Source organism: Dryocola clanedunensis, assembly GCF_038405435.1.
In the GTDB taxonomy this organism is placed as follows: Bacteria; Pseudomonadota; Gammaproteobacteria; order Enterobacterales; family Enterobacteriaceae; genus Dryocola; species Dryocola clanedunensis_A.
Window position 1 is genome coordinate 57672 of sequence record NZ_JBBYHZ010000001.1, and the last position, 42492, is coordinate 100163.

Annotated in this window: 44 protein-coding genes and 1 tRNA gene; 33 read left to right on the forward strand and 12 right to left on the reverse strand. The window is 56.1% G+C overall.

Translation table 11 applies throughout. From position 1 onward, the window contains the following. Window positions 1-578: 578 nt before the first annotated feature. From AAE045_RS00230 to AAE045_RS00255, 6 genes are all read left to right on the forward strand, one after another. The gene (locus AAE045_RS00230; protein ID WP_095925836.1) at window positions 579-626 is read left to right on the forward strand and encodes an ash family protein; all 48 of its coding nucleotides are present in this window, start codon (window positions 579-581) and stop codon (window positions 624-626) included. Between the two features lie 85 nt (window positions 627-711). Beyond that, entirely contained in the window at window positions 712-1002 is a 291-nt protein-coding gene (locus AAE045_RS00235; protein ID WP_271131009.1) for a helix-turn-helix domain-containing protein, read from the forward strand. Window positions 1003-1435: 433 nt separating this feature from the next. After that, the gene (locus tag AAE045_RS00240) at window positions 1436-2566 is read left to right on the forward strand and encodes a methyl-accepting chemotaxis protein (protein ID WP_455545980.1); all 1131 of its coding nucleotides are present in this window, start codon (window positions 1436-1438) and stop codon (window positions 2564-2566) included. Window positions 2567-2655: 89 nt separating this feature from the next. Beyond that, window positions 2656-3513: a PA4780 family RIO1-like protein kinase gene (locus tag AAE045_RS00245; RefSeq protein ID WP_455545981.1), complete on the forward strand. Its 858-nt coding sequence runs from the start codon at window positions 2656-2658 to the stop codon at window positions 3511-3513. Window positions 3514-3687: 174 nt separating this feature from the next. Next, window positions 3688-3885 (forward strand): hypothetical protein, encoded by a 198-nt coding sequence (locus AAE045_RS00250; protein ID WP_455425491.1) that lies wholly within the window; start codon window positions 3688-3690, stop codon window positions 3883-3885. A gap of 1 nt (window position 3886) precedes the next feature. Beyond that, on the forward strand, window positions 3887-4684 hold the full coding sequence (locus tag AAE045_RS00255; protein ID WP_455545982.1) for a hypothetical protein: 798 nt from the start codon (window positions 3887-3889) through the stop codon (window positions 4682-4684). On the opposite strand, the gene AAE045_RS00260 is transcribed toward AAE045_RS00255, so the two are convergent. Both AAE045_RS00260 and AAE045_RS00265 read right to left on the reverse strand, forming a co-directional pair. Beyond that, on the reverse strand, window positions 4662-5603 hold the full coding sequence (locus AAE045_RS00260) for a transketolase family protein (RefSeq protein WP_455545983.1): 942 nt from the start codon (window positions 5601-5603) through the stop codon (window positions 4662-4664). The two genes, AAE045_RS00255 and AAE045_RS00260, sit on opposite strands and share 23 nt — an antisense overlap. Continuing rightward, window positions 5596-6426: a transketolase gene (locus tag AAE045_RS00265; RefSeq protein WP_455545984.1), complete on the reverse strand. Its 831-nt coding sequence runs from the start codon at window positions 6424-6426 to the stop codon at window positions 5596-5598. Before AAE045_RS00265 ends, AAE045_RS00260 begins: the two co-directional genes overlap by 8 nt. 331 nt (window positions 6427-6757) lie before the next feature. Between AAE045_RS00265 and AAE045_RS00270 the strand changes: the two genes are divergently transcribed. The 10 genes from AAE045_RS00270 (at window position 6758) to AAE045_RS00315 (ending at window position 16417) form a co-directional block, all read left to right on the forward strand. Continuing rightward, window positions 6758-7708: a sugar-binding transcriptional regulator gene (locus tag AAE045_RS00270; RefSeq protein ID WP_455545985.1), complete on the forward strand. Its 951-nt coding sequence runs from the start codon at window positions 6758-6760 to the stop codon at window positions 7706-7708. Between the two features lie 355 nt (window positions 7709-8063). Beyond that, the gene (locus AAE045_RS00275) at window positions 8064-9605 is read left to right on the forward strand and encodes an FGGY family carbohydrate kinase (protein ID WP_455545986.1); all 1542 of its coding nucleotides are present in this window, start codon (window positions 8064-8066) and stop codon (window positions 9603-9605) included. A 53-nt stretch (window positions 9606-9658) separates the two neighbouring features. Next, on the forward strand, window positions 9659-10594 hold the full coding sequence (locus AAE045_RS00280) for a substrate-binding domain-containing protein (protein ID WP_455545987.1): 936 nt from the start codon (window positions 9659-9661) through the stop codon (window positions 10592-10594). A 43-nt stretch (window positions 10595-10637) separates the two neighbouring features. Next, window positions 10638-11264 (forward strand): DUF2291 family protein, encoded by a 627-nt coding sequence (locus AAE045_RS00285; RefSeq protein ID WP_455545988.1) that lies wholly within the window; start codon window positions 10638-10640, stop codon window positions 11262-11264. Beyond that, entirely contained in the window at window positions 11261-12805 is a 1545-nt protein-coding gene (locus AAE045_RS00290) for a sugar ABC transporter ATP-binding protein (protein ID WP_455545989.1), read from the forward strand. The genes AAE045_RS00285 and AAE045_RS00290 overlap by 4 nt, the downstream gene beginning before the upstream one ends. An 18-nt stretch (window positions 12806-12823) precedes the next feature. Next, on the forward strand, window positions 12824-13891 hold the full coding sequence (locus tag AAE045_RS00295) for an ABC transporter permease (protein WP_455545990.1): 1068 nt from the start codon (window positions 12824-12826) through the stop codon (window positions 13889-13891). 22 nt (window positions 13892-13913) lie between these two features. Beyond that, on the forward strand, window positions 13914-14711 hold the full coding sequence (locus AAE045_RS00300; protein WP_455545991.1) for an SDR family oxidoreductase: 798 nt from the start codon (window positions 13914-13916) through the stop codon (window positions 14709-14711). 48 nt (window positions 14712-14759) lie between these two features. Beyond that, window positions 14760-15545, forward strand: coding sequence for an SDR family oxidoreductase (locus AAE045_RS00305; RefSeq protein WP_455545992.1), 786 nt, complete (start codon window positions 14760-14762; stop codon window positions 15543-15545). A gap of 95 nt (window positions 15546-15640) precedes the next feature. Further along, window positions 15641-16168, forward strand: a complete 528-nt coding sequence (locus AAE045_RS00310) for a rhodanese family protein (RefSeq protein ID WP_455545993.1) — start codon at window positions 15641-15643, stop codon at window positions 16166-16168. A 69-nt stretch (window positions 16169-16237) separates the two neighbouring features. Then, window positions 16238-16417 carry a hypothetical protein gene (locus tag AAE045_RS00315; protein ID WP_455545994.1) on the forward strand — a complete coding sequence of 60 codons (180 nt, stop codon included), beginning with the start codon at window positions 16238-16240 and terminating at the stop codon, window positions 16415-16417. A 106-nt stretch (window positions 16418-16523) separates the two neighbouring features. Here the strand turns inward: AAE045_RS00315 and AAE045_RS00320 are convergent, their stop codons facing one another. Further along, on the reverse strand, window positions 16524-16811 hold the full coding sequence (locus AAE045_RS00320; protein ID WP_455545995.1) for a DUF2623 family protein: 288 nt from the start codon (window positions 16809-16811) through the stop codon (window positions 16524-16526). Between the two features lie 324 nt (window positions 16812-17135). Here AAE045_RS00320 and alaE point away from each other — a divergent pair, with 324 nt between their 5' ends. Next, a complete protein-coding gene (alaE, locus tag AAE045_RS00325) occupies window positions 17136-17591 on the forward strand; it encodes an L-alanine exporter AlaE (protein WP_455545996.1) in 456 nt (151 codons plus the stop codon). A 38-nt stretch (window positions 17592-17629) separates the two neighbouring features. On the opposite strand, the gene AAE045_RS00330 is transcribed toward alaE, so the two are convergent. Then, window positions 17630-17971, reverse strand: a complete 342-nt coding sequence (locus tag AAE045_RS00330; RefSeq protein WP_455425503.1) for a YgaC family protein — start codon at window positions 17969-17971, stop codon at window positions 17630-17632. Between the two features lie 159 nt (window positions 17972-18130). On the opposite strand from AAE045_RS00330, the gene AAE045_RS00335 reads away from it, so the two are divergent. After that, on the forward strand, window positions 18131-18457 hold the full coding sequence (locus AAE045_RS00335) for a DUF883 family protein (protein WP_455545997.1): 327 nt from the start codon (window positions 18131-18133) through the stop codon (window positions 18455-18457). 74 nt (window positions 18458-18531) lie between these two features. Here AAE045_RS00335 and pdxR read toward each other — a convergent pair whose 3' ends face one another. Beyond that, window positions 18532-19863 carry a MocR-like pyridoxine biosynthesis transcription factor PdxR gene (gene pdxR, locus AAE045_RS00340; protein ID WP_455546562.1) on the reverse strand — a complete coding sequence of 444 codons (1332 nt, stop codon included), beginning with the start codon at window positions 19861-19863 and terminating at the stop codon, window positions 18532-18534. Between the two features lie 132 nt (window positions 19864-19995). Here pdxR and AAE045_RS00345 point away from each other — a divergent pair, with 132 nt between their 5' ends. The 5 genes from AAE045_RS00345 (at window position 19996) to nrdF (ending at window position 24333) form a co-directional block, all read left to right on the forward strand. Next, a complete protein-coding gene (locus AAE045_RS00345; protein WP_455545998.1) occupies window positions 19996-20427 on the forward strand; it encodes a carboxymuconolactone decarboxylase family protein in 432 nt (143 codons plus the stop codon). Between the two features lie 170 nt (window positions 20428-20597). Continuing rightward, window positions 20598-20834 carry a glutaredoxin-like protein NrdH gene (gene nrdH, locus AAE045_RS00350; protein WP_455545999.1) on the forward strand — a complete coding sequence of 79 codons (237 nt, stop codon included), beginning with the start codon at window positions 20598-20600 and terminating at the stop codon, window positions 20832-20834. Beyond that, window positions 20831-21241 (forward strand): class Ib ribonucleoside-diphosphate reductase assembly flavoprotein NrdI, encoded by a 411-nt coding sequence (nrdI, locus tag AAE045_RS00355; RefSeq protein WP_455546000.1) that lies wholly within the window; start codon window positions 20831-20833, stop codon window positions 21239-21241. The genes nrdH and nrdI overlap by 4 nt, the downstream gene beginning before the upstream one ends. Then, the gene (gene nrdE, locus AAE045_RS00360) at window positions 21214-23361 is read left to right on the forward strand and encodes a class 1b ribonucleoside-diphosphate reductase subunit alpha (protein WP_455546001.1); all 2148 of its coding nucleotides are present in this window, start codon (window positions 21214-21216) and stop codon (window positions 23359-23361) included. Before nrdI ends, nrdE begins: the two co-directional genes overlap by 28 nt. Window positions 23362-23370: 9 nt before the next feature. Then, the gene (gene nrdF, locus AAE045_RS00365; protein ID WP_455546002.1) at window positions 23371-24333 is read left to right on the forward strand and encodes a class 1b ribonucleoside-diphosphate reductase subunit beta; all 963 of its coding nucleotides are present in this window, start codon (window positions 23371-23373) and stop codon (window positions 24331-24333) included. Between the two features lie 125 nt (window positions 24334-24458). Here nrdF and AAE045_RS00370 read toward each other — a convergent pair whose 3' ends face one another. Next, on the reverse strand, window positions 24459-26453 hold the full coding sequence (locus tag AAE045_RS00370; protein WP_455546003.1) for a BCCT family transporter: 1995 nt from the start codon (window positions 26451-26453) through the stop codon (window positions 24459-24461). 540 nt (window positions 26454-26993) lie between these two features. Between AAE045_RS00370 and proV the strand changes: the two genes are divergently transcribed. The 10 genes from proV (at window position 26994) to leuA (ending at window position 38173) form a co-directional block, all read left to right on the forward strand. After that, window positions 26994-28196 (forward strand): glycine betaine/L-proline ABC transporter ATP-binding protein ProV, encoded by a 1203-nt coding sequence (gene proV, locus AAE045_RS00375; RefSeq protein ID WP_455546004.1) that lies wholly within the window; start codon window positions 26994-26996, stop codon window positions 28194-28196. Then, window positions 28189-29271, forward strand: coding sequence for a glycine betaine/L-proline ABC transporter permease (gene proW, locus AAE045_RS00380; protein WP_455425512.1), 1083 nt, complete (start codon window positions 28189-28191; stop codon window positions 29269-29271). The genes proV and proW overlap by 8 nt, the downstream gene beginning before the upstream one ends. A 57-nt stretch (window positions 29272-29328) precedes the next feature. Next, complete coding sequence (gene proX, locus AAE045_RS00385) at window positions 29329-30321, forward strand: glycine betaine ABC transporter substrate-binding protein (protein WP_455425513.1); 993 nt, start codon at window positions 29329-29331, stop codon at window positions 30319-30321. Between the two features lie 162 nt (window positions 30322-30483). After that, a complete protein-coding gene (locus AAE045_RS00390; RefSeq protein WP_455546005.1) occupies window positions 30484-31668 on the forward strand; it encodes an MFS transporter in 1185 nt (394 codons plus the stop codon). Between the two features lie 115 nt (window positions 31669-31783). Next, entirely contained in the window at window positions 31784-32521 is a 738-nt protein-coding gene (locus AAE045_RS00395) for an AzlC family ABC transporter permease (RefSeq protein WP_455546006.1), read from the forward strand. Next, window positions 32521-32856 (forward strand): L-valine transporter subunit YgaH, encoded by a 336-nt coding sequence (ygaH, locus tag AAE045_RS00400; RefSeq protein ID WP_455546007.1) that lies wholly within the window; start codon window positions 32521-32523, stop codon window positions 32854-32856. The genes AAE045_RS00395 and ygaH overlap by 1 nt, the downstream gene beginning before the upstream one ends. A 91-nt stretch (window positions 32857-32947) precedes the next feature. Continuing rightward, entirely contained in the window at window positions 32948-33478 is a 531-nt protein-coding gene (gene mprA, locus AAE045_RS00405; protein ID WP_455425517.1) for a transcriptional repressor MprA, read from the forward strand. Between the two features lie 131 nt (window positions 33479-33609). After that, window positions 33610-34785, forward strand: a complete 1176-nt coding sequence (gene emrA, locus AAE045_RS00410) for a multidrug efflux MFS transporter periplasmic adaptor subunit EmrA (protein ID WP_455546008.1) — start codon at window positions 33610-33612, stop codon at window positions 34783-34785. Between the two features lie 15 nt (window positions 34786-34800). Continuing rightward, on the forward strand, window positions 34801-36339 hold the full coding sequence (gene emrB, locus AAE045_RS00415; RefSeq protein WP_455546009.1) for a multidrug efflux MFS transporter permease subunit EmrB: 1539 nt from the start codon (window positions 34801-34803) through the stop codon (window positions 36337-36339). 163 nt (window positions 36340-36502) lie between these two features. Beyond that, on the forward strand, window positions 36503-38173 hold the full coding sequence (gene leuA, locus AAE045_RS00420) for a 2-isopropylmalate synthase (protein ID WP_455546010.1): 1671 nt from the start codon (window positions 36503-36505) through the stop codon (window positions 38171-38173). Here the strand turns inward: leuA and AAE045_RS00425 are convergent. From AAE045_RS00425 to AAE045_RS00450, 6 genes are all read right to left on the reverse strand, one after another. Further along, a complete protein-coding gene (locus AAE045_RS00425; protein ID WP_455546011.1) occupies window positions 38131-38928 on the reverse strand; it encodes an AraC family transcriptional regulator in 798 nt (265 codons plus the stop codon). The genes leuA and AAE045_RS00425 overlap by 43 nt on opposite strands. A gap of 64 nt (window positions 38929-38992) precedes the next feature. Then, entirely contained in the window at window positions 38993-39508 is a 516-nt protein-coding gene (gene luxS, locus AAE045_RS00430; RefSeq protein ID WP_455546012.1) for an S-ribosylhomocysteine lyase, read from the reverse strand. Between the two features lie 152 nt (window positions 39509-39660). Continuing rightward, window positions 39661-41220, reverse strand: coding sequence for a glutamate--cysteine ligase (gshA, locus tag AAE045_RS00435; RefSeq protein WP_455546563.1), 1560 nt, complete (start codon window positions 41218-41220; stop codon window positions 39661-39663). A gap of 78 nt (window positions 41221-41298) precedes the next feature. After that, window positions 41299-41727, reverse strand: a complete 429-nt coding sequence (locus AAE045_RS00440; RefSeq protein WP_455546013.1) for a YqaA family protein — start codon at window positions 41725-41727, stop codon at window positions 41299-41301. Then, the gene (yqaB, locus tag AAE045_RS00445; protein ID WP_455546014.1) at window positions 41724-42290 is read right to left on the reverse strand and encodes a fructose-1-phosphate/6-phosphogluconate phosphatase; all 567 of its coding nucleotides are present in this window, start codon (window positions 42288-42290) and stop codon (window positions 41724-41726) included. Before yqaB ends, AAE045_RS00440 begins: the two co-directional genes overlap by 4 nt. Window positions 42291-42415: 125 nt before the next feature. Continuing rightward, a tRNA-Arg gene (locus AAE045_RS00450) sits at window positions 42416-42492 on the reverse strand.

Sequence of the window (42492 nt, forward strand, 5' to 3'; positions counted from 1 at the left end):
CACCCACAACAATCAACTTAAAAATCAAATAGATACAAAAATCCTTTCCATATCAACATCATCACCACTCTTTTTGCACCTTCCCCTTCGCGAAAAAAACAAAAATCTCCAACAAACTCAACCACCTCCCCCACCAATTACAAGGACGCCAGCCCAAAATTCTTTGTTGACGGTTACCAGAGCCAGATATGAAGTCCTGAAAGCCCGCACAGCGTAAGCCTTGCGGGCTTTTTTGTGTCTGTTGTAGGGCGGATAAGCGCAGCGTCATCCGCCGATAAAATGTTGGATGGCGCTGCGCTTATCCAACCTACAAGATCCCATATTCCGAGGTAGCTCCCCGATCTGCTGCAACGTCTGCAACACAAAAAATATCTTTGGAAAACAACTCGCATTCCCTCTGTTACCGGGTTGGTTAACGGTTTCGTTTTACGATATAGTCTGCTCGCTGCGGCAACATCCGCAGCCGGGTTTCGCAGCCTGGTAAAAACTATAGGGATGCACTTGATGCTACGCATTGAGTGCCAATGTCTTTGCACACCTGTTGTTAGCGCAGTTCAAAAACTGTACGAACAACATCAATGGTGGCTCAGGCAGGGCAGCCTTCGGGCTGGCCGGTGTCCTTGTAGGCCGGTACTGCGAACCCTGTCTGGGCTACCACCCAAAGAGTTTCGCAGCTCCGGTGGTAGTTATTACTGCTACAAGGAGACATATATGAAACTACCTCACGATCCCACTTTCCTGCCCTTTCAGCCAGACTGGCATAAAGCCGATATTATTGCGGCGCTGCATAAGAAAGGTACTTCGCTCGCGGCTGAATCCCGCGCCGCTGGGTTAAGCTCCGCAACGCTTGCCAATGCGCTGGTGCGCCCATGGGCGAAAGGGGAACTGTTGATCAGTAAAGCGATTGGCGTACCCGCCGAAACCATCTGGCCGAGCCGCTATTTTGACGCGCAGACGCACCGGCCCCTCGTTCGGCCAATGCGTAACAAAAATTCGCTATAGCTAAGCTGAATCGCTGGAATAAAAGCTTCTGGTTGTATCAAGCCCGCCCGCGGGCTTTTTTACAGGTTTGATATGGCAGTTGTAGGGCGGATAAGCGCAGCGTCATCCGCCGATAAAATGTTGGATGGCGCTTCGCTTATCCAACCTCCCCCATCCCTTATCCCGGAGTGTAAGGATAATCAACCCGCCCTTCTTTTTATGCAAACCGAAAACTTTAATAAATTATTATGAATTCATGATTCGCATCACAGGCAATCACATAATAAAATAATAAATATATTATATATGTTAATTAGGCCGCACGCACTCCCGGGTAAAAAACCTTTTAGTTAGCTTAAATCGACATTTAAATTTGTTCTTCGCGGCAGTATGGCTTTCCTGACAAAATAGATAATAAATAGTATACCCCCCTGAGAAGCTACAGGTTTCCCCCATGCTTAAAAATGCCAGCGTCAGAAGCGTTATCGCTTTATTCCTGTTGTTGTCTTTTGCAGTCGTTGACTTGTTAGCCTTTGTTTTATCAGCCGATTATAAAATCATGCTGATGCTCAATATCGTCTGGGTTATTGTGCTTGGTTCACTGTGGTCGTATATGACGATATATCTTGTCAGGCCCATCAACCAGGTTAAAAGCAATATAGACGAGATAAACTCAGGTAATTTATCCGTGCATATTCCTGAATTTGGCGGTAACTGCGCGGGGCGATTAATTCCCGGCATCAATACGCTTTCCGCCGAAATAACGACGCTGGTGATGGATATCCGCAGGTCATCCCAGTCGGCCAAGAATATATCCGAAACGCTGGCGCTGCAGAGCGCAACGCTGTCGGTGAAAACTGAGCAACAGTCGGCAATGCTGATGCAGACGGCATCCAGCATGGAACAAATTTCTGCGGGCACGCGGAACAACGCCGAAAGCACCCGCCAGCTGAGCGATATCACCAGCGGCGCTCACCGGTCGGCCAACCACGGCAGCGATCTGATGCAGAAGCTGACGACGAACATGACGTCCATCACCGACTCCGCCAATAAGATGACGGAAATCATCAGCATCATTGACAGTATTGCCTTCCAGACCAATATCCTCGCGCTTAATGCCGCCGTTGAAGCGGCGCGGGCCGGTGAGCACGGCAAGGGGTTTGCCGTGGTGGCCGGCGAGGTCAGAAACCTGGCGCATAAAAGTTCTGAGTCGGCCAAGAACATCAGGTCACTTATCGATCTCACTAACCAGAACGTGATGCAGGGGGCTACCCTGGTGTCTGAAGCAGAAAAAAATATGCACGATATCGTCTCCGGCTCTGAATCCATCGACGCGCTGATGGGGCATATATTTATCTCAACGAACGAGCAGGAAAAAGGCATTCAGCAGATTACCCTCGCCCTCTCCGAGCTTGAGAAAGCCACCCAAAGCAACGTGGCCGTCGTTGAGGAGCTGGCAGGCTCCTCGGAAGTGCTGAACAAACAGGTATTTGAGCTGCAAAAAAGAACCAGCAACCTGCGCCTGGGGGAAGGAGAAGAATATCCCCTGTCGGCATCAACGCGTCCGGCTACCGCAACGGCCTGATAGCGGGTAAAGAGTCGTGCCGGGGCCAGCGGCTATTATCCCCTTCGTTATTGGTACGAAATGCGGCAAAAATAAGGTATAAAGCCCGCATGAAAATTCCAAACAGAATCCAGCCGCTGGTCGATGATGGCCTGATAGACGACGTGCTCCAGCGCCTGAAAAGCGGCAAAGAAGCCGACGTTTACACCGTGCTGTGCGGTGACAAGATCCAGTGCGCCAAGGTTTACAAAGAAGCGACGCAGCGTAGCTTCAAGCAGGCCGTGCAGTATCAGGAAGGACGTAAAGTCCGCAATACCCGTAACGCCCGCGCCATGCAGAAAGGCTCTAAGTTCGGCCGCAAGCAGCAGGAAGAGACCTGGCAAACGGCAGAAGTCGATGCCCTGTTCCGCCTTGCCGAAGCTGGCGTGCGCGTGCCGCAGCCCTACCTGTGTATCGACGGCGTGCTGCTGATGGAGCTGGTCACGGATGCCGAAGGCTCGGTCGCTCCGCGCCTAAGCGACGTCACCCTGTCAGAAGAAGAGGCCATTGCCGATTTCGACACGATGATCCGCAATATTGTTCGCATGCTGTGCGCTGGCATCGTACACGGCGACCTGTCCGAATTTAACGTGCTGCTGGATGGGCAGGGCCCGGTGATTATCGACCTGCCGCAGGCCGTCGACGCCGCCGCGAACAACCATGCCGAAGCCATGTTCGAACGTGACGTTAACAACATCACCGCCTACTACGGCCAGTTCGCTCCGCAGATACTGAAAACGCGCTATGCGAAGGAAATCTGGGCGCTCTACGAAGATGGCAAGCTGACGCCGGAAGTCGCCCTCACCGGTCTTTTCGTGGAGGAGATCCACGACGTGGATATGGATTCTCTGATCGACGAGATCATCACGGCAGAAGACGAGTATTACGATCGCCAGCGCGCGGCTAAAGATCGCGATCAAGAGTATTAATCAATAAGTCACTCAGGTGCTTTATTCAGGTCCCGCCGTGAATTTCCGGCTGCCTGAAGCACCTGCCCTCACCGCATCCCCTCGCAGATAATCCGGACTTTTCAGCATAACCTTATGGTTGAGCAAGCGCTCTTCGACCAGGCTTATCCGTTTGTTTAAAGAGGATACCGCCGCATGCGCCGTTTTTTAACGTCCATTTTTTCCAGCCCCGAGTCACTTCTGCAGGTCATGAGCCACCAGGAAATTATTGAAGCCGTTGAGGACGGCGACCGCATCATCATCGATCAGGATGGCAACGCATCCGTCAATTTCAAAAGCCGTGAAGTTCGCGAGGACTTTCTGCGCCACGTTAACGCCTTAAAGAGAGCCTGATATGGGAACAGCTATTTTTATGGTGCTGATGGTCTGCGGCTACTGGTACACCAGCCGCGACCTGTCGACGCGTTTCAAAATCAAACGCTCTTTCGGCTGGGACGTCTATTTTCTCGTCGCCCTGTATGGCTGCATCTTTGTCCTGCAGGGCGTCATCGCCACCGGGCTTATCTGGCTGGTGCTGCTGGGGATATCCGCCGCCGTCAATGGCCTGCGCCTTTTGCCGGGCGACTACGCTGACTGGCAAATGGAGTTTATGAACTGGAGCTTCCTGGGCATCCAGGCGCCCGTGGTCATTATGCTGGCCTTCTCCATTCTCTTCTGCCTTTATCGCTCCAACTGGGCGGGCAGCGCGCGGCTGGACGGCGACAGCAGGAAAAAGCTGTATAAGCGGCTCGCGTGTTCAAACGGCATAGAGCAGCTGCTTTATCAATGCATGGAGGAAGGTGAGCTGGCGCTGGTGACGCTGAAGTCGAGGCGAATTTATATCGGGATGATCCACACCGCTACGCTGGAATACGATAAAACGGCAAACGTCGTGCTGATTCCAATGCTGAGCGGCTATCGCGACGGCAAAACGATGAATCTGTGCATCGAGCATAACTACAGCAAATGGTATGCCGATCACGATATTACTCTGGATTCAGAACCTAAAAGCGCGATGGGGTTCAGGAAAGTGATCATGCTGGATCAGATCGAGAGCCTTTCGCTCTTCGATCCTGCCAGCGCAAGCGCGCTGGCCATGGAGCAGCATCCGGAGAGCGCTGCTGAACAACTCAGCGCCGACTCATATTCTTAACCAGCGCCACGATGCTCAGGGCGTCGAAGCCGTGGTAGTGACGCAGGAACCTGCGGTCGGCTGCTGCGGCATAGCTTCCATCCGGGATCCCCAGCCGCTTGAGTTTTACCGCTGCCCCATTTTCTGCCAGCACTTCCGCCACCAGGCTGCCCAGACCGCCGTTGATGTTATGTTCTTCAACGGTAATAACCGTCCGGCAGTCGCTTAGTGCGTGCATGAGCGCTGCGGTATCGCAGGGACGAAGAGAAGGCACGCTGATAACCTTCACCTCGATGCCTTCATCGGCAAGCATCGCGGCGGCATCGGCAATTTCGTGGACGGTCGATCCCATTGCCACCAGCGCCACATCGTGACCCTCGCGCAACATATTTACCGCCCCGGGGACGAAAACATAATTATCGTCGTAGAGTTCCGGCAGCTCTTTACCGTCCATACGAATATATACGGGCCCCTGATAGCCCAGCGCATAATCGATGATCTCACGGCACTCCAGCGGGGAGGATGGTGCAAAGATCTGAATGTTACCGAAGCCGCGCATCACGGAGATGTCGTCGATGGCGTGATGCGTGCTGGCCAGCGGGCCATAGCTTCCCCCGGCGTTCAGGCCAAACAGCTTAACGTTGGTATTGTTGTAGCAGACGTCTACCTTTATCTGTTCATTGGCGCGGGAAACGAGGAAAGGCGCGGCGTTGCAGGTCACCGCAATTTTCCCCCCCAGCGCCAGCCCGGCGGCCATGCCAACGAGGCTCTGCTCGGCAATTCCCACGTTGACTACTCTCCCGGGGTATTTCTTAATAAAGGGGGCAATTTTAGCGGTTGAAGTGGAATCCGCGACCACCGGGATAAGGTCAACGCCGCGCTCTACGGCATCGATAAACGCCTGTACCATAACGTTTGCAAGGTGTTCTGCATTACGCATCTTTCAGTTCCTCCAGTGCCAGTTCAATCTCGTCGCCTTTCGGCACCCGGTGATGCCACTCTGGCCGTCCCTGGATAAAGGAGACGCCAGCGCCTTTGGTGGTATGAGCGATAATGACGTTTGGCTTCCCTTTTCGGGTAAGCTGCTCAATCGCGCCAACAACGGCCCCCACATCGTTCCCCGCACATTCCGTCACCTCCATACCAAAGGCACGCCATTTATCCGCCAGCGGGTCGGTATTCATGATGTCCCTGGTGGCCCCCGCCAGCTGAAGATTATTTTTATCGTTAATAATAATGAGGTTATCCAGGCCGTAATGGGCCGCCGCCAGCGCCGCCTCCCAGTTACTCCCTTCCGCAAGCTCACCATCTCCGGTGATTAAAAAGACGCGGCGCGCGCTGTTATTTTTCTTTGCGGCCAATGCCAGCCCAACGGCAACGGGCAGGCCATGTCCGAGAGCGCCGGTGTTTAGCTCCACGCCCGGCGTTTTCTGTTTTACCGGATGGCCCGGAAGGTGAGAGTTTGGCTGCTGGTAAGTTTCCAGCCAGTCCAGCGGAATGAAGCCGGCTTCGGCAAGCACGCAGTAGTAACAGCCGACGGCGTGGCCTTTGGACTGGATATAAATGTCTCTTTGCTCATCGTCCAGGCGGTCAGGAGAGACGTTGAGGATGCGGAAATAGAGCGCCGTCAGGATTTCAACCTGCGACAGGTCGGCTCCGGTATGCCCGCCCGCTGGGCTGTTCGCGTTAAGCAGAATGATGTGGCGTCGTACCGCACGCGTGACCTTCTCCAGCGCGCTAACATCGTAATTATAGGGATTCATGCTCCACCTCTGAATTTTATTTCATGATTGAATATTTATTCCGACAGGGACAAAAAAAATCAGCACGGCCACGGGATGCCCGGTTCGATCGATTCGGGCACCGGGTTTTCCCCTTTTGCAAACGCTCGTGTGCCAGACTGAAATTGCTCATGAATATTTATTCATGTATAATTTACTATTCAAGTATGATGCCCTTTTTGCTCAATTGTCCAGCATGCATTCTGGAAATTGGCGAAAAATATGCGTCCCGTCACGCTGAGTCTCAGCCGCTCATCTAGTATTATGTCCCTGATTACTGGCTGCACTCTGTGGATTTAAATTGAGGAATTGTATGGCTAAGCAGGATGAACAGCGCCTACTGTTAAAAATTGCCACGCTCTATTATCTGGAAGGGCGTAAGCAATCCGATATCGCAGAACTACTCTCTCTTTCCCAGTCTTTCGTCTCCAGGGCCATCACCCGCTGTCAGAAAGAAGGCGTGGTGAAGATCAGCGTAGTGCAGCCTTCCAACATTTTTTTAAATCTGGAAAAGGGCATCGAGGAGCGGTATGGCCTGAGGCAGGCCGTGATTGTTGACGTCGAGGAAGATGCCACCGATGCCGCGATCAAGCGGGCTATCGGCTCCGCTGCCGCCCACTATCTTGAAACGCGTCTGCGGCCAAAGGATCTGATCGGCATCTCTTCCTGGAGCTCCACAATTCGCGCGATGGTCGACGCCGTCCACACCCAGAATCTCAGAGCCAGCGGCATCATTCAGCTTCTTGGCGGCGTGGGGCCAAACGGTAACGTCCAGGCGACCATTCTCACCCAGACGCTCGCTCAGCATCTGAACTGCGAAGCCTGGCTGCTACCTTCCCAGAGCATTGAAGGCTCGATGGAGGAGAAAAACCGCTTAGTCGCCAGCAAAGATGTCGCCGACGTTATTGCCCGCTTTGACGAGGTTGACATCGCCATCGTGGGGATCGGTATTCTTGAGCCCTCGCAGCTGCTGAAGACCTCCGGCAACTACTATCACGACGAGATGCTGGAGCTGCTGGCGAAGCGCAATGCGGTCGGCGACATCTGTCTGCATTACTACGACAAACAGGGCAACCCGGTGCTGAGAGAGGAAGAGGATCCGGTTATCGGCATGGATCTGGATAAGATTAAAAAATGCCCTAACGTCGTCGCCCTTGCGGGCGGCGCAGAGAAGGTTGCGGCGATCAAAGGCGCGCTGACGGGGGGCTATATCGACGTGCTTATCACCGACTACCCTTCGGCAAGGCTGCTGCTGAAGAATTAATTCTTCTGCTCGTCTTTGTGTTTTACCACGCGCAAAGACGAGATAATTATCTTCTATTTTTCAATAAAATACTTTATCAAACCTCTCCTGGTCCCATCTGCAGCGCCTGCTGAAAATTCCATCTGGTTAATAAAAGAACTGTGAGTTTTAGCACAATTGACGATTTTGCCAGTAGCCCGTCATGGAATATCTCGCTAAGGTATCAAATAAATAATCAACATCGAATATATATTCAAACAGCAAGCGAACTGCCGCTTAGGGACCTTAAAACCAGGCCACTATCCGCAGCGCGGCGGGCAGATACTCAGGCTTCGCTGCCCCTATCACCGGATCGCATTTCTTTGGGAGAAAGGTTATGTCGGGTTTGAAAGAGATTGTTATTGCCCTTGATGAAGGCACGACCAATGCCAAGGCCGTGGCGCTGGACGGCAGCGGGAACGTGATGGCGAAATTTTCACAGCCGCTGACGATTCAAACGCCGCGTGAGGGTTGGGTCGAGCAATCCGGTGAAATGCTGATTGCGGCTTCCCTCAGGGTGCTGGCTCAGGCCGTTGCCCACGTCGGGGCCGAGCGGGTTGCCGCGCTGGCTATAAGCAACCAGCGAGAGACGGCTATTGCCTGGTATCGCAGCAGTGGTCAGCCCCTCACTTCCGCCATTACCTGGCAATGTTCGCGCACCGCCGAGTTTTGTGAAGGCCTGCGCCGGGACAATCTGGCACCGCTTATCAAGGCCACCACCGGCCTGCCGGTGGCACCGCTTTTTTCTGCCTCCAAAATGCGCTGGCTGCTGGAATCCGTACCCAACGGCTTTGCCCTTGCTGAGCAAGGGGAAATTTGCCTGGGCACTATTGACAGCTGGCTGCTATGGAACCTGACGCAGGGCGCCGTTTTTGCCTGCGACTATTCGAATGCCGCCCGCACGCAGCTGCTGAATCTGCAGGGCGCTGGCTGGGATGACGACATGCTGGATATTTTCCAGATCCCGCGTGCCGCGCTGCCGAAGATTCAGCCCTCCAGCGGACTGTTCGGCTACACGAGGGGGCTGGACAGTATCCCTGATGGCATCCCCATTATGTCGATGGTCGGCGACTCCCATGCCGCGCTTTATGGGCACGCTTTGGGCGAACCGGGCCGCGTCAAAGCCACCTACGGCACGGGGTCTTCGGTGATGGCCCCGGTAACCTCCGCCCGGAGCAGCATCGGGTCGCTGGCCACCACTATCGCCTGGCACGACGGGCAGGACATTGTCTACGGCCTGGAGGGCAACATCCCGCATACGGGGGACGCCGTGGCCTGGATGGCCGAAATAACCGGTTTAGCCGGTCTGCCAAAAGCGGAGCTTGCTAACGCGCTCTGCGGGCTACCCGCCTCCGTTGACTCTACGCTGGGCGTTTATTTCGTTCCCGCGCTGACCGGATTGGGCGCTCCCTGGTGGAGCGAAAATGCGCGTGGAGCTATCAGCGGGCTGAGCCGCGGCGTCAGCCAGGCCCATCTGATACGCGCCGCCCTGGAATCCATTACCTACCAGATTGCCGACGTGGTGCTCGCCATGCGCCAGCATCACGACTTTACCCTCTCCGCGCTGATGGTTGACGGTGGCCCAACCTGTAACAACTGGCTGATGCAGTACCAGGCCGATCTGCTGGGCTGCCCGGTCATGCGCAGCGGCATCCCCGAGCTTTCCGCCGTTGGAGCGGCCCTGCTGGCCCGCAGGGCGCTTGGCTCGATGCCCCGTGAACAAATGGAAAGCTATGCCTCAGCGCACGTTACCTTCCAGCCCGATATGCAGCGCCACGGACGCCTGCAAAAACGCTGGCACGAATGGCGCCATGCGGTGGAGCGCATCCTGCAACAAGCATCTCCCCCGACGCGCCCAGCGGCCAGCGCCGGGGGCTAAAAAATCACGAACTTTCGCTGTACCCACAATAACTATAGAGAGAGGTCATCGTTATGAGATTACGTGTAAGGCTGTTAGCAATTGCCACCCTGAGTGCCCTATCGCTGGCCGCCAGCGCGGCGGAAAAAGGCACCATCATGATCATGGTCAACTCGCTGGATAACCCCTACTACGCCTCGGAAGCCAAAGGCGCCAGCGAGAAGGCCCGGGCGCTGGGATATAAAACAACCATCCTGTCGCACGGTGAAGATGTTAAAAAGCAAAATGAGCTGATCGACAGCGCCATCGGCCAGAAAATTCAGGGCATCGTTCTCGATAACGCTGACTCTACAGCGAGCGTGGCGGCGATCCAGAAAGCCAAAAATGCTGGCATCCCGGTGGTGCTCATCAACCGCGAGATCCCGGTCGACGATGTTGCGCTGGTACAGATTACCCATAACAACTTCCAGGCGGGTTCGGAAGTGGCCAACACTTTTGTCGAGAAAATGGGTGAGAAAGGCAAATACGCCGAACTGACCTGCAACCTCGCGGACAACAACTGCGTAACCCGCTCCAAATCCTTCCACCAGGTCATCGATCAGTACCCGGACATGACCAGCATCGCCAGGCAGGACGCCAAAGGTACGCTGATTGACGGCAAGCGCATCATGGACAGCATTCTTCAGGCCCACCCGGACGTGAAGGGCGTTATATGCGGCAACGGGCCGGTAGCCCTGGGTGTGATTGCCGCCCTGAAAGCCGCGGGCCGTGACGACGTTATCGTAGCGGGCATTGACGGCAGCAACGAAGAACGCGACGCCGTAAAAGCGGGCACCCTGAAAGCCACCGTCATGCTGCAGGCGCAGGCCATCGCGGCCCAGGGCGTGGCGGATCTTGATAACTACCTGCAAAAAAATGAAAAACCGCAGAAACAGAGAGTGATGTTCCGCGGCATTCTTATCACCCCGGAAAATGCGGACAACGTATCCGACTTCAACTTTAAGTCCTGAAGCCATGCTGTCGCGCCCCGCACGGGGCGCAGAGGAGAAGGTAATGACCAGAAAATTATGGCTCGCCCTGGCCATTCTGGGGCTGGGCGGCTGCCGCATCGTGTCGCAGCAGGAGCTGGCGGAGTTAACATCGCCACCTAACCCGCACATGGCTTCAATTGACCAGACCTGGCAGCAAAAGCTGGTACCGCAGGTACTTCATGATGCGCAGCCGGTCAGTGAATTGCTGCTGGCCCTGCATAAAGCCGGGGATTTTGACACCGCCTGCCGGACGCTTGGCTATCGATCGCAGGCTGAGAATCCCTGTATTTTCTATGTCAAAGCGGAAGGTCAGATTGTGGACATCAACACCGCTTCCCGCAGCGGAAAGCTCACGCTAAAGGACGTCGGCGGCACGGAAGTAAAAGTGCAGATTGGCCCGACCCTGCGCGGCACCCAGCTGCGCGATGGTTATAAAGGCACGACCTATCAGGACTTTAACGATCAGGTTCTGTTCGGTGAGTACGGCAAAGCCATTAACGATCGGGCAGTCAAAATGGTGCAAAAAGCGCAGGTCAAAGTGGGTGAAACCCGCGAGGTCTACGGCGTCTTTTCCACATGGGATATCCCGGACGCTCTCCCCGATATCGCCCCCGTGCAAATTCGTCTCCTCGGGGGGCAGCCGCAATGACCCTTTCAGCACAAGCAGCCCGTGAGCAAAGCACGCCGGAAGTCATTATTGAGACCCGTGATTTATCCCGCGTGTATCCAGGCGTTGTGGCCCTGGATAGCATCAACTACCGGGTTTATCGCAACAAAGTCAACGTGCTTATTGGCGAAAATGGAGCCGGGAAATCAACCATGATGAAAATGCTGGCGGGCGTGGAATCCCCCTCCTCCGGGCAGATTTTTCTTGATGGCGAGCCGGTCACCTTAAGCTCCACGCATCAGGCGGAAAAGCACGGTATCAGCATTATTTTTCAGGAACTTAACCTGTTCCCGAATATGAATGTGATGGACAACATTTTTATCGCCAACGAGTTTTTCCAGCGCGGGCGCATTAACGAAGCGTACCAGTACGAGCTGGCGAAAAGCCTACTGGAACGCCTTGAACTGGATGTCGATCCGCTCACGCCGCTGGGGGAGCTGGGTATTGGCCACCAGCAGCTGGTGGAGATCGCCCGGGCACTGTCAAAAGACACCCGCGTACTGATTATGGATGAGCCGACCTCGGCCCTAAGCCAGTCTGAAGTCAAAATTCTCTTTAACGTCATTGAGCAGCTTAAGCGCCGTGGCGTGACCATCATCTACATTTCGCACCGCCTGGAAGAGCTGATGGAGATTGGCGACCACATCACCATTTTCCGCGACGGGCGCTTTGTCTCCGAGCGCAGCGTCAGCGATGCCAGCATTCCGTGGATCATCGAGCAGATGGTAGGTGACAAAAGAAAGCACTTCGACTATCAGCCCGCCCCTCGCGGAGTCCGCGTGCTGCGCGTTGAAGGGCTGACCGCCCTGCATCAAAGCGGCGGCTACAGGCTGAACAACGTGGCCTTTGATCTGCACAAAGGTGAAGTCATCGGCATCTACGGCCTGCTCGGCGCCGGGCGCACCGAACTGTTTAAGGGGCTGATCGGCCTGCTGCCCTGCCAGCAGGGCAGCATTCATCTGAACGACGAGAACATCTGTAAATCTTCTTTTCAGGCAAGGCTACGAAAAGGGCTGGCGCTGGTACCCGAAGATCGGCAGGGGGAAGGCGTCATCCAGATGATGTCCATCCGGTCCAATATGACGCTCTCGAAGCTGAGTTTGCAGGGTTTTCGTCGCGCCTGGACATGGCTCAACCCGCAGCGGGAGCAAACCCGCGTCGGCGATATGGTTCAGCAGCTGGCCATCAAGGTTAGCGATACCGGGCTGCCCATTACCTCACTAAGCGGGGGCAACCAGCAAAAGGTCGTGCTCGGCAAGGCGCTGATGACCAATCCGCAGGTTGTCCTGCTGGACGAGCCAACGCGAGGCATCGATGTAGGGGCTAAAACGGATGTTTATCATCTGATTGGCCGCATGGCTCACCAGGGCCTGGCGGTGATGTTTTCCTCCTCTGAGCTTGATGAAGTTATGGCGCTGGCCGACCGTATTCTGGTCATGGCGGACGGGCGTATTACCGCCGACCTGTCCCGCCAGCAGATCACTCGTGAACGGTTAATTACCGCTTCAACCCCTCAAGATTAATTCAGGCAGGAGCTGCTCATGAACCAGAAATATATGTTGTATATGTACCTGCTGAAAGCGAGAACGTTTATCGCACTTCTTCTTGTCGTCATCTTTTTCAGCGTAATGGTGCCTAACTTTCTGACAACCTCCAATCTGCTGATCATGACTCAGCACGTTGCCATTACCGGGCTGCTGGCTATTGGTATGACGCTTGTGATCCTGACCGGGGGAATCGATCTCTCGGTGGGGGCCGTCGCCGGGATCTGCGGCATGGTGGCGGGCGCACTGTTAACCAACGGTCTGCCTTTATGGAATGGCTCAATCATCTTCTTCAACGTGCCGGAAGTGATTCTGATCGTCGCCGTCTTCGGCATTCTGATCGGGTTTGTTAATGGTACCGTCGTCACCCGTTTTGGCGTTGCGCCCTTTATTTGTACTCTGGGCATGATGTATGTCGCGCGCGGCTCCGCCTTGTTATTCAACGACGGTAGCACCTACGCCAACCTTAACGGCATGGAAGCGCTGGGCAATACCGGCTTTTCAATCCTGGGATCTGGTTCGCTGCTCGGCATTTATATTCCTATCTGGCTGATGGTCGGCTTCCTTCTGCTGAGCCTGTGGCTGACAACCAAAACGCCGCTGGGCCGCTACATCTACGCCATCGGCGGCAATGAGTCCGCCGCTCGCCTGGCCGGCGTGCCGATCGTCAAATCCAAAATCTTTGTCTATGCCTTCTCGGGGCTGTGTGCAGGCATAGTCGGGCTGGTTGTGGCCTCGCAGCTCCAGACCGCGCACCCGATGACCGGCAATATGTTTGAGATGGACGCCATTGGCGCCACGGTGCTGGGCGGCACCGCACTGGCGGGAGGCCGTGGCCGGGTATCCGGGTCGATCATTGGCGCATTTGTCATCGTCTTTCTGGCCGACGGTATGGTGATGATGGGCGTCAGCGATTTCTGGCAGATGGTGATTAAAGGCCTGGTTATCGTCACCGCAGTGATCGTCGATCAATTCCAGCAGCGCCTGCAAAACAAGGTGATTCTGATGCGCCGCCACGAAGAAAAAATGGCCGTCCCCTCAGCGTCACAGCCGACTCAGAGTTAATCAAGAAATTCAGGAGAGATAAATGAACAGAGATTTTCAACACAAAACCGTGGTTATCACTGGTGCCTGCCGGGGCATTGGCGCAGGTATCGCTGAACGTTTTGCCCGCGACGGCGCAAAACTGGTAATGGTTTCTAATGCCGAACGCATTCATGAAACGGCGGACGCGCTGCGCGAGCGTTATCAGGCGGAAATTCTGTCTCTGGTGGTGGACGTCACCGACGAAGCACAGGTGAAAAGCCTGTACGAACAGGCGGCTGCCCGCTTTGGCCATATCGACGTATCGATTCAAAACGCGGGCGTCATCACCATCGATTACTTCGACAGCATGCCAAAAATCGACTTCGAAAAAGTCCTCGCCGTGAATACCACGGCGGTGTGGCTGTGCTGCCGCGAAGCCGCTAAATATATGGTCAAACAAAATCAGGGTCGCCTGATCAACACCTCTTCAGGCCAGGGCCGCCAGGGCTTTATTTATACCCCCCACTACGCGGCCAGCAAGATGGGCGTCATAGGGATCACCCAAAGCCTCGCCCACGAACTTGCTCCCTCAAACATCACGGTGAACGCCTTCTGCCCCGGCATTATCGAAAGCGAAATGTGGGAGTACAACGACCGGGTATGGGGTGAAATTCTCAGCACTGACGCCAAACGCTACGGCAAAGGTGAGCTGATGGCCGAATGGGTTGAGGGCATCCCACTCAAGCGGGCAGGTAAACCAGAAGATGTTGCTGGACTGGTGGCATTTCTGGCCTCTGACGATGCGCGCTATATCACCGGCCAGACGATCAATGTCGATGGCGGGCTGATTATGTCCTGAGGGCAAAGATGCCCCTTCATTTATCAAAGCAGCAGAAAAGGAATACAGATGATCGCAAAAGATTTCTCACAGCAGCTTTTCAATCTCCAGGGTCGAGTCGCTTTCGTGACGGGTGCAGGCAGCGGTATTGGACAGATGATTGCCTGCGGCCTGGCGAGTGCCGGCGCAAATATCGTCTGCTTTGATGTCCGCGAAGACCAGGGCCTGAACGAGACGGTGGACGCCGTTCAGGCTATGGGCCAAAAGGCTTGCCTGTTCGTCGGCGACGTACGCAAACTGAGCGACCTGCGTGAGGCCATGGCGCAGACAAAAAGTCATTTCGGTCGTCTGGACATTGCCGTCAACGCCGCTGGCATTGCTAATGCCAATCCGGCACTGGAAATGGAGGCAGAGCAGTGGCAGCGCGTGATCGACATCAACCTGACGGGCGTATGGAACTCCTGCAAAGCCGAGGCGGAACTGATGCTGGAAAGCGGCAGCGGCTCCATCATTAACATCGCTTCCATGTCGGGAATTATCGTCAATCGAGGTCTGGAGCAGGCGCATTACAACAGCTCGAAAGCAGGTGTGATTCACCTCTCCAAAAGCCTGGCGATGGAATGGGTGAACAAAAACATCCGCGTTAATTCCATCAGCCCTGGATACACGGCAACGCCGATGAATACCCGACCGGAAATGGTGCACCAGACGAAAGAGTTTGAAAGCCAGACGCCGATCCAGCGCATGGCGAAAGTGGAGGAAATGGCGGGCCCGGCTATATTCCTGGCCAGCGACGCCGCGTCTTTCTGTACCGGAGTGGATTTAGTCGTGGATGGCGGGTTTGTTTGCTGGTGATTTTAGCTGGCCGTGCCGTAGCCAGCCTTTCACTTTCCACGGCACTGGTTTAGCATCCTGTTAATTCAAGTTGCACAGGAAGCGTTACGGAGCCTATGACTGTTCAAACCATCTCCCCCGCGGAGGCCAAAGTCCTGCTTGCACAAGGTGCGGCGCTGATCGACATTCGCGAGCGTGACGAGTACGCGCGTGAAAATATTCCCGAGGCGCATCTGCTTTCGCTTTCCGCCATCGATAAGGGAGATCGTCTTGGCCCCTTCGATCCTTTCGACACGGTGATTTTTTACTGCCAGTCCGGGATGCGCACCTCGCAGAATGCACAGAAGCTTGAGGCTGCCGTCGAACCGGCGAAGGTGATGCTGATTGAGGGTGGGCTGAACGCCTGGAAGAAAGAGGGCCAGGAAATTCTGGCAGACAGCTCCCAGCCGCTGCTGGTGATGCGTCAGGTGCAGATTGTGGCGGGTTCGCTCATTCTGGCAGGTGTCGTGCTTGGCTATGCCGTTCATCCGGGGTTCTTCATGCTGTCCGGCTTCGTCGGCGCTGGCCTGCTGTTTGCCGGTATCAGCGGTTTTTGCGGCATGGCCCGCCTTCTGGAAGGCATGCCCTGGAACCGTCGTCGATAGCGGCTGCTTTCTCGCATTAACTGATCTATGGTTAAAGCAGGGTTCCTTCACGAAGATAAGAGGCGAAATATGTTTAAAGCAGGCGATCTCGTCCAGCCGAAAAAAGGCGGACCAAAAATGGAAGTGATTGACGTTCAGGGGGAAGAGGTGACCTGTACGCCAGCGAATATTCTCAGCGGCGAGAAAATCACTTTTAAGGCCTCGGAGCTGGCGTTTTATCAGGAAGAAGGGGATTTCGGCGTCTGCTGACCCCGGCCCTGCTGGCGGGTTACGCCCCGCCAGCCACAAATAAAATATGCCCTGTCCATGTCATCGCCAGTTCTCAACAACCGGGCACTGCGGTATATAGCGCTAATCAATAGCCCTTTTCGTAACCCGCCAAAAAACACTTTACCGCCGCATCGGCATTCACTTCTCTGAAGAAATCCGCCACCAGCTCTTTATCGAGGTTGTAGCGCCTCGTCAGCACGCCAGCTTCCCATGCCGCGCGCTGACGGTTTCCGGTTTGCTCGGAGATACGGTGCGTAAATCCCAGTACAAAGCCTCTTTTATAGTCGGAGCAAAACCGTGCCACCTGAGCGACACTGTCGGCTTCACGCGCTTTTAACCCCGCCATTAACCCTTTACCAAAATGGTTATCCACCCGGTTGCTCCTGCCTTGCAAATCGTTATATACATCATTATATAACGATATTTCTGACCTGGGAAAGGACAAAAACCACCCCCAGCACAACCAATTGATTTTTATTAATAAGATGACTTAAGGGCGAGAAAATCAGGAAAGCGCAGGCGGATCACCCCTTTCAGCGGATTTTATTGACGAAACGGCGATAAATAAAAATTTTGCGCTAATTGCTGAATTAAATGCAGGGATATAATCTACTCATCTTAAATTACTCAAATCATCAAGCTGGTAATCAGCAAGATTACTGGTGTTTATTACTCGTCACATCCCGGAGCCAGAATAATGTTTTCTCCTGAGTCACGCCTGCGCCACGTAGCAGCAGATACTTTTGCTATGGTGGTTTATTGCTCGGTAGTGAACATGATGATTGAGATCTTTCTCTCAGGCATGAGCTTCGACAAGTCCCTCTCTTCACGCCTGGTGGCGGTACCGGTCAATATTTTGATCGCCTGGCCTTACGGCGTCTATCGCGATGCCTGCATGCGTTTTGCACGCCGCTACAGCCGGGCAAGCTGGGTAAAAAACCTGGCGGACGTGCTGGCCTACGTCACCTTCCAGTCCCCGGTTTACGTGCTGATTCTGCTAAGCGTGGGCGCAGACTGGAACCAGATTGCGGCAGCGGTAAGCTCAAATATCGTAGTGTCGATGCTGATGGGGGCGGTTTACGGTTATTTTCTCGACTACTGCCGTCGGCTGTTCCGCCTGAGCGGATACAGTAACGCCAAAGCAGGCGTCTGACCCGGGAGCGTGACTGGCAGCGCTGCCAGTCCTGAAGATTAATGCTCGCCAAACAGCCCTGAAAGGTAACGCTCAAGCGCGATGCGGGAGCTGAAGCCGTGCGGAATACCGTAGTGCTGATGTACGTCACCGGCAAGGTACAGCGGGAACTGCTGATAGTGGTCGCAGGTTTTGATGTCCGTCGCCGGGTCGGCCAGCGACTGGCTGCGCTCTTTCAGCGTCGGATGGATAATCAGCGCGGTGCGCCCCATGCGGGCTTCGCGATTGACGTAAACATAGTTGTCTCCACGGCGATAGCCGTACGCCTTTGGCGTCACTTCATCCATGGTAAAACCAGCTTTTTCCAGTACGCGGGCCACCTCATCAGGTCTTAAATACATATTTTTTCCTCGTCATCTTCTTAGCCAGGCAACCATACATTAACCAGCATTAGCACGGCTTTCGGATTAGTCCATAAAGAAGGTGAAAGTCCGTGACCTGACTCGTTAGTTAACATTATGGTCTACACTGAAAGTCACATCGCAAAAAGGGAGATGCAAATGTTTAACCGTCCAAATCGAAACGAAGTTGATGAAGGTGTAGATGATATTAACCGTGACGTGAACCAGCTGGCGGATACGCTGGAAGAGGTTCTCAAGTCTTTCGGTAGCGATGTTAAAGAGGAAGGCGAAGCGGCGCGCAAAAAGGCTGAATCCCTCCTGAAAGAGACACGCGCCCGTATGCAGGGCCGCGGCCGCGTTAAGCAGGCCGCCTGCGACGCGCTGGGCTGTGCGGATGAATACATTCGCGAAAAACCATGGCAGAGCGTTGGGCTGAGCGCAGCGGTGGGCCTGGTGCTCGGCGCGCTGCTTTGCTCCCGCCGCTAGAGCAGGCTTTGCGCATTCACAGATAGTGATACTCAATGTGCGTCTGACCCCGGTAGCCCTGGCTTCCGGGGTTTTTACGTTATGGCCTGGCGAAGCTTCAGCGCATAACGCCTCGCCATCTCATGCGATGTGACGTTGGTGAAGCTCATCACGATCCCGCCCTCGCCCGCTGGCGTCATTCGCCAGTCGCTTAGCGCCTGCACGGCAAGACCCGCCGCCCGGCCTTTAGCCACCATTGCGCGATCGTCGCCCTGCACGCGCATCACCAGCTGAATGCCTCCCGCCTGCGGGACCACGTCAAATCCCTGCTCCGCCAGCGCGGCCTCCAGCCAGACTCGTCGCTCACCGTAGCACTGGCGCATTTTTTTCAGATGGCGCCAGAAGTGGCCCTCGCGCAGAAAATCGGCAATCGTCTGCTGGATTAATATCGGCACCGTGCAGGGAAGATGCCTGCTCTGGCGCGCAAAGGCGGCCACCTGCCGTTGAGGCACTACCAGCCACGCGGTGCGCAACGCCGGAAACAGCGACTTGCTGAACGTCCCGGCGTAGATCACCCGCTCCGGCCCGTCCAGGCTTTTAACCGGCGGCAGCGGCTTGCCGTGGTAGCGGAATTCGCTGTCGTAGTCGTCTTCGATGATCCAGCTCTGCCGCGCGGACGCCCACTCCAGCAGCTGATGCCGCCGGGTAAGGGAGAGCGCCACGCCCAGCGGGCTTTGGTGCGCGGGCGTTAACAGCGCAAATCGCGCCTCGGGATAATGCTCCAGGCCATAGTCAATCTGCATTCCCTCGCCGTCCACCGGCACCGGATGTAGCGCCATGCCCGCGTCGGCAAATACCGGGCGGACGTAGCGATAGCCGGGATCTTCCAGCCAGATGCCATCGCCCGCTTTCGCCAGCGTCCCGACCACCAGCCGCATGGCGGCCTGAAAGCCCGCGGTAATAAAGATTTGCTCCGGCTGGCAGTCGATGCTGCGCGAAAAGCGCAGGTAGTCCGCTATGGCCTGGCGAAGCGTCGATTCGCCGTTTGCCTCCGGCATCAGCAGATCGTAACGCGTCTGCAGCCGTAACCTTCTGCCCGTCAACCTCGCCCACAGCGCCCTCGGGAAAGCGTCCAGCGCGGGCAGGCCCATCTGAAAAGGCATCGGTGCCCCCTGCGGCTGGCTGGACGCAATGTTTGCGCCGCTGGCCGTCGGGCTTGCGGAGGGGCTGACAAACGTCCCCGCCTGGCCACGCCTCTCCAGCCAGCCCTGAGAAACCAGCTCGCCGTAGGCGTTTTCCACGGTCGCCCGGGCCACGCCCAGCTCCAGCGCCATCGTCCGGCTGGACGGCAGGCGGCTGTCCGCCGCAAGCTCACCGTCGCCAATCGCCTGTCTGATCTGGCGGGCAATCTGCTGGTAGCGGGGAATAGCGTGGTGAGCGTTCACTATCATTGAGACGGGCTTGTTTTTCATGGTCTGCTTTTTTAGTTGATTTATGGCTCTCTCAGGCAGTCCATCATAGTGATAAATTGCCCCCACACCAACATGAGGAGCAACACCATGATCGAATTACGCCAGCCTTACTACGACCTCTCCCCGGCCGTGTTTAAACCTATGCTTCAGGCGCTGAGCGGTCTGGAAGGCAGCTCGCTGGGTTCAACGCTGATTGAGCTGGTTTTCCTGCGCGTGTCGCAGATTAACGGCTGCGCCTACTGCCTGGAGATGCACGCCAAAGCGCTGCGCAAGGACGGCGTAGAGCAGAGCAAGCTGGACGCCCTGGCTGGATGGAAAGTGAGTAATCACTTCAGCGATAAAGAGCGCGCGGCGCTGGCGTGGGCCGAAGCGGTAACGCTGATTACCGAAGGCGGCGCGGACGACGCCGTTTACCGCCCGCTGCTGCAGTTTTTCACCGCTCAGGAGATAAGCGACCTGACCTTCACCGCCAGCCTGATGAACGCCTTTAACCGTCTGGCAATCAGCATGCGGATGTAGATTTTGTGATTTCCCGGTGGATGACGCTATCGCTTGTCCACCCTACAATTTTTCGCCACGCCCTCCGCCGCTCTACATCCCCTTATCTAAAAATACTATATCTTGTACGGTTGAATATCATTTCAACTACATCTAGTATTCACTCATCAACCAACGAGAGAATACGAATCATGCGCATTACTATTTACACGCGTAACGACTGCGTTCAGTGCCATGCAACCAAACGCGCCATCGAAAGCCGTGGCTTTGCCTTTGAGCTGGTGAATCTCGACCAGCGGCCCGAAGCGGCGGACGATCTGCGGGCCATGGGCTTTCGCCAGCTGCCGGTCGTTGTCACCGACCAGGAGAGCTGGAGCGGCTTCCGCCCGGACATGATCAACCGCCTGCGCCTCGTCGCCCACGCATGAGCAGCCTCGTTTACTTTTCAAGCGACTCGGAAAACACCCGGCGCTTCGTCGAACGCCTTGGGCTGCCCGCCCTGCGCATTCCGCTTGAGGTTAAACAGAAGCTGGTCGTGACCGAACCCTATATTTTGATCGTCCCCAGCTACGGCGGCGGCGGGGTTGCGGGCGCGGTGCCGGCTCAGGTCATTCGCTTTTTGAACAACCCTGAAAACCGGGCTTTGCTGCGCGGAGTGATCGCCAGCGGCAACCGCAGCTTCGGGGAAGGGTTCTGTCGGGCGGGCGACGTGATAGCCCAAAAATGCCGGGTGCCGTACCTCTATCGTTTTGAGCTGCTCGGCACCGGACAAGACATCGAAAACGTGCGTAAAGGAGTGAGCGAATTTTGGCTACGACAGAATCAATCCGCGTAACCGCGACCGGGAGCGCGGACTATCACGCGCTCAACGCCATGCTGAATCTTTATGATGCCGATGGCCGCATCCAGTTCGCCAAAGACGAGCTGGCGGTCGAAAAGTTTCATGAGCAGCACGTGCTGCCCCGCACCCGTCAGTATCCCAGCCAGCATGCAAGGCTCAGCGCTCTGGTTGCCGAAGGCTACTACGACGACTCAGTTCTGAAGCGCTACGAGTATGGCTTTGTCGTGGCGCTGTTTGAGAAGGCGCACAACAGCGGCTTCCGCTTCAAAACGTTCCTCGGCGCCTGGAAGTTTTACACCAGCTACACCCTGAAGTCCTACGACGGTAAAGAGTACCTGGAGCACTTCGAGGATCGCGTCTGCATGGTAGCGCTGACGCTTGCACAGGGCAGCGAGAAGCTTGCCTGGCTACTGATGGATGAGATGCTCTCCGGCCGCTTTCAGCCCGCCACGCCAACCTTCCTGAACTGCGGCAAGCAGCAGCGCGGCGAGCTGGTCTCCTGCTTCCTGCTGCGCATCGAAGATAATATGGAGTCGATTGGCCGGGCGGTGAACTCTGCACTACAGCTTTCAAAACGCGGCGGCGGCGTGGCCTTCCTGCTGTCCAATCTTCGTGAAGCTGGCGCGCCGATTAAGCGCATCGAAAACCAGTCCTCCGGCGTGATCCCCATAATGAAAATGCTCGAAGATGCGTTTTCCTACGCCAACCAGCTTGGCGCACGCCAGGGGGCCGGAGCCGTTTATCTGCATGCCCATCACCCTGATATTCTGCGTTTTCTGGATACCAAGCGCGAAAACGCCGACGAAAAAATTCGTATCAAAACGCTTTCCCTCGGCGTGGTCATTCCTGATATCACCTTCCAGTTAGCGAAGGATAATCAGCCGATGGCGCTCTTCTCGCCGTACGACGTGGAACGCCTCTACGGCAAGCCGTTTGGTGATATCGCGGTGAGCGAACGATATGAAGAGATGCTGGCGGACGAGCGCATCCGCAAAACGTTTATCAACGCCCGCGACTTCTTCCAGCGGCTGGCGGAGATCCAGTTTGAGTCCGGCTATCCGTACATCATGTTTGAGGACACGGTTAACCGCGCCAACCCGATTGCCGGGCGCATTAATATGAGCAACCTGTGCTCGGAGATTTTGCAGGTTAACGGCCCGTCCACCTATGACGAAAATCTCGACTACGCGCAGATCGGTAAGGACATCTCCTGCAATCTTGGCTCGCTGAATATCGCTCATACCATGGACTCGCCGAACTTTGGCCGCACGGTAGAGACGGCAATTCGCGGGCTGACGGCGGTCTCGGACATGAGCCATATCCGCTCGGTGCCTTCGATAGATGCCGGGAACGCGGCCTCCCACGCGATTGGCCTCGGGCAGATGAATCTGCACGGCTATCTGGCCCGTGAGGGCATTGCCTACGGCTCGCCGGAGGGGCTGGACTTCACCAATATCTATTTCTACACCATCACCTGGCACGCCGTTCGCGCCTCGAACCTGCTGGCTCAGGAGCGCAGCCAGCGCTTTGCGGGCTTTGAAAACTCCCGCTACGCCAGCGGCGACTATTTCCGCCAGTATCTGGAAGAAGAGTGGCAGCCGAAAACCCAAAAGGTGCGCGAATTGTTTGCCAGGCCGGGGATAGAGATCCCGACGCGGGAACAGTGGCGGCAGCTGCGCGACGACGTGATGAAGCACGGCCTGTACAACCAGAATTTGCAGGCGATTCCGCCGACCGGCTCCATCTCGTATATCAACCATGCGACCTCGAGCATTCACCCTATCGTTTCGCGCATTGAGATCCGCAAAGAGGGCAAAACCGGGCGCGTCTACTACCCCGCCCCGTTTATGACCAACGATAACCTCGAGTTTTATGAGGATGCCTACGACATCGGCCCGGAGAAGATCATTGATACCTACGCCGAGGCCACGCGCCATGTCGATCAGGGGCTGTCGCTGACGCTGTTTTTCCGGGATACCGCCACCACCCGCGATATCAATAAAGCGCAGATTTACGCCTGGAAGAAGGGCATCAAAACGCTCTATTACATTCGCCTGCGGCAGATGGCGCTGGAAGGCACGGAGGTGCAGGGCTGCGTGTCCTGCGCCCTATAAGGAGAGAACATGACGACGCTTGCGCAAATTCAGGCCATTAACTGGAACAAGATCGAGGACGAGAAAGATCTGGAGGTCTGGAACAGGCTGACCAGCAATTTCTGGCTGCCGGAGAAGGTACCGCTGTCTAACGATATTCCGGCGTGGCAGTCGCTGAACCCCGACGAGCAGCAGCTCACGATCCGCGTATTCACCGGCCTGACGCTGCTGGATACCATTCAGAATAACGTTGGTGCTCCGGCGCTGATGGCGGATTCCCTCACCCCGCACGAAGAAGCGGTGCTGTCGAACGTGAGCTTTATGGAGGCGGTTCACGCCCGCTCCTATAGCTCGATTTTCTCGACGCTCTGCCAGACCAAAGACGTGGACGCGGCCTATGCCTGGAGCGAAGAGAACGAACCTTTGCAGCGCAAGGCGCAGATTATCCTCGCCCATTACCACGCGGACGATCCGCTGAAGAAGAAGATTGCCAGCGTGTTTCTGGAATCATTCCTCTTCTATTCCGGCTTTTATCTGCCGATGTACTGGTCCAGCCGGGGCAAGCTGACCAACACCGCCGATCTTATCCGGCTGATTATTCGCGATGAGGCCGTGCACGGTTATTACATCGGTTACAAGTACCAGAAGGCGCTGGCGCAGGAGAGCGCGGAGCGGCAGGAAGAGCTGCAAAACTTCGCCATCGGTCTGCTGCTGGAGCTGTATGAAAACGAGATGGCCTACAGCGAAGCGCTGTATGGCGGCGTGGGCTGGGTCGAAGAGGTGAGCGCGTTCCTGTGCTACAACGCCAACAAGGCGCTGATGAACCTGGGCTATAACGCGCTGTTCCCACCGGAGATGGCGGAGGTTAACCCGGCCATTCTGGCCTCGCTGTCACCCAATGCGGATGAAAACCATGACTTTTTCTCAGGGTCCGGGTCGTCATACGTGATGGGTAAGGCGGTTGAGACGGAGGATGAGGACTGGAATTTTTGATATTGCCTGAGGTGTCTTAAGTGTCGGATGGCGCTGGCGCTTATCCGACATACAAAAACTAATGGGCAACGCTGGCGCTTATCCGACCTAAAAACTGGTGGATAAGCGCAGCGTCATCCGGCTGGTTAACGAACCAGATGCAGGAAGTGCAGGTGCTTCTCGTACTGGTCGAGAATATCGTGGATGATCTGTTCCTGGTTCCAGCCCATCAGATCGTAATCCTGCCCGCCTTCTCTCAGGTGAACCTCACCCCGGTAATATTTCTGTTCGTCGTCGCGCTCTTCTTCGCTCAGGCCAGCCAGCGCAAAGGCGGGCTGGATATAAGCGCGCAGTCGAACCTCATACACGAAGTTAAGATCGTCACCAAAGTCCACTTCGAAACGAATGCGATCGTCTGCGGTATCGTCAATGGCAGAGACGGTATTCTGCTTGGCCAGCTCCGCTTCCACCAGCAGCATCGCCGGATGAACCACTTCGCTGACAAAGCGCTTAACCTGCGAACGCTTCGGGAAGTAGGCGATGTTTCGCAGGCGGCGCTGCCAGGAGATCGGATTGCGGGCAGCGGTTGGCGCGATGGTGGTCATCTGCTGGCTGTCCTGCTTGTAGGCGTCAATGCGTAGCGCTTTCAGCAAACCATAAATCGAGACCAGCAGAATGACGGAGAACGGCAGCGCGCTGGCGATAGTCACCGTTTGCAGCGCCCCCAGCCCACCGGCAATCAGCAGAGCAATCGCTACTGCCCCCATCATGAATGCCCAGAAAATACGCTGCCAGACCGGCGTCTGGTCGGAACCACCGGATGCGAGGGTATCCACCACCATTGCGCCGGAATCCGCAGAGGTGACAAAGAACACCACGACCATTGCCATCGCGATTAGGGACAGAACGGTAGAGAACGGGAAGTGCTCGAGGAAGTTGAACAACGCCAGCGAAACGTCGGACTGCACGGTAGTTGCCAGATCCTTCGCTCCTTTATTCATGATCAGATTAATAGCCGTATTGCCGAACACCGTCATCCACAGCAGCGTAAAGCCGGCCGGAACAAACAGCACGCCCGTTACAAACTCGCGAATGGTACGGCCACGGGAAACGCGGGCGATAAACATGCCGACGAACGGCGACCACGACAGCCACCAGCCCCAGTAGAGCAGCGTCCAGCCGCCCAGCCAGTTGGTGGATTTTGGCTCATAGGCGTAGAGGTTAAAGGTCTTACTGACGATCTCTGAAAGATAGCCGCCGGTATTTTCCACAAAGGATTTCAGGATCAGGACGGTTGGCCCGAGGATCATGACCAGCAGCAGCAGCAGCACGGCAAGACCGAGGTTCAGCTCGGATAAAATACGAATGCCTTTATCCAGCCCGGAGACCACGGACAGCGTTGCCAGACCGGTGATGACCACTATCAGTATCACCTGCACGGTTTCGTTAATTGGCACGCCGAACAGGTGGTTCAGCCCCGCATTGACCTGCAGTACCCCATAGCCGAGCGAGGTAGCGACGCCAAATACCGTGCCGATAACCGCAAAGATGTCCACCGCGTGGCCAATCGGCCCGTAAATCCGGTTGCCAATAATAGGAAAGAGCGCGGAGCGTAACGTCAGCGGCAAACCGTGGCGATAGCTGAAGAAGGCCAGAATCAGTCCGACGATGGCATAAATTGCCCAGGCGTGAAGCCCCCAGTGGAAGAAGGTCAGGCGCATGGCCTGCTTGGCTGCCTCTATGGTTTCCGGCGTGCCGACCGGCGGGTTCAGATAGTGCATCACCGGTTCGGAAACGCCGAAGAACATCAGGCCGATGCCCATGCCCGCAGAGAACAGCATGGCGAACCAGGAGACGTAGCTAAAATCGGGCTGGGCGTGATCCGGCCCAAGCTTGATGTTGCCGTAGCGGGACAGGCCGAGGTAGGTCACGCTAAGAAGGATGAGGGCAACGGCGAGGATATAGAACCAGCTGGCGTTAGTGAAAATGCCCTGCTGCAGCGCTTTGAATTTGCGGTCCGCTAACTCGGGGAAAACGGAAGAAAAAGTAACAAGAACAATGATTAATGCGGCAGAGATAAAAAATACAGGGGGATTTATCTTGCTGCGGCTAACGACGTTTTCCGTATCGTTTTGACTCATAACATACCTTTTGGTTAGTCCGTTAAAGATATCTCTTTAATTGGGTAAAAACCTTTTAACAAACGAAAAAATTGACGCCTGAAAAAGCTGAACCGCAGAGTTTACCATAAAGAAAATCCTAAAATTTTAAAAAGGTCATTCAGAAAAGTCTGTAACGCAGCTACCTGTAGCGACGCGAGTATTCATCAAAGAGAATGGAATATATATGAGCGTTATTTCATAGCAGGTATTGGCGCCATTATTCGCGGCAAACGACAACATTATTTTGAAATAGAGAAAGGCGCGTCACATCACAATTTCGGCAGAATCGCATCCATTCCGACAGAATAAACGGCCGTTGACAAAAAAACCTCGCCTGCTATGGGATTGCTCTTAGCCCCCGCTATCACTGAAAATTTCACCCGCGCAGACTTTGTGGATAATTGCCGTGGCGAGGGTTGAGGGTTGTCTCAGATTCTGAGTATGTTAGGGTATAACCCGGTAAATATTTCCATCAGGAATTGTGTATAGCTAAATTAAATATGGGATTAACTTTATTGCATGGCAATTAAATTAGAAGTGAAGAATTTATATAAAGTATTTGGTGAGCATCCACAGCGCGCATTCAAATATATAGAAAAAGGCCTGAGTAAAGCAGAGATACTGGAAAAGACAGGGCTGTCGCTTGGCGTGAAAGACGCCAGTCTGGCAATTGAAGAAGGCGAGATCTTCGTCATCATGGGGTTATCCGGCTCGGGTAAATCGACCATGGTTCGCCTTCTCAATCGCCTGATTGAACCAACCCGTGGACAGGTGCTGATAGACGGCGTGGACATTGCCAAAATATCAGATTCAGAACTCCGCGAGGTTCGCAAAAATAAGATCTCAATGGTCTTCCAGTCCTTCGCTTTAATGCCGCACATGACCGTACTGAATAATACGGCGTTTGGCATGGAATTAGCGGGCATGCCGGTAGCTGAACGTCAGGAAAAAGCCCTTGACGCATTGCGTCAGGTTGGGCTGGAGAATTATTCCCACGCGTATCCTGATGAACTCTCCGGCGGTATGCGTCAGCGTGTTGGATTAGCCCGCGCGCTGGCCATTAATCCAGACATATTATTGATGGACGAAGCCTTTTCGGCCCTCGACCCGTTAATTCGTACTGAGATGCAGGATGAGCTTGTTAAATTACAGGCGAAGCATCAGCGTACCATCGTCTTTATTTCCCACGATCTTGATGAGGCTATGCGTATTGGCGACCGGATTGCCATTATGCAGGGCGGTGAAGTTGTGCAGGTCGGCACGCCGGATGAAATTCTTAATAATCCGGCCAATGACTACGTGCGCACCTTCTTCCGCGGCGTGGATATCAGCCAGGTCTTCAGCGCAAAAGATATCGCCCGCCGCAGCCCGGCTGGCCTGCTGCGCAAGACCGTCGGCTTTGGTCCGCGCGTGGCCCTGAAGCTGCTGCAGGATGACGACCGTGAATATGGCTATGTCATTGAGCGCGGCCAGAAGTTCCTCGGCATCGTCTCTACCGACTCCCTGAAAGCCGCGCTGGCTAACGGGCTGGGTCTGGATAGCGCGTTTCTGGAATCTCCGGCGCCCGTCTCCGCCGACACGTCACTGAGCGACCTGCTCACCCACGTAGGCCAGGCTCCGTGCGCGGTGCCGGTAGTGGGCGAAGAGAATCAGTACGTGGGCATCATCTCGAAAGGGGTGCTGCTGCAGGCTTTAGACCGTGAGGGGGCAACCAGTGAGTAATTCAGCAAATCCGTGGGATACCGGCAGCGCGGCTGCCGACGCAACAACCAATCAGGCCGCTTCCAGCGCGGATGCGTGGGGCAGCCAGGCAGCATCAGCGCCTGCCGCCAGCGGCGGGTCAGACTGGCTTAATGCCGCCCCTGCTCCGCAGGCCGAACATTTTAATATTCTCGATCCGTTCCATAAGACGCTGATCCCGCTCGACACGTGGGTAACGCACGGCATCGACTGGGTGGTCACTAACTTCCGTCCGGTATTCCAGGGCATCCGCGTGCCGGTGGATTACATCCTCAGCGGCTTCCAGCATTTCCTGCTGGGGATGCCCGCGCCGGTGGCCATAATTATCTTCGCGCTGATCGCCTGGCAGATGTCCAGCCTCGGCATGGGGATCGCCACGCTCGTCTCGCTGGTTGCCATCGGCGCCATCGGGGCGTGGTCCCAGGCGATGGTCACCCTGGCGCTGGTGCTGACCGCCCTGCTGTTCTGCATGATCATCGGGCTACCGCTCGGCATCTGGCTTGCGCGCAGCGAGCGGGCGGCGAAGTTTATCCGACCGCTGCTTGATGCGATGCAGACCACCCCGGCGTTCGTCTATCTGGTGCCGATTGTGATGCTGTTTGGCATCGGCAACGTGCCGGGCGTGGTGGTGACGATTATCTTCGCCCTGCCGCCAATCGTGCGCCTGACCATTCTGGGGATTAAACAGGTGCCGGAGGATCTGATTGAGGCCGCCCGTTCGTTCGGCGCAAGCCCGCATCAGATGCTGTTTAAAGTCCAGCTTCCGCTGGCGATGCCGACCATTATGGCCGGCGTCAACCAGACGCTGATGCTCGCCCTTTCCATGGTGGTTATCGCCTCGATGATTGCCGTAGGCGGCCTTGGCCAGATGGTGCTGCGCGGCATTGGCCGTCTGGATATGGGCCTTGCCACCGTCGGCGGCGTGGGGATCGTGATCCTCGCTATTATTCTTGACCGCCTGACGCAGTCCATTGGCCGCGATTCGCGCAGCCGTGGCAACCGCCGCTGGTACACCACCGGCCCGCTGGGTCTGCTGACCCGTCCCTTCTGTAAATAAGCCTGGCGGCGGCAGCTTTGCCGCCCCTTGCCCCATCACAACAAATAAGGATTAACGATGCGACACACTGCGATCTTAGCCACAGCCCTTGCCACACTCGTTACTACCAGCACCTTTGCCGCCGATCTGCCGGGCAAAGGCATTACCGTTCAGCCGATTCAGAGCACTATCTCTGAAGAGACGTTCCAGACGCTGCTGGTGAGCCGCGCGCTGGAGAAAATGGGCTACACCGTCAATAAGCCAAGCGAAGTGGACTACAACGTGGCCTACACCTCAATTTCCTCTGGCGATGCCACTTTTACCGCCACTAACTGGCAGCCCCTGCACGACGACATGTTTGCCGCCGCCGGTGGAGACAAAAAGTTTTATCGCGAGGGGAATTATGTCGAAGGTGCCGCTCAGGGCTATCTCATCGATAAAAAAACCGCTGAGAAGTACAAAATCAGCAATATTGCCCAGCTCAAAGATCCCAAAATCGCCAAACTGTTCGATACCAACGGCGACGGTAAAGCGGATCTGACCGGCTGCACGCCTGGCTGGGGCTGCGAAGCCGTTATCAACCATCAGATTGAGGCCTTCGGGCTGAGCAATACCGTGGTGCACAACCAGGGTAACTACTCCGCAATGATCGCCGATACCATTACCCGTCATAAAGAAGGTAAGCCGATTCTGTACTACACCTGGACGCCGTACTGGGTGAGCGATGTGATGGTGCCGGGGAAAGACGTGGTCTGGCTGCAGGTGCCGTTCTCTTCCATGCCTGGCGAGCAGAAGGATATCGATACCAAACTGCCTAACGGCGCGAACTACGGCTTCCCGGTGAACACCATGCACATCGTGGCGAATAAAGCCTGGGCGGAGAAAAACCCGCAGGCGGCGAAGCTGTTCAGCCTGATGAAGCTGCCGCTGGCGGATATCAACGCCGAGAATGCCATGATGCATGCCGGTCACGCTTCCGAAGCGGATATTCAGGGCCACGTTGACGGCTGGATCAAAGCGCACCAGGCGCAGTTTGACGGCTGGGTGAAAGAAGCTTTAGCCGCTAAGTAACGTTTCAGACACCCCCTCACTCTGCCCCTCCCCCCTCCAGGGAGAGGGCCGGGGTGAGGGTTATTGCTTCCCCATAACCGCACAATCCGACACCCACCCCACCTGTCTTAACCATCAATTTTCGTTATCATTCGCGATCTCAATGACAAGCTGAAGATAACAATGAAAAATACCGTTCAGGGGCTCAGCCCCGCGCTGATTGCCCTGATGTCCGTGGCCACCGGCCTTGCCGTTGCCAGCAACTACTATGCGCAACCTCTGCTCGACACCATCGCCCGCGCCTTTTCTCTTTCCGTCAACCAGGCCGGGTTTATCGTTACCGCCGCCCAGCTGGGCTATGCCGCTGGCCTGCTGCTGCTGGTGCCGCTGGGGGATATGTTTGAACGACGCGGGCTTATCGTCTTTATGACGCTGCTGGCCGCGGGCGGCATGCTGATCACCGCCACCAGCCAGACGCTGCCGATGATGATCCTGGGTACCGCGCTCACCGGCCTGTTCTCCGTCGTCGCGCAGATCCTCGTGCCGCTTGCGGCTCACCTCGCGGAACCGGCTAAGCGTGGCAAAGTCGTGGGGACCATTATGAGCGGCCTGCTGCTGGGGATCCTGCTGGCGCGTACCGTCGCGGGCCTGCTGGCAAGCCTGGGCGGCTGGCGCACGGTTTACTGGGTTGCCAGCGTGCTGATGGTTATTATGGCCGTCGCCCTGTGGCGCGGTCTGCCAACCGTGAAGCAGGAAAACCATCTGAATTATCCGCAGCTTCTGGGTTCCGTGTTCAGCCTGTTTATCAAAGACAGCCTGCTGCGCACCCGTGCCCTGCTCGGCTGCCTCACCTTCGCCAACTTCAGCATTCTGTGGACCTCGATGGCGTTCCTGCTGGCTTCTCCGCCGTTTAACTTCTCCGAAGGCGTCATCGGGCTGTTTGGCCTGGCGGGCGCGGCGGGCGCGCTGGGAGCGCGACCTGCGGGAGGATTTGCCGATAAGGGCAAGGCGCATCTCACCACAACCGTTGGTCTGGTGCTGCTGCTGCTCTCATGGATTGCCACCGCATTGGGCCAGTATTCGGTGATCGCGCTGATTATCGGTATTCTCGTCCTGGATCTGACCGTGCAGGGCGTTCATATCACCAACCAGACCGTGATTTACCGCATGATGCCGGAAGCCCGCAACCGCCTGACGGCTGGCTACATGACCAGCTATTTTATCGGCGGCGCCGCAGGGTCACTAATTTCAGCAAGTGCTTACCAACATGCTGGCTGGAATGGCGTTTGTGCGGCGGGCGCGATTATGGCCCTACTAAACCTGGTAGTCTGGTGGCGCGGCTACCACCGCCAGGAGGGCTGCCAATAATCCTTTACAACCCTTGTGGACAAACAAGGGTGTTAAGGCCTGGGGCAGTCTGGTAAGGTTGTCCCAGATTATTAATTCGAGTGACATTCACGCCGGTTATTTATAAAAATTTAATATGGACAGTCCCGCGACAATTTCAAACGACAATCATCAGCACGAAGCGACCTGGGTTGAGGGGCTAAAAGACAGTTTACCCATCGTCATCAGTTACCTCCCCGTGGCCTTTGCCTTCGGTCTGAACGCCACTAAGCTGGGTTTTACCCCGCTCGAAAGCCTGTTTTTCTCCTGCATTATTTACGCTGGCGCCAGCCAGTTTGTGATCACCGCGCTGCTGGCGGCGGGAAGCTCCCTGTGGGTGGCTGCCCTGACCGTAATGGCGATGGACGTCCGCCACGTGCTTTACGGCCCCTCGCTACGCCAGCGAATCACTAAAACGCTCAGCAGGCCCAAAACGGCAGTCTGGGCGTTCGGGCTGACGGACGAGGTGTTTGCCGCTGCCACCGCGAAGCTGGTGCGCGATAACCGCCGCTGGAGCGAAAACTGGATGATCGGCATCGCCTTCAGCTCCTGGTTTTCCTGGGTGCTCGGTACGGCGCTCGGCTCCTGGTCCGGCAATGGCCTGCTCGATAGCTTCCCAGCTGTGGAGGCCGCATTAAGCTTTATGCTTCCCGCGCTGTTCCTGAGCTTCCTGCTCGCCTCGTTCCAGCGTAAGCAGTCCTGGACCGTTACCGCCGCCCTGGCGGGTGCCCTGCTCGGCGTGACGCTGGTGTCGATACCCGCCGCGATTCTGGCCGGTATCGTCTGCGGCTGCCTGGCCGCCGTGATCCAGGCGTTTTATCAGGAGGAGGCGTAATGAGCACCCAGGTTCTGCTACTCGGCCTGCTGGTCGGCTTAGCCAACTATTTATTCCGCTATTTACCCCTTCGTCTGCGTGCAAACGCCACTCGCCCCGCTAAGCGCGGCGCCACCGGTGTGCTGCTGGATAGCATCGGCATCGCCTCAATCTGCGCGCTGCTGGTGGTCTCCTGCGCCCCGGAAATCATGCAGGACGGCAGGCGGCTACTGCCGACGCTGGTCGGTTTTGCGGTCCTCGGCGTGAGCTTTTATAAGACTCGTAGCATTATCATTCCTACGCTTCTCAGCGCTCTGGGTTATGGATTAGCCTGGAAACTCATGATGGTGTTATAGACCCGGCGGATAAAAAATCCCTGAACAATAGATTTACTTTATTTGTCACCATCGTTACTATATCGGCTGCAACTAATGAGGTTATGCCAAAATGGATAGTTCGTTTACGCCCATTGAACAAATGCTAAAATTTCGCGCCAAGCGCCATCAGGACTTCCCGTACCAGGAGATCCTGCTGACCCGTCTGTGTATGCACATGCAGGGTAAGCTGCTGGAAAACCGCAATAAAATGCTGAAGGCTCAGGGGATTAACGAAACGTTGTTTATGGCGTTAATCACTCTTGAGTCCCAGGAAAACCACAGCATTCAGCCCTCTGAGCTAAGCTGTGCGTTGGGATCGTCCCGTACTAACGCGACGCGCATCGCCGACGAGCTGGAAAAACGCGGCTGGATTGAACGCCGTGAAAGCGACAACGACCGTCGCTGCCTGCATCTGCAGCTGACCGATAAAGGTCATGAATTCCTGCGCCAGGTGCTGCCGCCGCAGCATAACTGTCTGCACGAGCTGTGGTCATCCCTGAGCGGCTCTGAAAAAGAACAGCTGGAAGCCATCACCCGCAAGCTGCTGACTCGTCTGGACAAAATGGACGTAGACCAGACCATGCTGGAAGCCGTTCGCTGACAGGAAGCGTCAGACTCGATTAAGCATCCCGGAAAACAGATAACTATAGAGGCCAGCAACTCCATTGCTGGCCTCTATGCACTAACGGGTCAGCAAAGCTGACCATAATAATAATAAGTTTGGAGATTAGCATGAGCGCACATGCGGAGCATGAAACCCCGCAGCAACCGGTAAACAACAAGAAGGGCAAGCGTAAAACCGCCCTTCTGCTGTTGACCTTGCTCTTCGTCATTATTGCCGTGGCATATGGGATTTACTGGTTCTTAGTTTTACGCCATTACGAAAACACGGACGATGCGTACGTCGCCGGAAACCAGGTACAGATCATGTCCCAGGTATCAGGTAGCGTCACCAAAGTCTGGGCTGACAATACTGATTTTGTAAAACAGGGTGATGTGCTGGTCACGCTTGACCAGGCCGACGCCCAGCAGGCGTTCGACAAGGCGCAGACCGTGCTGGCCTCCAGCGTGCGTCAGACGCGCCAGCAGATGATCAACAGCAAGCAGTATCAGGCCAACATTGAGCTGAAAAAGACCGCGCTGACCCAGGCGCAAAGCGACCTGAACCGTCGTATACCTTTAGGCAGCGCAAACCTGATTGGCCGTGAAGAGCTGCAGCACGCCCGTGACACCGTGGCATCCGCTCAGGCTGCGCTGGACGTTGCCGTTCAGCAGTACAACGCCAACCAGGCAATGATCCTCGGAACGAAACTGGAAGAGCAGCCCAACGTGAAGCAGGCCGCCGCCGAGTTGCGTAACGCGTGGATGGCCCTGCAGCGGACCAAAATCGTCAGCCCGATGACCGGCTATGTCTCCCGCCGTGCGGTGCAGGTTGGCGCGCAAATCAGCCCAACCACGCCTCTGATGGCCATCGTGCCGGCCAGCGGCCTGTGGGTTGATGCCAACTTTAAAGAAACCCAGCTGGCCCACATGCGTATTGGCCAGTCCGCTACCGTCGTCAGTGATATTTACGGCGACAACGTAGAATACACCGGCAAGGTCGTCGGCCTGGATATGGGGACCGGCAGCGCCTTCTCCTTACTGCCAGCCCAGAACGCCACCGGTAACTGGATCAAAGTGGTTCAGCGTCTGCCGGTGCGTATCGAGCTGGATGCAAAACAGCTTGAGCAACATCCGCTGCGTATCGGCCTGTCGACCTTAGTCACCGTGAACACCACGGATCGCGAAGGCAGCATGCTGTCAAGCAAGACCCGTAACTCACCGGTTTACGAAAGTAACGCCCGTGAACTGGATCTGGCGCCGGTAGACAAGCTGATTAACCAGATTATCCAGGCGAATGCGGGTTAATAAAGCGGAGGTTGTATGGCACAGCAAAAACCGCTAGAAGGAGCCCAGCTGGTCATCATGACCATCGCGCTGTCTCTGGCAACCTTTATGCAGGTGCTGGACTCCACCATCGCCAACGTGGCGATCCCGACCATTGCCGGGAACCTTGGCTCGTCCCTGAGCCAGGGGACATGGGTTATCACCTCCTTCGGGGTGGCGAACGCCATCTCGATCCCGCTCACCGGCTGGCTGGCTAAACGCTTCGGCGAAGTGAAGCTGTTCCTGTGGTCGACCATCCTGTTTGTTATCGCCTCCTGGGCGTGCGGCGTCTCCAGTAGCCTTGAGATGCTGATCTTCTTCCGCGTCCTGCAGGGGATTGTCGCCGGGCCGCTGATCCCACTGTCGCAAAGCCTGTTATTAAGCAACTACCCGCCAGCCAAACGCAGCATCGCGCTGGCGATGTGGTCGATGACGGTCATCGTTGCGCCGATCTTCGGGCCGATCCTCGGCGGCTACATCAGCGATAACTACCACTGGGGCTGGATCTTCTTTATCAACGTGCCGATTGGCGCGGTCGTGGTGCTGATGACGCTGCAAACGCTGCGGGGCCGGGAAACGCGAACCGAAAACCGGCGTATCGACGCCATCGGCCTTGCGCTGCTGGTCGTGGGGATTGGTAGCCTGCAGGTGATGCTCGACCGGGGTAAAGAGCTGGACTGGTTTAACTCAACGGAAATCATCGTGCTGACCATCGTCGCGGTGGTGGCGATAAGCTTCCTGATTGTCTGGGAGCTGACGGACGATAACCCGATAGTTGACCTGTCGCTGTTTAAGTCGCGAAACTTTACCATCGGCTGCCTGTGTATCAGCCTTGCCTACATGCTCTACTTCGGCGCGATTGTTCTGCTGCCGCAGCTGCTGCAGGAGGTATACGGCTACACGGCGACCTGGGCGGGTCTGGCTTCTGCGCCGGTCGGCATTCTGCCGGTACTGCTGTCGCCGATCATCGGGCGCTTTGCGCACAAGCTCGATATGCGGCGGCTGGTGACGTTCAGCTTTATCATGTACGCGGTCTGTTTCTACTGGCGCGCGTATACCTTCGAGCCGGGGATGGACTTTGGCGGATCGGCGTGGCCGCAGTTTATTCAGGGCTTCGCGGTGGCGTGCTTCTTTATGCCGCTGACGACCATTACGCTGTCCGGCCTGCCGCCTGAACGTCTGGCGGCGGCATCAAGCCTGTCGAACTTCACCCGAACGCTGGCTGGCTCTATCGGTACGTCGATAACCACCACGCTGTGGACTAACCGGGAGTCTCTGCATCATGCACAGCTCACGGAGTCGGTCACGCCGTTTAACCAGAATGCCGTGCAGATGTACAACGATCTGCAGAATCTGGGAATGTCGACACAGCAGGCGTCCGGCTTCATTGCCCAGCAGATCACAAGCCAGGGGCTGATTATCTCGGCAAACGAGATTTTCTGGGTCTCCGGCGGCGTGTTCATTCTGCTGCTGGGGCTGGTCTGGTTCGCCAAACCGCCGTTTGGTGCAGGCGGCGGCGCAGGTGGTGCGCACTAAAACTATCGGGTAGCGCTCGCTTACCCGAACTACAAAAACAGCCGTAGGGTGGATCGCCTTTGCCCCCTATGGCTGTTTCTCAGCACAGGTTGTCAGTTTTGCGCCAGTAATCTCCCCGGCGAGTTGTCAGGATAAAGCCTGACCCGAGCAAAGGAGACTCCACATGCTGCAAGACCCGTCGCAAAAATACCTTCCGCATCCACCGGTTAATCTGCCGGATCGCCAGTGGCCGAACCAACAGCTGACCCATGCTCCGCGATGGCTTTCCACCGACCTGCGCGACGGCAACCAGGCGCTGGCTGAACCGATGGACAGCGCGCGCAAACTGCGCTTCTGGGAACTGCTGCTCAAATGCGGTTTTAAAGAGATCGAGGTAGCGTTCCCTTCCGCTTCGGAAACGGATTTTCAGTTTGTGCGCCAGCTGATTGAAGAGCGCCGCATTCCGGAAGACGTCACCATCCAGGTGCTGACCCAGGCGCGCAGCGATCTTATCGAGCGCACCTTTGCGGCATTGCAGGATGCCCACCGCGCAACCGTGCATCTTTATAACGCCACCGCCCCGCTCTTCCGCCGCCTGGTGTTCCGCCAGAGCAAAGAGGAGATCGTTCAGCTTGCGGTCAGCGCCACACGCCAGATCCGCGCCCTGTGTGAAGCTCATCCGCAAACGCAGTGGAGCTATGAATACTCCCCGGAAACGTTTTGCTTTACTGAGCCTGACTTCGCCCTGCAAATTTGCGAAGCGGTAGCGGACGTCTGGGAACCCTGCGCCGAACGGCCAATGATAATCAACCTGCCAGCGACGGTAGAGGTTAATACGCCGAACGTCTATGCCGATCAGATCGAATATTTTTGCCGCCGCTTCTCACGGCGTAATGCCGTGTGCATCAGCGTACATCCCCATAACGACCGGGGCAGCGGCGTCGCCAGCGCGGAGCTTGCCATCCTGGCCGGAGCCGATCGCGTGGAAGGCTGCTTATTCGGTAACGGCGATCGCACCGGGAACGTCTGCCTGGTGACCATGGCGATGAACCTCTACAGCCAGGGGATATCGCCCCGGCTCGACTTCAGCGATATGAAGCAGGTCGTCGAAGTTGCCGAACAATGTAATCAGCTGCCCGTCCATCCTCGCCATCCCTACGCCGGGAAGCTGGCCTTTACGGCCTTTTCCGGTTCGCATCAGGACGCCATCAAAAAAGGGTTTACCGCGCGCCAGCAGGCATCCAGTTTACGCTGGGAAATGCCGTATCTGCCCGTCGACCCGAACGATATCGGCTGCAGCTACGAAGCGGTGATCCGCGTTAACAGCCAGTCCGGAAAAAGCGGCGCGGCGTGGATGCTGGAGCAGAATCACGGCCTGATGCTGCCGCGCGCTTTGCAGCAGGATTTCAGCCGTCACGTACAGGCGCGAACCGATCGCGACGGAAACGAGATGACGCTGGCCGCTATCTGGCAGCTGTTCCGCGAGCTGTACGGGCCTCACAAGCTCGCCGGACGGCAGCTGCTGGATTACCGCAGCGAAAGTCAGGGAGAGGGCCTGCTGTCGCTACAGGTGCGTATTCAGATGGAAGCTGGCGTCATTACGCTTCAGGGAAAAGGAAATGGTCTGCTGTCCGCCGCCGCCGATGCTCTGCAGAGCCGGTTTAACGTCGCGTTCGCCATTGAGGACTACCATGAACACACGCTCGGCAGGCACAGCGAGAGCCGTTCAGCGGCCTATATCCGCTGCACCTTCGCCAAAGGCGAAAGCCGCTGGGGCGTGGGTATCGATAACGACGTGGCGCGGGCTTCGCTTCAGGCGTTGCTTAACGCACTGCCGTCAGACGATCGGTTCTGATGGAAGTAGTCGCCGGGGGAAACGCCGAGGGTGCGACGGAACATGGCGCTGAACGCGCTGTGGCTCTCGTAGCCTAAATCCAGCGCTACCCGCAATACGGACTGGCCCTGGGCAAGGCGGCTCAGGGCTTCCATCAGCCGCGCCCGCCGTACCCACTCGCTGAACGCCAGCCCGGTTTGCTGACGGAAATGCCGCAGCAGGGTTCTTTCACTGATATTGAGCAGCCCGGCGGCCAGCGCCGTGCTCCACATTTTGCCGGGTTCATCCTGGATCTGACGACAAAGCGCCAGTAAGGCCGCCGATGCCGGTTCAGGAAGATTAAACGGCAGCACCGTCATCACGCGGATCTCATCGAGGATCAGCTCATAGATCCGCTCTTCCCTGCTCCCGGCCGCGTAGCTTTCGGGCAGCGTCAGCGAGCTGATAATAAGCTCACGCAGCAAGTCTGATATTTGCACCACCTGGCAAACCGAAGGCAGGTCCGCCCGCGCAAAGGGGTCGATGAACAACGTTCGGGCTGCGACATGCCCCGTCACCTGAAAGCGATGCCGCGTACCCGCAGGCAGCCACACGCCGCGGCTTGGTGGCACCACCCAGTATCCCTGCTCCGTTTCAACTCGTACCACGCCGCTGAGCGCGTGCAGAAGCTGCGCGCAATCGTGGCTGTGCCATGGCTCCGTAGCGCCGTGAGGATAGTCATGGGCGAACGGCACCAGCGGGCGTGTGGCAAAGTTGAACTGGAGAGTGGTGGACATAATTTTTATTTCTTTATCAAAAAGGAGCCGTCAGGCTCCTTTTGTCGACAAGCTATGTCTACTGCTAAATGTGCAGCTCTTTCAGCTTCTCTTTCGGCAGCGCCAGTTCGTCATTGCTGTTGACGCTCACGCCGTGCTCAATGATATGGCGCGCAATGTCCTGTGCTTCCTGCAACGAGTGCATATGGTAAGTGCCACACTGGTAGACGTTCAGCTCAGGGATCTGGTTCTGCTCTTTGACCTTCAGCACGTCTTCCATTGCCGCTTTCCATGCTTCGGCAACGCGGGTTTCGTCCGGCACGCCAATCAGGCTCATGTAAAAGCCGGTGCGGCAGCCCATCGGCGAAATGTCGATGATCTCAACGCCGTTACCGTTCAGGTGATCGCGCATGAAACCTGCAAACAGGTGCTCAAGCGTATGGATCCCTTTTTCCGGCATCACTTCCTTGTTCGGGACACAAAAGCGCAGGTCGAATACGGTGATGGTATCGCCGCTCGGTGTGTGCATCGTTTTGGCTACACGTACTGCTGGCGCGCCCATGCGGGTGTGGTCGACTGTGAAACTATCCAACAATGGCATCTGGTCACCTCCGATAAGTGAATTTTTTTAAAATAAAATGAACCATTCTTCCCGGCACGCGTCTGAGTATATGAAAGACGCGCATTTGTTATCATCATCCCTGTCTTCAGAGATGAATATTTTGGCCACATTGATTGTGGCCATTTTCTTTTCTACCGCGACTGTTTCTCAAGCCATGTCTCAAACGGCTCGCTGTCCCCGGCTTCGATATCACGCTGACGCTGCCATGAAGCATCGTGCTCCTGCTGCAGAACTTCAGTGGTCAAAATCTCCAGCGGTTCGCTGATGAGCTGCTGACGATACTGCTCCGCAAGCGCAAGCCCCGTCCCGCCAATGCCATTATCAATCATAGACCGCAGAATGCGGGCTGAATACGTCAGCTCCGGATCGTCAAAGCAGGCGACAAGCTCATCGCACACCTTCTGATAATCGTCGTTACCCGCGATGCCGTCCAGCGTTTGAGCAACCCGACGTAAATCAGCGAACAGGTCTTTGCCCACCTGCGACAGCGGATGCTGGGCAGTTTCACAGCCCATACCCAGCGTCAGGCCAGGCTTGCGCCCTTCCAGAATCACGCGGTTCCAGTTTGTGCGGGTGCAGAGTAGTTCGTCGCTGCTCATTTCCGGCGCGTCGGCCAGCACGCACCAGATCATAAACAGATCGAGGAAGCGAATCTGCTGCTCGTCCATGCCAATGGCGGAGAACGGGTTGATATCAAGCGAACGCACTTCAATGTATTCGATGCCGCCGCGCAGCAGCGCGTCAGACGGAGACTCGTCTTTCGCCGTCACGCGTTTCGGGCGAATCGGCGCGTAGAGTTCGTTTTCAATCTGCAGCACGTTGGTGTTGATTTGCAGACGCTTACCGTCTTTCTCGAGGCCAAGCTGCGCATACTCTTCAGACGGCGTTTTAATCGCTTTCTTCAGCCCTTCAACATAGGTATGGAGATCGTTGAAGGTGATGCCCAGATTGCTTTGCGATTTGTTGGTATAGCCCAGATCGCTTAAGCGCAGCGACGTGGCATACGGCAGGTAATTCATGCCGCATTCGGTTTTCTCAAACGGCAGCGTGCTTTCTTTCCCTTGCAGGAAAGAGGAGCAAATCGCCGGCGAGGCGCCGAACAGGTACGGAATAACCCAACCAAACCGGTAGTAGTTACGGATCAGACGGAAGTAGCCCGCAGAGATCTCTTCTTTCCCGCTTTCGGCATCTTTAATGCCCAACCTTGCCTGCCAGAATTCCAGCGGCAGCGAGAAGTTATAATGCACGCCGGAGATGGTCTGCATCAGCGCGCCGTAGCGGTTCTTCAGCCCTTCACGATACAGCGTTTTAAGACGGCCAGTGTTAGACGAGCCGTACTGCGCCAGCTCAATGTTCTGACCATCGTCGATATAGCACGGCATGCTCAGCGGCCACATGCGCTCTTCGCCCAGTTCACGGGCCACATGGCGATGGATATCGCGCATGAAAGTGAGCATATGGTCGATGTCACCGTCCACTGGCGTAATAAATTCCAGCAGGGCTTCGGCGAAGTCCGTGGTGATCCATTTATGTGTCAGCGCTGAGCCGAGTGTTTCCGGGTGACCTGTCGTTGCCAGTTCGCCCGTTGGCGTGACTCGCAGTGTTTCGCGTTCAAGACCGCGACAAATGCCCTTTACTGCCTGAGGATGCTTTTCCAGCCAGGCCAGCGCCTGTGATACGTCCGGGATCAAATTGACCTCCCGCCTGTCGAATTCATTTTTATTAAGCATAATTGTTTTAGCGGGCTTCCGTACTCTCGCACCACGCAATTATTGCCACCACGCCATGCCTTGTACCGTTGCAGCCGCGACAACGATGTAGCGTAACGCTTTACCAAGGCACAAAAAAAAGATTACCGGTCCCCATGCCAGACGTAACCATCCGGCAAGCAGACACAAAAGGTCGCCAATCAGCGGCAACCAACTCAGTAATAAAGCAGCCGGGCCGAATCGGGTCAGCCAGGCGGTCGCTTTTCCCTGCCAGCGAGACTGCGCACGCTGCGGAAAAAAACGACCCAGAATAACGTTAGTTAGCCCCCCGAGGCTATTACCCATTGTTGCTATTAACACTAGCAACCAGGTGGGGCCTGCGCCGCCAATCAATAACGCGACCAGTACGGCCTCGGAGCTGCCGGGCAGTAAGGTCGCGCTCAGGAAACTGCTGGTAAACAGCGAACCCAGTGACAGCAGTTCATTCACAGTAAGCGAACGTCCACAGCGGCCATGCCTGCCGCGCGAGCCGCTTCCAGACCAAAATCAGCGTCTTCAAACACCACGCACTTCCCGGGCGGTACGCCCATAAGCTCAGCGCACTTCAGGAAAGTGTCCGGATAAGGTTTGTGATGTTTAACATGATCGGCGGCGACAACCGCAGAGAAATAGTGGCGCAGGCCAAGGTGGTTAAGCAGCGCTTCGGCGATATCGCTCTCGCTGCCTGTGCCCACCGACATTGGACGACGGCCATGCCAGGCCTTCACCACCTCGATAAGCGGCAAAGGACGCACGGTGTCGAGCAGCATAGCTCTGACGGCCTGGGTCTTTTCCTGCGCTAAATGATGGGGGTCAAGGTCAGCCTGATGTGATTCGATAATGGCCTGAGCAATGCGCCAGGTGGGTGAGCCGTTTAGCGCCACCATCGCCTGCTCGTCAAACGTCATGCCGTAGCGGGACAGCGTCTCACGCCATGCCTTACGGTGTGTCGGTTCGGTATCGAGGATGGTGCCGTCCATATCGAAAATAAGCCCGTCGTAACGTTCGTACATCTCATCCCTCGCATAGCCAAATATCAAGGCGTTACTTTAGCGTAAACAGGGATATTTGTCGCTTTTTGTCATGAGGGGAAGAGTTGAACGTCAGAACGATGTTGAGAACAAGGGGGGAAAGACAATGGTGCATCCGGGAGGATTCGAACCTCCGACCGCTCGGTTCGTAGCCGAGTACTCTATCCAGCTGAGCTACGGATGC

Coding starts and splice junctions, on each gene's coding strand:
- AAE045_RS00270 (WP_455545985.1), top strand. CDS start 6,758: ATGGCTAAGCAGGATGAACAGCGCCTACTGTTAAAAATTGCCACGCTC.
- leuA (WP_455546010.1), top strand. CDS start 36,503: ATGCTGCAAGACCCGTCGCAAAAATACCTTCCGCATCCACCGGTTAAT.
- AAE045_RS00425 (WP_455546011.1), bottom strand. CDS start 38,928: ATGTCCACCACTCTCCAGTTCAACTTTGCCACACGCCCGCTGGTGCCG.
- AAE045_RS00245 (WP_455545981.1), top strand. CDS start 2,656: ATGAAAATTCCAAACAGAATCCAGCCGCTGGTCGATGATGGCCTGATA.
- AAE045_RS00260 (WP_455545983.1), bottom strand. CDS start 5,603: ATGCGTAATGCAGAACACCTTGCAAACGTTATGGTACAGGCGTTTATC.
- yqaB (WP_455546014.1), bottom strand. CDS start 42,290: ATGTACGAACGTTACGACGGGCTTATTTTCGATATGGACGGCACCATC.
- AAE045_RS00240 (WP_455545980.1), top strand. CDS start 1,436: ATGCTTAAAAATGCCAGCGTCAGAAGCGTTATCGCTTTATTCCTGTTG.
- ygaH (WP_455546007.1), top strand. CDS start 32,521: ATGAGCACCCAGGTTCTGCTACTCGGCCTGCTGGTCGGCTTAGCCAAC.
- AAE045_RS00290 (WP_455545989.1), top strand. CDS start 11,261: ATGACCCTTTCAGCACAAGCAGCCCGTGAGCAAAGCACGCCGGAAGTC.
- AAE045_RS00300 (WP_455545991.1), top strand. CDS start 13,914: ATGAACAGAGATTTTCAACACAAAACCGTGGTTATCACTGGTGCCTGC.
- AAE045_RS00390 (WP_455546005.1), top strand. CDS start 30,484: ATGAAAAATACCGTTCAGGGGCTCAGCCCCGCGCTGATTGCCCTGATG.
- nrdI (WP_455546000.1), top strand. CDS start 20,831: ATGAGCAGCCTCGTTTACTTTTCAAGCGACTCGGAAAACACCCGGCGC.
- AAE045_RS00255 (WP_455545982.1), top strand. CDS start 3,887: ATGGGAACAGCTATTTTTATGGTGCTGATGGTCTGCGGCTACTGGTAC.
- emrB (WP_455546009.1), top strand. CDS start 34,801: ATGGCACAGCAAAAACCGCTAGAAGGAGCCCAGCTGGTCATCATGACC.
- AAE045_RS00335 (WP_455545997.1), top strand. CDS start 18,131: ATGTTTAACCGTCCAAATCGAAACGAAGTTGATGAAGGTGTAGATGAT.
- AAE045_RS00395 (WP_455546006.1), top strand. CDS start 31,784: ATGGACAGTCCCGCGACAATTTCAAACGACAATCATCAGCACGAAGCG.
- AAE045_RS00315 (WP_455545994.1), top strand. CDS start 16,238: ATGTTTAAAGCAGGCGATCTCGTCCAGCCGAAAAAAGGCGGACCAAAA.
- proV (WP_455546004.1), top strand. CDS start 26,994: ATGGCAATTAAATTAGAAGTGAAGAATTTATATAAAGTATTTGGTGAG.
- AAE045_RS00330 (WP_455425503.1), bottom strand. CDS start 17,971: ATGTATTTAAGACCTGATGAGGTGGCCCGCGTACTGGAAAAAGCTGGT.
- alaE (WP_455545996.1), top strand. CDS start 17,136: ATGTTTTCTCCTGAGTCACGCCTGCGCCACGTAGCAGCAGATACTTTT.
- AAE045_RS00295 (WP_455545990.1), top strand. CDS start 12,824: ATGAACCAGAAATATATGTTGTATATGTACCTGCTGAAAGCGAGAACG.
- emrA (WP_455546008.1), top strand. CDS start 33,610: ATGAGCGCACATGCGGAGCATGAAACCCCGCAGCAACCGGTAAACAAC.
- AAE045_RS00310 (WP_455545993.1), top strand. CDS start 15,641: ATGACTGTTCAAACCATCTCCCCCGCGGAGGCCAAAGTCCTGCTTGCA.
- AAE045_RS00280 (WP_455545987.1), top strand. CDS start 9,659: ATGAGATTACGTGTAAGGCTGTTAGCAATTGCCACCCTGAGTGCCCTA.
- AAE045_RS00250 (WP_455425491.1), top strand. CDS start 3,688: ATGCGCCGTTTTTTAACGTCCATTTTTTCCAGCCCCGAGTCACTTCTG.
- nrdF (WP_455546002.1), top strand. CDS start 23,371: ATGACGACGCTTGCGCAAATTCAGGCCATTAACTGGAACAAGATCGAG.
- AAE045_RS00275 (WP_455545986.1), top strand. CDS start 8,064: ATGTCGGGTTTGAAAGAGATTGTTATTGCCCTTGATGAAGGCACGACC.
- nrdH (WP_455545999.1), top strand. CDS start 20,598: ATGCGCATTACTATTTACACGCGTAACGACTGCGTTCAGTGCCATGCA.
- AAE045_RS00370 (WP_455546003.1), bottom strand. CDS start 26,453: ATGAGTCAAAACGATACGGAAAACGTCGTTAGCCGCAGCAAGATAAAT.
- mprA (WP_455425517.1), top strand. CDS start 32,948: ATGGATAGTTCGTTTACGCCCATTGAACAAATGCTAAAATTTCGCGCC.
- AAE045_RS00285 (WP_455545988.1), top strand. CDS start 10,638: ATGACCAGAAAATTATGGCTCGCCCTGGCCATTCTGGGGCTGGGCGGC.
- AAE045_RS00265 (WP_455545984.1), bottom strand. CDS start 6,426: ATGAATCCCTATAATTACGATGTTAGCGCGCTGGAGAAGGTCACGCGT.
- luxS (WP_455546012.1), bottom strand. CDS start 39,508: ATGCCATTGTTGGATAGTTTCACAGTCGACCACACCCGCATGGGCGCG.
- AAE045_RS00305 (WP_455545992.1), top strand. CDS start 14,760: ATGATCGCAAAAGATTTCTCACAGCAGCTTTTCAATCTCCAGGGTCGA.
- AAE045_RS00235 (WP_271131009.1), top strand. CDS start 712: ATGAAACTACCTCACGATCCCACTTTCCTGCCCTTTCAGCCAGACTGG.
- proX (WP_455425513.1), top strand. CDS start 29,329: ATGCGACACACTGCGATCTTAGCCACAGCCCTTGCCACACTCGTTACT.
- AAE045_RS00345 (WP_455545998.1), top strand. CDS start 19,996: ATGATCGAATTACGCCAGCCTTACTACGACCTCTCCCCGGCCGTGTTT.